General features: G+C 40.9%; 60 protein-coding genes, 3 pseudogenes and 1 riboswitch (2 of these 64 cut by a window edge). Of the genes and pseudogenes, 56 read left to right on the forward strand and 7 right to left on the reverse strand.

Annotated elements, in window-relative coordinates:
* From G576_RS0103315 to G576_RS0103390, 15 genes and pseudogenes are all read left to right on the forward strand, one after another.
* Positions 1-713, forward strand: partial view of a valine--tRNA ligase gene (locus G576_RS0103315; protein WP_027973385.1) — the end only. Its footprint begins 1,939 nt before the window's first position; 713 of the gene's 2,652 nt are visible here — the last part of the coding sequence; the start codon falls outside the window, past its left edge; its stop codon occupies positions 711-713.
* Between the two features lie 82 nt (positions 714-795).
* Positions 796-1,971 carry a DNA cytosine methyltransferase gene (locus G576_RS0103320; RefSeq protein WP_027973386.1) on the forward strand — a complete coding sequence of 392 codons (1,176 nt, stop codon included), beginning with the start codon at positions 796-798 and terminating at the stop codon, positions 1,969-1,971.
* Between the two features lie 15 nt (positions 1,972-1,986).
* Positions 1,987-4,086 (forward strand): sensor histidine kinase, encoded by a 2,100-nt coding sequence (locus G576_RS0103325; protein WP_027973387.1) that lies wholly within the window; start codon positions 1,987-1,989, stop codon positions 4,084-4,086.
* A 2-nt stretch (positions 4,087-4,088) separates the two neighbouring features.
* Positions 4,089-4,946, forward strand: coding sequence for a type 1 periplasmic-binding domain-containing protein (locus tag G576_RS0103330; protein ID WP_027973388.1), 858 nt, complete (start codon positions 4,089-4,091; stop codon positions 4,944-4,946).
* 111 nt (positions 4,947-5,057) lie between these two features.
* Positions 5,058-6,275, forward strand: a complete 1,218-nt coding sequence (locus G576_RS0103335) for a DNA cytosine methyltransferase (RefSeq protein ID WP_027973389.1) — start codon at positions 5,058-5,060, stop codon at positions 6,273-6,275.
* A gap of 78 nt (positions 6,276-6,353) precedes the next feature.
* Positions 6,354-7,928, forward strand: a complete 1,575-nt coding sequence (locus G576_RS0103340; protein ID WP_027973390.1) for a hypothetical protein — start codon at positions 6,354-6,356, stop codon at positions 7,926-7,928.
* 77 nt (positions 7,929-8,005) lie between these two features.
* Positions 8,006-8,803, forward strand: coding sequence for a hypothetical protein (locus G576_RS12190; protein ID WP_051177968.1), 798 nt, complete (start codon positions 8,006-8,008; stop codon positions 8,801-8,803).
* Positions 8,804-9,202, forward strand: a complete 399-nt coding sequence (locus G576_RS0103350; protein ID WP_027973391.1) for an HIRAN domain-containing protein — start codon at positions 8,804-8,806, stop codon at positions 9,200-9,202.
* 159 nt (positions 9,203-9,361) lie between these two features.
* Positions 9,362-10,383, forward strand: a pseudogene (locus G576_RS12195) (IS30 family transposase).
* Between the two features lie 137 nt (positions 10,384-10,520).
* Positions 10,521-11,078, forward strand: coding sequence for a signal peptidase I (gene lepB / locus G576_RS0103360; protein ID WP_027973392.1), 558 nt, complete (start codon positions 10,521-10,523; stop codon positions 11,076-11,078).
* Between the two features lie 381 nt (positions 11,079-11,459).
* Positions 11,460-13,271 carry a glutamine--fructose-6-phosphate transaminase (isomerizing) gene (gene glmS, locus G576_RS0103365; RefSeq protein WP_027973393.1) on the forward strand — a complete coding sequence of 604 codons (1,812 nt, stop codon included), beginning with the start codon at positions 11,460-11,462 and terminating at the stop codon, positions 13,269-13,271.
* A 78-nt stretch (positions 13,272-13,349) separates the two neighbouring features.
* Positions 13,350-13,679 (forward strand): zinc ribbon domain-containing protein YjdM, encoded by a 330-nt coding sequence (locus G576_RS0103370; RefSeq protein ID WP_027973394.1) that lies wholly within the window; start codon positions 13,350-13,352, stop codon positions 13,677-13,679.
* A 248-nt stretch (positions 13,680-13,927) separates the two neighbouring features.
* Positions 13,928-14,569: an amino acid ABC transporter permease gene (locus G576_RS0103380; RefSeq protein WP_027973395.1), complete on the forward strand. Its 642-nt coding sequence runs from the start codon at positions 13,928-13,930 to the stop codon at positions 14,567-14,569.
* A gap of 11 nt (positions 14,570-14,580) precedes the next feature.
* Positions 14,581-15,210, forward strand: a complete 630-nt coding sequence (locus tag G576_RS0103385) for an amino acid ABC transporter ATP-binding protein (RefSeq protein WP_027973396.1) — start codon at positions 14,581-14,583, stop codon at positions 15,208-15,210.
* 152 nt (positions 15,211-15,362) lie between these two features.
* Positions 15,363-16,205 carry an amino acid ABC transporter substrate-binding protein gene (locus G576_RS0103390; protein WP_027973397.1) on the forward strand — a complete coding sequence of 281 codons (843 nt, stop codon included), beginning with the start codon at positions 15,363-15,365 and terminating at the stop codon, positions 16,203-16,205.
* A 179-nt stretch (positions 16,206-16,384) separates the two neighbouring features.
* Here the strand turns inward: G576_RS0103390 and G576_RS0103395 are convergent, their stop codons facing one another.
* From G576_RS0103395 to G576_RS0103415, 5 genes are all read right to left on the reverse strand, one after another.
* Positions 16,385-17,020, reverse strand: a complete 636-nt coding sequence (locus tag G576_RS0103395) for a histidine phosphatase family protein (protein WP_027973398.1) — start codon at positions 17,018-17,020, stop codon at positions 16,385-16,387.
* Positions 17,021-17,040: 20 nt separating this feature from the next.
* Complete coding sequence (locus G576_RS0103400) at positions 17,041-17,406, reverse strand: YccF domain-containing protein (protein WP_027973399.1); 366 nt, start codon at positions 17,404-17,406, stop codon at positions 17,041-17,043.
* A complete protein-coding gene (locus tag G576_RS0103405; protein ID WP_027973400.1) occupies positions 17,403-17,882 on the reverse strand; it encodes an aminoacyl-tRNA deacylase in 480 nt (159 codons plus the stop codon). The genes G576_RS0103400 and G576_RS0103405 overlap by 4 nt, the downstream gene beginning before the upstream one ends.
* 78 nt (positions 17,883-17,960) lie before the next feature.
* Positions 17,961-18,518, reverse strand: coding sequence for an energy-coupled thiamine transporter ThiT (gene thiT, locus G576_RS0103410; protein WP_027973401.1), 558 nt, complete (start codon positions 18,516-18,518; stop codon positions 17,961-17,963).
* Between the two features lie 32 nt (positions 18,519-18,550).
* A riboswitch (TPP riboswitch) is annotated at positions 18,551-18,648 on the reverse strand.
* A gap of 66 nt (positions 18,649-18,714) precedes the next feature.
* Complete coding sequence (locus tag G576_RS0103415; RefSeq protein ID WP_027973402.1) at positions 18,715-19,599, reverse strand: glycoside hydrolase family 25 protein; 885 nt, start codon at positions 19,597-19,599, stop codon at positions 18,715-18,717.
* A 77-nt stretch (positions 19,600-19,676) separates the two neighbouring features.
* Here G576_RS0103415 and G576_RS0103420 point away from each other — a divergent pair, with 77 nt between their 5' ends.
* The 29 genes from G576_RS0103420 to G576_RS0103560 all read left to right on the forward strand — a co-directional run bounded on the left by G576_RS0103420 (position 19,677) and on the right by G576_RS0103560 (position 41,889).
* On the forward strand, positions 19,677-20,417 hold the full coding sequence (locus G576_RS0103420) for a TrmH family RNA methyltransferase (RefSeq protein ID WP_027973403.1): 741 nt from the start codon (positions 19,677-19,679) through the stop codon (positions 20,415-20,417).
* A gap of 36 nt (positions 20,418-20,453) precedes the next feature.
* Positions 20,454-20,957, forward strand: coding sequence for an HD domain-containing protein (locus tag G576_RS0103425; RefSeq protein ID WP_027973404.1), 504 nt, complete (start codon positions 20,454-20,456; stop codon positions 20,955-20,957).
* Between the two features lie 142 nt (positions 20,958-21,099).
* Positions 21,100-21,795, forward strand: coding sequence for a Bax inhibitor-1/YccA family protein (locus G576_RS0103430; RefSeq protein ID WP_027973405.1), 696 nt, complete (start codon positions 21,100-21,102; stop codon positions 21,793-21,795).
* Positions 21,796-21,909: 114 nt separating this feature from the next.
* Positions 21,910-24,378, forward strand: coding sequence for a bifunctional DnaQ family exonuclease/ATP-dependent helicase (locus G576_RS0103435; RefSeq protein ID WP_027973406.1), 2,469 nt, complete (start codon positions 21,910-21,912; stop codon positions 24,376-24,378).
* A gap of 110 nt (positions 24,379-24,488) precedes the next feature.
* On the forward strand, positions 24,489-25,670 hold the full coding sequence (locus G576_RS0103440; RefSeq protein ID WP_027973407.1) for a pyridoxal phosphate-dependent aminotransferase: 1,182 nt from the start codon (positions 24,489-24,491) through the stop codon (positions 25,668-25,670).
* Positions 25,671-25,672: 2 nt separating this feature from the next.
* The gene (locus tag G576_RS0103445) at positions 25,673-26,044 is read left to right on the forward strand and encodes a VOC family protein (RefSeq protein ID WP_027973408.1); all 372 of its coding nucleotides are present in this window, start codon (positions 25,673-25,675) and stop codon (positions 26,042-26,044) included.
* Positions 26,045-26,068: 24 nt separating this feature from the next.
* Positions 26,069-27,415, forward strand: coding sequence for an asparagine--tRNA ligase (gene asnS, locus G576_RS0103450; protein WP_027973409.1), 1,347 nt, complete (start codon positions 26,069-26,071; stop codon positions 27,413-27,415).
* A 116-nt stretch (positions 27,416-27,531) separates the two neighbouring features.
* Positions 27,532-28,203 carry a cytochrome c biogenesis CcdA family protein gene (locus G576_RS0103455; RefSeq protein ID WP_156875103.1) on the forward strand — a complete coding sequence of 224 codons (672 nt, stop codon included), beginning with the start codon at positions 27,532-27,534 and terminating at the stop codon, positions 28,201-28,203.
* A gap of 10 nt (positions 28,204-28,213) precedes the next feature.
* Positions 28,214-28,786 carry a TlpA family protein disulfide reductase gene (locus G576_RS0103460; protein WP_027973411.1) on the forward strand — a complete coding sequence of 191 codons (573 nt, stop codon included), beginning with the start codon at positions 28,214-28,216 and terminating at the stop codon, positions 28,784-28,786.
* A gap of 47 nt (positions 28,787-28,833) precedes the next feature.
* Entirely contained in the window at positions 28,834-29,487 is a 654-nt protein-coding gene (locus tag G576_RS0103465; RefSeq protein WP_027973412.1) for a DUF1803 domain-containing protein, read from the forward strand.
* Between the two features lie 10 nt (positions 29,488-29,497).
* Positions 29,498-30,031: a DUF6287 domain-containing protein gene (locus G576_RS12200; protein WP_027973413.1), complete on the forward strand. Its 534-nt coding sequence runs from the start codon at positions 29,498-29,500 to the stop codon at positions 30,029-30,031.
* Positions 30,032-30,231: 200 nt separating this feature from the next.
* Positions 30,232-31,608: an amino acid permease gene (locus tag G576_RS0103475; protein WP_027973414.1), complete on the forward strand. Its 1,377-nt coding sequence runs from the start codon at positions 30,232-30,234 to the stop codon at positions 31,606-31,608.
* A gap of 21 nt (positions 31,609-31,629) precedes the next feature.
* The gene (gene mmuM, locus G576_RS0103480; protein WP_027973415.1) at positions 31,630-32,577 is read left to right on the forward strand and encodes a homocysteine S-methyltransferase; all 948 of its coding nucleotides are present in this window, start codon (positions 31,630-31,632) and stop codon (positions 32,575-32,577) included.
* A gap of 219 nt (positions 32,578-32,796) precedes the next feature.
* Complete coding sequence (locus G576_RS0103485) at positions 32,797-32,976, forward strand: hypothetical protein (RefSeq protein WP_027973416.1); 180 nt, start codon at positions 32,797-32,799, stop codon at positions 32,974-32,976.
* 1 nt (position 32,977) lies between these two features.
* Entirely contained in the window at positions 32,978-33,178 is a 201-nt protein-coding gene (locus G576_RS0103490) for a hypothetical protein (RefSeq protein WP_027973417.1), read from the forward strand.
* 21 nt (positions 33,179-33,199) lie between these two features.
* Entirely contained in the window at positions 33,200-33,439 is a 240-nt protein-coding gene (locus G576_RS0103495; RefSeq protein ID WP_027973418.1) for a hypothetical protein, read from the forward strand.
* 2 nt (positions 33,440-33,441) lie between these two features.
* The gene (locus G576_RS0103500) at positions 33,442-33,753 is read left to right on the forward strand and encodes a hypothetical protein (protein WP_027973419.1); all 312 of its coding nucleotides are present in this window, start codon (positions 33,442-33,444) and stop codon (positions 33,751-33,753) included.
* A gap of 5 nt (positions 33,754-33,758) precedes the next feature.
* The gene (locus tag G576_RS0103505) at positions 33,759-33,965 is read left to right on the forward strand and encodes a helix-turn-helix transcriptional regulator (protein ID WP_027973420.1); all 207 of its coding nucleotides are present in this window, start codon (positions 33,759-33,761) and stop codon (positions 33,963-33,965) included.
* Between the two features lie 9 nt (positions 33,966-33,974).
* Positions 33,975-34,343 (forward strand): hypothetical protein, encoded by a 369-nt coding sequence (locus G576_RS0103510; protein ID WP_027973421.1) that lies wholly within the window; start codon positions 33,975-33,977, stop codon positions 34,341-34,343.
* A complete protein-coding gene (locus G576_RS0103515; protein ID WP_027973422.1) occupies positions 34,330-35,097 on the forward strand; it encodes a DUF3169 family protein in 768 nt (255 codons plus the stop codon). The genes G576_RS0103510 and G576_RS0103515 overlap by 14 nt, the downstream gene beginning before the upstream one ends.
* A gap of 52 nt (positions 35,098-35,149) precedes the next feature.
* Positions 35,150-35,689 carry a 16S rRNA (guanine(966)-N(2))-methyltransferase RsmD gene (gene rsmD / locus G576_RS0103520; RefSeq protein WP_027973423.1) on the forward strand — a complete coding sequence of 180 codons (540 nt, stop codon included), beginning with the start codon at positions 35,150-35,152 and terminating at the stop codon, positions 35,687-35,689.
* An 18-nt stretch (positions 35,690-35,707) separates the two neighbouring features.
* A complete protein-coding gene (coaD, locus tag G576_RS0103525; protein WP_027973424.1) occupies positions 35,708-36,181 on the forward strand; it encodes a pantetheine-phosphate adenylyltransferase in 474 nt (157 codons plus the stop codon).
* Between the two features lies 1 nt (position 36,182).
* On the forward strand, positions 36,183-37,223 hold the full coding sequence (locus G576_RS0103530) for a SepM family pheromone-processing serine protease (protein ID WP_027973425.1): 1,041 nt from the start codon (positions 36,183-36,185) through the stop codon (positions 37,221-37,223).
* Positions 37,220-37,681 carry a GNAT family N-acetyltransferase gene (locus G576_RS0103535; RefSeq protein ID WP_027973426.1) on the forward strand — a complete coding sequence of 154 codons (462 nt, stop codon included), beginning with the start codon at positions 37,220-37,222 and terminating at the stop codon, positions 37,679-37,681. Before G576_RS0103530 ends, G576_RS0103535 begins: the two co-directional genes overlap by 4 nt.
* A 75-nt stretch (positions 37,682-37,756) precedes the next feature.
* Positions 37,757-38,254 carry an rRNA maturation RNase YbeY gene (gene ybeY, locus G576_RS0103540; protein ID WP_027973427.1) on the forward strand — a complete coding sequence of 166 codons (498 nt, stop codon included), beginning with the start codon at positions 37,757-37,759 and terminating at the stop codon, positions 38,252-38,254.
* Positions 38,235-38,639, forward strand: coding sequence for a diacylglycerol kinase family protein (locus G576_RS0103545; RefSeq protein ID WP_027973428.1), 405 nt, complete (start codon positions 38,235-38,237; stop codon positions 38,637-38,639). The genes ybeY and G576_RS0103545 overlap by 20 nt, the downstream gene beginning before the upstream one ends.
* Positions 38,640-38,726: 87 nt before the next feature.
* Positions 38,727-40,313: a cardiolipin synthase gene (gene cls / locus G576_RS0103550; protein WP_027973429.1), complete on the forward strand. Its 1,587-nt coding sequence runs from the start codon at positions 38,727-38,729 to the stop codon at positions 40,311-40,313.
* A gap of 278 nt (positions 40,314-40,591) precedes the next feature.
* Positions 40,592-40,966 (forward strand): OsmC family protein, encoded by a 375-nt coding sequence (locus G576_RS0103555; protein ID WP_027973430.1) that lies wholly within the window; start codon positions 40,592-40,594, stop codon positions 40,964-40,966.
* Positions 40,966-41,889, forward strand: a complete 924-nt coding sequence (locus G576_RS0103560) for an AEC family transporter (protein WP_027973431.1) — start codon at positions 40,966-40,968, stop codon at positions 41,887-41,889. Before G576_RS0103555 ends, G576_RS0103560 begins: the two co-directional genes overlap by 1 nt.
* A 275-nt stretch (positions 41,890-42,164) precedes the next feature.
* Here G576_RS0103560 and G576_RS13165 read toward each other — a convergent pair whose 3' ends face one another.
* On the reverse strand, positions 42,165-42,341 hold the full coding sequence (locus G576_RS13165) for a DUF3042 family protein (protein WP_083959927.1): 177 nt from the start codon (positions 42,339-42,341) through the stop codon (positions 42,165-42,167).
* Between the two features lie 90 nt (positions 42,342-42,431).
* Here G576_RS13165 and holA point away from each other — a divergent pair, with 90 nt between their 5' ends.
* The 10 genes from holA to G576_RS0103615 all read left to right on the forward strand — a co-directional run bounded on the left by holA (position 42,432) and on the right by G576_RS0103615 (position 54,977).
* On the forward strand, positions 42,432-43,472 hold the full coding sequence (holA, locus tag G576_RS0103570) for a DNA polymerase III subunit delta (protein ID WP_027973432.1): 1,041 nt from the start codon (positions 42,432-42,434) through the stop codon (positions 43,470-43,472).
* 99 nt (positions 43,473-43,571) lie between these two features.
* The gene (gene sodA, locus G576_RS0103575) at positions 43,572-44,183 is read left to right on the forward strand and encodes a superoxide dismutase SodA (RefSeq protein WP_027973433.1); all 612 of its coding nucleotides are present in this window, start codon (positions 43,572-43,574) and stop codon (positions 44,181-44,183) included.
* A gap of 719 nt (positions 44,184-44,902) precedes the next feature.
* Positions 44,903-46,162 carry a UDP-N-acetylglucosamine 1-carboxyvinyltransferase gene (locus tag G576_RS0103580; protein ID WP_027973434.1) on the forward strand — a complete coding sequence of 420 codons (1,260 nt, stop codon included), beginning with the start codon at positions 44,903-44,905 and terminating at the stop codon, positions 46,160-46,162.
* 118 nt (positions 46,163-46,280) lie between these two features.
* Positions 46,281-47,570: an alpha-amylase family glycosyl hydrolase gene (locus tag G576_RS0103585; protein WP_027973435.1), complete on the forward strand. Its 1,290-nt coding sequence runs from the start codon at positions 46,281-46,283 to the stop codon at positions 47,568-47,570.
* Positions 47,571-47,691: 121 nt separating this feature from the next.
* A complete protein-coding gene (locus tag G576_RS0103590) occupies positions 47,692-48,951 on the forward strand; it encodes an extracellular solute-binding protein (protein ID WP_027973436.1) in 1,260 nt (419 codons plus the stop codon).
* A gap of 139 nt (positions 48,952-49,090) precedes the next feature.
* On the forward strand, positions 49,091-50,824 hold the full coding sequence (locus G576_RS0103595; protein WP_027973437.1) for a glycoside hydrolase family 13 protein: 1,734 nt from the start codon (positions 49,091-49,093) through the stop codon (positions 50,822-50,824).
* A gap of 3 nt (positions 50,825-50,827) precedes the next feature.
* Entirely contained in the window at positions 50,828-52,132 is a 1,305-nt protein-coding gene (locus G576_RS0103600; protein WP_027973438.1) for a carbohydrate ABC transporter permease, read from the forward strand.
* On the forward strand, positions 52,133-52,990 hold the full coding sequence (locus G576_RS0103605) for a sugar ABC transporter permease (protein WP_027973439.1): 858 nt from the start codon (positions 52,133-52,135) through the stop codon (positions 52,988-52,990). It abuts the gene before it with no gap.
* 77 nt (positions 52,991-53,067) lie between these two features.
* Complete coding sequence (locus G576_RS0103610) at positions 53,068-53,847, forward strand: maltodextrose utilization protein malA (RefSeq protein ID WP_156875104.1); 780 nt, start codon at positions 53,068-53,070, stop codon at positions 53,845-53,847.
* Between the two features lie 113 nt (positions 53,848-53,960).
* Entirely contained in the window at positions 53,961-54,977 is a 1,017-nt protein-coding gene (locus tag G576_RS0103615) for a LacI family DNA-binding transcriptional regulator (RefSeq protein WP_027973441.1), read from the forward strand.
* A gap of 139 nt (positions 54,978-55,116) precedes the next feature.
* Here the strand turns inward: G576_RS0103615 and G576_RS12205 are convergent.
* Positions 55,117-55,462: pseudogene (locus G576_RS12205) on the reverse strand (transposase); the annotation flags it as partial.
* 67 nt (positions 55,463-55,529) lie between these two features.
* Between G576_RS12205 and G576_RS12215 the strand changes: the two are divergent.
* Positions 55,530-56,600 (forward strand): annotated as a pseudogene (locus tag G576_RS12215) (IS3 family transposase).
* A 168-nt stretch (positions 56,601-56,768) separates the two neighbouring features.
* Positions 56,769-57,671, forward strand: the 5' portion of a protein-coding gene (locus G576_RS0103640) for a SpaH/EbpB family LPXTG-anchored major pilin (protein WP_027973442.1). 693 nt of this gene lie beyond the right edge of the window; the window shows 903 of its 1,596 coding nt (coding positions 1-903); the start codon lies at positions 56,769-56,771; its stop codon lies beyond the right edge, outside the window.

Raw genomic sequence — 57,671 nt, forward strand, 5'->3', positions numbered from 1 at the left:
AGTTCGCCAACTGGTATGTCGAGCTGACCAAGGAGGTCCTTTACAGCGACAACGAGGCTGAGAAAGTCATGACCCGCTCTGTCCTTCTCTACACGTTGGACCAAATCCTTCGTCTCCTCCACCCTATCATGCCGTTCGTGACGGAAGAAATCTTCGCCCAGTATGCAGAGGGCTCTATCGTGGTGGCAGCCTACCCTGTTGTCAACCCAGCCTTTGAAAATGCGGAAGCCCACAAGGGAGTAGAGAGCCTCAAGGACTTGATTCGTTCGGTGCGAAATAGCAGAGCAGAGGTCAATGTTGCCCCTTCTAAGCCGATTACCATTTTGATTAAGACGGCAGATAGCGAGCTTGAAACCTTCTTCAAGTCAAATGAAAACTACATCCGTCGCTTTACAAATCCAGAGCAGTTGGAAATCAGCTCAAGCATTGCTGCACCAGAACTAGCCATGTCAGCCGTTATCACCGGTGCTGAAATCTTCTTACCACTAGCCGACCTCCTCAACGTCGAAGAAGAGTTGGCTCGTCTAGACAAAGAATTGGCTAAATGGCAAAAAGAACTAGACATGGTCGGCAAAAAACTCAGTAACGAACGATTCGTCGCCAACGCCAAACCAGAAGTCGTCGAGAAAGAAAAAGCCAAACAAACCGACTACCAAGCCAAATATGATGCGACAGTAGGACGGATTGAAGAGATGAAGAAGTTGGTTAAGTAGGAAGAATACGATAAAATGCCCAGCCTAAAAAGGCTGGGTTTTGTGGTATAATAGTAATGATACCATTTGCAAGAGGTAAGACATGAAATACATAGATTTATTTGCAGGAGCTGGTGGACTTTCCTTAGGGTTGCATAAGGCGGGTCTCACGGGAGTATTTGCTGTTGAGCGAAATAAAGATGCATTTGAAACCTTAAAATATAATTTGATTGACAAAAAATCCCATTTTGAATGGCCTGAATGGTTGGATCAAAAAAATTGGGATATTTTAGAATTATTGGAAAAACATTCTTTGGAATTGTCGAATTTAAAAGGGAATGTTGATTTAGTTGTGGGGGGGCCACCTTGTCAAGGATTCTCCATGGCAGGAAAACGTCAGAATAATGATGTGCGTAACCAACTAATGCACTCATATATAGAAATTGTTAGACTGGTTCAGCCTAAATTTTTATTCTTTGAAAATGTTCAGGGATTTACCGTTGATTTTAAAGGTGAAGACACTTTAAAGAATTACTCTAATATTTTGTTGGATGAATTAAAAAATCTGGGGTACAAGGTGGAATGTCAAATAATTACGATGTCTGAATTTGGTGTCCCACAAAACAGAAAAAGGTTTATTCTATTCGCTTCAAAGGATAAACTGAGAAAGCCGTTCTTTGATATATTAACATACAATAGAGATGGTTTTTTAAAGGACCGCAGACTAAAATTACCAATCACAGTCTCTCAGGCTATAGATGATTTAAAATACGAACATGGAGTTGTGGACAGTCAGGACACTAAAAACTTTAAAAACGGCACATATGGGAAAGTAAATTCTTCATACCAACGATTAATGAAAAAAAATATTGGCAAAAAATCTATACCTGATAGTCATCGTTTTGCGAAACATAGAGAAGAAACGGTAGAATTATTTGAGAGGTTGATGCAAGCTAGTGAAAAGGTTCTTCGAATCACTCCTCAAATGGATATGGTTGAAGGTTTAAAAAAACGAGGAGTGACTCCTCTGAAGGCAAAATCAGTTTGTAATACGATTACTTCGATTCCTGATGACTATATCCATTACGCTGAGCCTAGAATTATGACTGTGAGAGAGCATGCAAGGATTCAAAGTTTTCCAGATGAATATGAATTTAAGGGTCCATATACTACAGGTGGAGAACGTAGAAAAATAGATGTTCCAAGATATACGCAGGTTGCAAATGCTGTTCCACCTCTATTTGCGGAGCAGGTTGGTAATGTAATTTTGAGTTTATAACCTCAAGGAGATTTCATGGAAAAACTACATTTCAAAGTAAGTTCTGGATTGAAAGATATTATTGGTCGTGATCTGATTACAAATGAATTAGTGGCAATCTTCGAATTAGTAAAAAATGGCTATGATGCGGATGCAACCGAAATCAATCTAATTATAAATAGCTATGAAAATTCAATAATAATCCAAGATAATGGAAAAGGGATGAGTCGCTATGATATTGAAAACAAGTGGTTATTTGTAGCTCATTCTGAAAAAAAAGATAGCGATCGTGTTTATGCGGGTTCAAAGGGAATTGGACGATTTTCCTGTGATCGTCTAGGGAGTAAGTTAACCCTATTTACTAAAAAAGAAAATGAGATAAGCGAATTAATAATTGATTGGGGGGAGTTTGAAAAAAATTCTCTAGATGAGTTTGAAAAAATGGAAGTTAGTTTTCGTTCGGGTAGTGAGGTAAAGGAGAAAATTACAACAAAGAGTGGGACTATCTTAAAAATTACAGACTTGCGTGATGATTGGACAAAGGAGAGAGTTAATAAAGTAGTTTCTGCTTTACAACGTTTGGTTAACCCATTTGTAGATGATGGGAAAATAAAGATTAATGTAAAGTATCATTCTTCAAGTACAGGTATTGCAGAACTAGATGTAGATGTTAGCAATGACATTGCTACGATATTGGATAGAAAAACAATCTACACAGAATGTACTATTGAAGAAAGAGAAATTAGTATTTCTTTATTGGATAAAGAGAAAGTTATCTACTCTTTTAAATTTGAAAATTCAACTATATTAAAGAATGTTTACTTTAAAATATATTATTTGAGTACAGCTGCAAAACATAATTTTACACGAATTATGGGGACAGAACCTAAAAATTACGGTTCCATCTTCTTATATAAAAATAATTTTAGAATTTTTCCATACGGTGAAATTGATTACGATGCCTTTGGACTTAACTTGCGTAAAACGCAGGGGTATAATCGTTATTTAGGACATCGAGAATTGCTAGGTTGGATTAATATTACTGATTCGGAAAATCACTTTAACGAAGTAACTTCCCGTGATAGAGGATTTGTTACAAATGCTTATACAGTTGCTTTCGAAGAATTATATATGGAGTTTATTCAGCGACCGCTTGAGTCCTATGTTCAATTAGTTAAGTTTGGAAATAGTGAAATAGACGAAATAGGAATTGATGATCAGCATGCGGTTGAAAAGTTAACAAATAGATTTAAGAAATATAATTTTACAGTTGAGCCTCAATACTATGAATTGCCGAAGATAGCTCAACCATTAGAAAGAAAAATTCAGCTTCTTAATGATGAAAAATTAAGTTCGGCAGAAAAACAAGAAATCCGAAAAAGTGTAGAGCATTCAACTAAAGCATTAACTAGAGAAAATCGTGAGGTAAAAAAAGAGAAAAAGCAAGTTGAGAAAGAGAATGCTCGACTAAAGAATGAGGTAAAAATAAAAGAAAAGATTATTGAAGGAGCTAAACCTGCAAGGCAGGATATGCTATTTCATGAGCTTGGAAAAGTTAGTCGTGAGTTGAATGGAACGTTGCGTAAAATGATACGTTTAATGGATGAAAACGAGCAAGAAAAATTTTCAGAGCCTATATATAAAATAAGGAGAACCTCTGATAAATTATCATCAATTAAGAAACAGATACTCAGAATAAATTTTGAAACCTACAGTAAATTAGAAACCATAGAGATAAAATCTTATTTGCAAAGTTATATTGAGAATACATTCGAAGATGCATCCAAAGTAAAATTAGTCCTTGGAAGTGGGACTGTCAAACAAAAAATAAATATTTATGATTTTGGAACATTGATAGATAATCTATTAATAAATGCACAAGATAGGCGTGCTAAGAACATAGTATTTCATTTTGAAGAGGATAATACTGCGATGCATATAATTTCAGATACCGGACCGATTGAGATTAAACCTGTAAATGATATCTTTAAATTGGGGGTCACTTCTAAACGACGAGGAACAGGCTTAGGGATGTACATCTGTCAACAGATTTGTAGTGATTTTGGTTGGACAATATCTGTATCAGAAATTGAGAATGATTTTGTAGATTTTAAAATTGAATTTAGGAAGGAGTAGTTGTGAGACAGGATATTAATATTTTGTGGTTAGATGATGAACTTAGTTCGAGCGCTCACGAAGAGAGGAAAGAAATTGTAAGTGGAATTTTGGAAGATAAAGGGTATCGAGCGGTAGTTAAAGAATGTTCTTCTTTTGTTGAAGCGGAAAGAGAGTTGTCATCAGTAAAAAGATACGATTTCTTTATATCAGATTTTAACCTAGATAACAAGGAAACAGGTCTAACATATCTTGAAAAAATTCGTGAGGCAAATGGCTATAAGCAATTTGTGATACTCTATTCGAACAATGAGTACTCGACAATCAAAAAAGAAATAATTGAAGTGGTTAAGGAAAAAAATATTAATATTTTTTCTAACTTTACATTCTTTTCAGCAGGAGATAGTAATGAAGAGAATCATTTTCAGGAAGCTATTGATGTTATTCTTTGTAGGTGGGATGAACTGAATGCTATTCGGGGAAGATTTATGTTTGAAAATGCAAAGTTAGAGCATGCTCTTCGTGAGAAATTGTGCAATCATATTAAAGATTCCCAGTATATTAGAAACGTTGAAGAAAAGGAATACAGATGGCTTGTCAGAGAATTTTTCAGAAGAGTGCGCTTTATGGACCCTGCAAAACAAAAAATAAAAGATTCTTGGTTAGAGCTTGTCGATAAGAGAAATCTATTAGCACACTCTGAAGAAAAATTTGATTCGGAGCAAAATAGAGGCTATTATATCTATTCTAAAGATTCTCGTACAGGAGTTGAATTATTTATGTATGAAGATAGTTTAGACCTTGAACGGAAATATATCAGTGAAATTGTTCCAAAATTAGTTAGGTGTCTAGGCAATGAGTCTCTACAACTGCCTAAGTAGTAGGTAGTTGTAGATGCTTTTATAGTTAATCGTAAGTTACTTAGATTGCTGATTTTTGGATATTCCATGGTATACTAGTTTAGTAAATATTGTAAGAAAGCAGGTGCTTACATGACAAATTCTGTAAGTTCACGCCAGCAGGGGAAGTTTGCTATTGCAGCATTCTTTTCTGGTGTTGGTGGAATTGAGTTGGGCTTTGAGCAGACCAACGAGTTCAGAGTGGTGTATGCCAACGAGTTTGATAAGTATGCCAGACAGACTTATCAGTTGAATTACCCAGATACTTATCTGGACGGGCGTGATATTCACGCAGTATTGCCAGAGGAAATTCCTTCGGAAACAGTCGATGTGATTGTCGGAGGTTTTCCTTGTCAGGCCTTTAGTATTGCAGGTTATCGCAAGGGTTTTGAAGATGACCGCGGCGACCTTTTCTTTGAGTTGCTTCGTATGATTGAAGCCAAAAAGCCCAAGGCGATTTTTGTCGAGAATGTGAAAAACATGGTTTCTCATGACCACGGGAACACTTTCAAGGTTATCCGTGAAGCCTTGACGGAGAACAACTACTTTATCAAGTGGAAGGTCTTGAACGGCAAGGATTACGGCAATATCCCGCAAAATCGTGAGCGGATCTACATTGTTGGTTTTGATAACAAGGAAGCCTACGACCGATTTGAGTTTCCAGAGGAAATCAAGCTGACCACTGGTCTTCAAGATGTTATTGATTTTGGGGCAAAACTAGAGGAGAATTACTATTATCGTCAAGGGAAACAGCCCTTCTTTGACCAGTTGAAAGAGGCTGTTATCAGTCAAGAAACAGTCTATCAATGGAGACGCCAATACGTAAGAGAAAATAAAAATGGTGTCGTGCCAACTCTGACAGCTAATATGGGAACTGGAGGGCACAATGTCCCCCTCATCTTGACAGACACTGGAGAAATTCGTAAATTGACACCGAAAGAAACCTTTAACGTTCAAGGTTATCCAAAAAACTTTAAACTTCCAGAGAATGTTTCTAATGGTCAACTGTATAAGCAGGCAGGCAATAGTGTGGTGGTTCCTGTTATCAAGCGCATTGCGGAGAAGATTGTAGAAGCAATGGAAACAAAAGGACAGTCACAGTTAGATAGAGGCGGGAAGTACGCCATTATCTATACCAAAATGAACGGTCAATTTGAAGGTAAATCATACGTGAAAGATTTTGCTTCTAGTTATGAAGAAGCAGAAGCAAAGATTGGTTCTTACAATGACGGTTTGGGCATTTTATCTGACGAGGATTACCTGCGTCTAGTAAAAAAAGGCGGTCATTTAGAATTTTATAGTATCAATTAACGAATAGATAAATAAGAGGTTAGTGAAAAACTAATCTCTTTTTGATATACTATACTTAATTACAAGTGAGGGATAGATATGTGGGATAAACTAAAAGTCGAGCACAAAGAAAAGTATAAGACCTTAATTACCAACTTTGCTAGTCTGAGCGAGGCCTTCTCTCAAAAGGCTGAGACAGCCGACCAAAATGATACAAATTATGTTGCTCCAATTGTCAATTCTAAATTTCAAGAAACTGTTTTTCAAAAAGCCTTTCATGCGGTAGGTGAGGACATTGCCAATACTTCCTATGACGCTTCCGTTGTGGTTGATGACAAGCATAAATATTTAGTTGGTATCAAGTCTTTTGGGATTAATTCTGGTGACCAAAAAGTTGCCCAGTTCAAGAAAGATTCACAAAGTTGGACAGAACTTTTAAATGAAATCAGATTCTATGCAGAAATTTCCCCAGATAAAGAAAGTGCAGATGAAGCTAACAAGGAGCGCTATCAAGTACTAGCCCTAAAAATTGCCCAACTGCGCAACCAAAGGATTGAATCATCTAAAGCACAAATTAGAGGATTTAAGTCTGATGATATTTCAGTTGATTCTGTCTACCATGTTCTTATGCCGACTTCAAAAGGTCAGGCACCACAAATCTTTGTAGGAGAGACCTCCTATTTACCGATAGATATTGAGAATCTTGATGTTTTAGGAGCGACAAGTATTAATAATCCTACTAATTTCCGCTTTACAGATGGACGCCATACCTATAAATATACCGCTGCGGATAGTCAGTTACACATGACTTTTAATAATAAGGATATTGTGGTCGATACATGGGATGTGACCTACATTGAAGACCCTTTTACCATTTTTGAACAGTTGCATTTATTGACAGGTACCAGAGAAGAATCAGAAGTCCTTGAGACTGTTTCATGGGTTATCACAGATAACCATGGACAAGTAGAGGAGAGTTCAGGTTTTAATGCTTTTGATGGTGGTTCAAAATTAGCTAAAAAAGACAGGATTCAACGAATTGCTCGATTAATAGAAAAATATCAGAACTCTTTGGAACCTGAGGAACGTGCTTTTGTCACTCTTTGTTTGGAAGAGATTTTGCTCAAAAAATGGACAACTAAAGATGAAAAAGTTCAGATGAAACAACGCAGGGCAGAATTGCTTGATTTTGTTAAAGAATTAGGTGTAGGTGGTTTAGAAAAAGATATTGAAAAGTTAGTTTATCGTCCAGTTAGTGAAGTCTATATTCCTCTTCCTGATTCTAAAAATTTCCATGATGCACATCCACATTTCTTTGGTATTAATGCTGGTACTTTTGAAAAAGGGACTAAGAAACTAGCTCTTCCTAAAGAGAATCGGACTTTTGATCTGAAATTTCTATCATCAGGTGATGTCATCAAGGCTTATATCAATCAAGAATCAGGAAAAGCGATTCAATCAACAGAAAGGCAAGAGATTCTTGGAGAATGGATTTTACGTGGTGTATTCCAGTTAAAAGAGCGTGAGATTTTAACGGGTGAGAAATTAGAAGAACTCCAAATCAATGGGATTCGTTTGACCAAGTTTAAAAATGGTCAAATAGGGATTGAATTCATTTGGATAGATACAGATAATCCACCACAAGATGCCATTGGTTGGATTGCGAAACAGTAATTTTGTTTAAATTTCCACAGTCAATAGGCTGTGGTTTTTGCTATAATAATCTTAAGAAACACCCCAAGAGGTAACCTATGTCAGAAGCAATCATACGTTTGGCGAGTCAGGGGAGTCTCGAGGAGGAGTTGGCTGAGTTAAAAGTGCATCTAGCTGCCTTGCTGTCTGAGCGAGACGACCTATTGCTCCATGTTTGTAAGAATATTGAGATGGACTTCATGCTCAAAATTGGTCGTTTGGAGTATGAGGTTTTTCAGGCGCAGTGCGATTACCTGCGGGCAAAAAGGAAATGTGAATTGCTTCAGGCCTCGAAGAATCGTCAAGAGACGGTTTATTTATATGAGATTGAACGTCTTTTGGATGAGGAATTAAAAGAGTACATGGAGCGCTTGAAGGTGCAGTTTGAGGAGATTGCTAAAGCGATTGAGCGTAGTCAGTATACGGCTTTGACGGAGGACGAGACCAAGGAATTAAAGCATTACTACCGCCAGATTATCAAGTGGCTTCACCCAGATTTGCATCCCGATATTTCGGCTGAGGAATTGAAACTCTTTCATGCAGCCTTGGCAGCCTACGAGGCAGCTGATTTAGAGACTGTTCGGATGATTTATGATTTGCTAGTGGATAGAGGAAATGGTGAGACTCTCGGTAGCCATACGCTCTTGAAGAAGCGGATTGAGCAGTTGAAAGTACAGATCCAGCAATTAGAGGCGCAGATTGAAGACATCAAGTCTAACTATCCCTACATTTACAAAGATCTTTTGCAGGATGAGAAATGGGTAGCGGAGCGTCAGGAAATGCTGAAGAATGCCAAGGCAGATTTTGTCATAGTAAAAGAAACTTACGAAAAGAGAATCAAGGAGTTGTTACGCTAGATGGACTTACAGAAGTTAGACAAGGGAAATGATCTGGTCAGCCTTTTTCACCAAAAAGGTAGTGAAGTGGATTTTGCTCTGCCATTTGAACGGGATATCTTCCTCTTTGATACCTATGTCGCAGGTGTTATGCATATCAAGGATTTTGAAGCTATTGAGCCTGACTTGACGATTGGCGTAGAGTTAGTCTTTTTTAGAGAACCCAATAATCCCTATGATGCGGAAGCCATTATGATTCGAACCCAAGTGGGGCAGAAAATCGGCTATGTCCCTAAAAAAGATAACATCATCTTTGCCCGTCTCATGGATGCTGGAAAACTCCTCATCGGCAAAATCCAAGAGAAAACCCAAAAAGGCAAGTGGACTAAGATTAATATAGGAATTTACTTGAGAGATTGAATGTACGGCATAGCTAAAAAGCTGTGCTTTGAATTTAATGGATTTTAGTTAAGCAAGTATCATATTAAAAATCCCGCGTTGTAAAATGAAGTGCAACAAAAAAGACATGTTCGTTTGATATACTAGAATTCCCCAACTCAGTATAGAAAGCAGATGAACATGTCCACTAATCATTCTACCAAAAAATCGTTATATTCACACCTTTCAACCTCTGAACGCGGAGAAATCAGCGCCTATCTCAAGATGGGCACCCCCCCTATGAGATTGCTCGTCTGCTTGGGCGTCATCGCTCAACCATCAGTCGTGAAATCAAACGAGGAAGTGTTTCTCAGGTTCAAGATAAGAACGGGAAACGAATCTACTCAACGGTTTACTTTCCAGATAGTGGTCAACGTGTTTATGAAACCAATCGTCGAAAAAGTGCCTATCATAAACTATCGTACTGCTCCCGGACCTTCTTCAAGGAACTTGAGAAAGCCCTGAAAATGAAACCTCGTTGTCACAGTGTCGATAGCTTTGTTCAAACTTACCGAGAAAAACATCCACTGGAAGTTATCCCTTCCACCAAGACAGTGTATCGTTACATCAAAGACGGACTGTTGGGGGTTAAACCGATTGATTTACCTAAGATGGTGTGCATCCGAAAACGGTCTAAAGTAAGGCCTAAGGTTACGAAGAAAATCTTAGGAAAATCCATTGAAGAACGTCCAGAATCTATCAAAGACCGTTCTGAATTTGGGCATTGGGAGATTGATTTAGTTCTTGGCAAGAAAACCAAAGGTGAAGCTGTTATTTTGACTTTGGCAGAGCGCCAGACACGCTATGCACTGGGCGTTAAGCTAGAAGACAAACAGTCCCACACCATTAATAGTGCTGTAAGGCATCTCACCAGTCTGTATCCTATTGCATCCATCACAGCAGATAATGGTTCTGAGTTTAGTTCACTCTCAGATTTGGAAGCTGTTGATGTTTACTTTGCACATCCCTATTCTTCACATGAGAGAGGCACAAACGAGAACTTCAATGGCCTCCTCAGAGAATATGTTCCTAAAGGAGTCTCACTTAATTCACTAACCTCTGAAGAACTGGAAAAATATATCACTGCCATCAATGAGCGCCCAAGACGACTTCTTCAGTATCAATCCTCAAAATTTCTGTTTGGGCTAGCCCAAACATCTTAACCTCTGGAACTCTAGCTATCAATGAACTTGTTGCACTTAACTTGACAACGTGCGGAAGAAAATTTTTTAGAAACTCAGCTAATAAATTTTTCCGAAAAAATGGTATAATAGTTTCATAAAAAGGTAAGGAGGCGCGGATGGTTAAACGTGATTTAATAACGACAATTTTTCTGATTATAATTGCCTTCTTATTGGCAGTTGGTTTGCGTATTTTTGTTTTTGAGCCCCACACAGTGACTGAAAGTCAGTCAAATACTTACTTGAAGTCAAATGATTTTGTGGTTGCCACCAAGTTATCTAGTCCTGATTACAGAGATTTTGTGCTCTATGAAGTTGATGGAACCGAATATATGGGGCGAGTTGTGGCTAAAGAAGGAGATGTTCCCGTTTACATGGATGATATTTTCTACCTTAATAATCAGGTAGAAAGTCAGTCTTATTTGGATGGATTGCGCGGAGCTCATTCTGATTCGCAACCTGTGGACAATCCTTTTACAGCGGACTTCACCTTAGCTAGCTTGACCGGTACTAATATGGCTGTTATTCCAGAGAATCAGTTTTTGATTTTAAATGATAACCGTCAGAATACCCAAGATAGCAGAAGCTTTGGTCTTATCAAAAAATCACAACTTAGGGGCGTTGTGACCTTTAGATTGTTGCCACTAAACGATTTTGGTTTTGTAAAAGTGGAATAGTCACACCTCTATTCTCAGATTGGAGGATAAGTCACTTTTTAAACTTTTCTGAAATTATAGTTTTTTCATGTCATGGTTCGAGCTTAAGCTTGTCTATGTGGCTCATACTCCAAATCTTTCAAGAGACAGAAGCAATCGTGTTTCTGTCTCTTTTGTTGCAATGAAAAAAATAGTGATTGACTCCTGTCGCTAGATTATCTGGTTTTAGTTACGGTGTTATGAGGGCTTTTCTGAAAAAAACTTTTTATGGGCTGAACTCCTATTTCGTATTGAACTATACCAATTTTATATTTGACAAGGAAAATGTAAAAGATTATACTGGAATAGTCAATCTTTTAGAGAAATAATTGAACTATACCAATTTTAAGTGAGGAAAAATCTATGTGTGGAATTGTTGGGGTTGTTGGCAATAAAAATGCGACAGATATCCTAATGCAAGGACTTGAAAAATTAGAATATCGGGGCTATGATTCAGCAGGAATCTACGTAGCTGGTAATAGAGGTTCGCGTTTGATTAAGTCAGTTGGACGTATTGCAGACCTTCGTAGCAAATTAGGCATTGATGTTTCTGGAACAGCAGGTATTGGACATACACGCTGGGCAACACACGGAAAACCATCTGAAATTAATGCCCATCCACATCAATCACAAACAGGCCGTTTTACGCTTGTTCACAATGGTGTGATTGAAAATTTCGCAGAAATCAAAGCAGAATACCTGACTGGTCACGACCTAAAAGGTCAAACCGATACAGAGATTGTTGTGCATTTGATTGGGAAATTGGCTGAAGAGGGACTGTCAGTTCTTGAAGCTTTCCGTAAAGCGCTTGGCATTATCGAAGGGTCTTATGCCTTTGCTTTGATGGATGCTGAGGACTGTGATACCATTTATGTCGCTAAAAATAAATCTCCTCTTCTTATCGGGTTGGGTGATGGTTATAATATGGTTTGCTCAGATGCTATGGCTATGATTCGTGAGACCTCTGAGTACATGGAAATTCACGATAAAGAGTTAGTTGTTGTCAAAAAAGACAGCATTTTAGTGCAAGACTATGCTGGAAATCCACTTGAACGTGCTAGTTATATAGCGGAGCTTGACCTTTCGGATATCGGTAAGGGGACATATCCTTACTACATGTTAAAAGAAATTGATGAGCAACCAACGGTTATGCGCAAGCTGATTTCAGCATATACTGATGAAAAGGGTCAAATTGTTGTAGATGAGAATATCATTCGAGCAGTTCAAGAGGCTGATCGTCTTTATATCATTGCTGCTGGGACGTCTTACCACGCTGGTTTTGCTGCAAAAAGTTTCTTTGAAGAAATGACTGATAGGCCAGTAGAACTTGGAATTGCGTCTGAGTGGGGCTACAATCAACCTCTGCTCAGCTCTAAGCCACTCTTTATCTTTATCAGTCAATCGGGTGAGACAGCGGACAGTCGTCAGGTATTAGTAAAGGCTAATCAGATGGGGATACCAAGTTTGACGGTGACTAATGTCCCTGGATCCACTCTTTCACGTGAAGCGAGTCATACGATGCTTTTACACGCTGGCCCAGAGATTGCCGTAGCTTCAACCAAAGCTTACACAGCTCAAATTGCGACACTTGCTATTTTAGCTAAGGCTGTCGGAGAGGCTAATGGTAATAGCAAAGCGAAAGCTTTTGATTTGGTTCACGAGTTGTCTATCGTTGCCCAATCAATTGAAGCAACTCTCTCTGAGAAAGAGGTGATTGAATCAAAAGTAGCAGGTCTTCTAAAAGATACGCGTAACGCTTTTTACATTGGTCGTGGCAATGACTACTATGTGGCAATGGAAGCGTCGCTTAAGCTGAAAGAAATCTCTTATATCCAGTGTGAAGGATTCGCTGCAGGTGAGCTTAAACACGGTACTATCTCGCTAATTGAAGATGGTGTGCCAGTTCTTGCTCTTATCTCAAATAATGAAACTCTGGCAGCTCATACACGTGGCAATATCCAAGAAGTGGCAGCGCGTGGTGCAAGTGTCTTAACGATTGTTGATGAGGCTTTAGCCCGTGAAGAAGATGATATTAAGGTATCAACAGTCCACCCATATCTGTCATCTATTGCGATGGTTGTGCCGACTCAGTTGATTGCTTACTATGCGACACTTCAACGAGGACTTGATGTAGATAAACCACGTAATCTCGCTAAGTCTGTAACCGTTGAATAATTTTCAAAATAGAGGAGTCGCTTGTCTGCTCTGCCATTTTACAGTAAAATAGATGGAAGAATAAGGAAGGAAATACTAATGAATTTACCAAACTGCCCGAAATGTAACTCTGAATACGTCTATGAGGATGGCATCCTCCTAGTTTGTCCTGAATGTGCCTACGAGTGGGATCCAAACGAAGTTGTGGAAGAAGGGCTTGTCGTTCTTGATAGTAACGGAACTCGCCTTGCTGATGGCGATACGATCACCGTTATCAAGGATCTAAAAGTTAAAGGTGCCCCAAAAGATATCAAGCAAGGAACCCGTGTGAAAGGGATTCGTTTGGTTGAGGGAGACCATAATATTGATTGTAAAATTGATGGTTTTGGTGCTATGAAACTAAAATCTGAATTTGTAAAAAAAGTATAAGTTTTCGTTTTAAATTGATAAAAGTAGATTTGTTATCTGAATCTATTCAGTCAGTGCCGAAAAGTTTGGAGAAACTTGGATAAAGCCAAGTTTTTTCATTTTTTCCCACCAAATTTGTTTCAAAAATTCAGAAAATTTGTTATAATCATACACATACTGCTCTTATATACGGTACATAAAAGCCGTTGAATATAGAGTGAATAAGCCCTCCATCTGGAGGTTTGTATTTACCATAGAAGGAGGAAACCATGTCCGATTTTTTGACGCTCCTGCCCAGACTCTGGGAGGGTGCTCAGATTACTCTGCAAATCTTTGTAGTGGTTCTTGTCTTGTCAATTCCTTTGGGAATTATTGTCGCATTTTTAATGCAAATTAAGTTTAAACCTTTGGAGTGGTTTCTCCATCTGTACATCTGGATTATTCGTGGTACCCCACTTCTCTTGCAGTTGATATTCTTTTTCTTTGTACTACCGAAAATCGGTATCACTTTGGATAGGATTCCATCTGCCATTCTCGCTTTTACGGTCAACTACGCAGCCTATTTTGCTGAAATCTTCCGTGGGGGGATTGCTTCTATCCCCAAGGGGCAATACGAAGCAGCTAAAGTTTTGAAGTTTAAACCCCTTCAAACCATTCGTTACATCATCTTGCCTCAAGTGACAAAAATTGTTCTTCCTAGCGTCTTCAACGAAGTGATTACCTTGGTTAAAGACACATCTTTGGTACATGTTGTAGGGATTACGGAGCTTTTCCGTGTCAGTCAAACGGCCTCGAATCGTCAGGTTAGTCTTATGCCGATGTTTTATGCTGGTGCTATTTACCTGTTGATGGTCGGAATTGCTACCCTCTTGTCCAGACAAGCTGAGAAGCATTTCAGCTATTACAAATAAGGGAGTGAACCATGCTTGAACTTAAAAATATTTCAAAAACTTTTGGGACAAAAACGATTTTCGACAATTTTAATCTGACAGTTGAGGATGGGAAGGTCCTGTCGCTAGTCGGACCTTCTGGTGGCGGGAAAACCACTCTGCTTCGGATGTTAGCGGGGCTTGAAAGTATTGATTCGGGTGAGATTATCTACAATGGTCAATCTGTTGCTATTGATCACCTAGAGACTCTCAATTTACTTGGTTTTGTTTTCCAAGACTTCCAGTTATTTCCTAACCTCAGTGTTCTGGACAACCTCATACTGTCTCCTGTAAAGACTATGGGACTTTCTAAGGAAAAGGCTGAGCAGAAAGCGCGTGACCTGCTTGAGCGTTTGGGTCTTAAAGATCATGTAACAGCCTACCCGCACTCCCTCTCTGGTGGTCAAAAACAACGGGTAGCACTAGCACGTGCCATGATGATTGATCCTCAGATTATCGGCTATGATGAGCCTACATCTGCCTTAGATCCAGCCCTTCGTGAAGAAGTGGAAAAATTGATTTTGCAAAATCGTGAGGCTGGGATAACGCAAATTATCGTGACTCATGACCTAGCATTTGCAGAAAATGTTTCAGACCAAATTTTAAAGGTCAATCCGAAGTAGCTAGCTCCCTTCTCTTGCTATTTTAAAATACAAAAACTTATTAGCTATTATAAGCTGATAAGAGCATCTAACTTTGAAAGGAAGAGTATTAGAGGCGGTTGGTTTTACATAATGTAGAATCAGATTAAGTCTTTAAAATTCTAGGAAATATGATGAAAATGAAGAAAATATTAGCCAGTTTTATGGCCGCCTCTGCAGCTTTGCTTTTGGCTGCTTGTAGCACAAATGATAGTAAATCAGCAGTAAATGGGGACAAGTGGGATACCTATGTCTCAGAAAAATCAATTACCATTGGTTTTGATAACACTTTTGTACCTATGGGATTTGAAAACGATAAGGGTGAAAATACTGGTTTTGACATTGACCTGGCTAACGCTGTTTTTGCTAAGTATGATATTGACGTAAAATGGCAACCTATTAGCTGGGAGCTGAAGGAAAGTGAACTTGATAGTGGCAATATTGATCTCATTTGGAATGGATATACCATGACAGAAGATCGTGCTAAGAAAGTTCTTTTCACGGATCCTTATATGCTTAATGAGCAGGTTCTTGTGACCAAGTCTGATTCAGGTATTTCATCGGTTTCAGATATGGAAGGTAAAATTCTGGGAGCACAGGCGGGGTCATCTGGTTATGATGCCTTTCTAGACAGGCCAGAAATCCTAAAAGATATTGTTAAAGATAATGATGCGACGCTTTATGATACCTTTACCCAAGGTTTCCTTGATTTGGAGAATGGTCGCATCGATGCTCTTTTGGTGGATAAAGTCTATGCTAACTACTTTCTAACACAAAAAGGAGAACTTGAAAAACATCATCTTATCTCAGCTGGACTTGAAAGTGGAGACTTTGGTGTAGGTGCTCGTAAGGCTGACAAGACTCTTGTTGAAAAAATCAATGCGGCCTTTACAGAACTTTACAAAGAAGGTAAGTACCAAGAAATTTCAGAAAAATGGTTTGGAGAAGACACCGCGACAGATGCAGTGAAAGAATAAAATAAAACCTGACTTAACGAGTCAGGTTTTGTCTATGATAAAGGAGTGCATTTCAGCGCTCCTTTACTTTTTATAGTCGAATGAGTTAGCATTCAGACAAGGAACTGAGGTGAGGCAGTACTAGAATACGGACAAGCCGAAAGTGACGATGTATCAGTGGTAATTCAAATGACTATATCTTAAATGACTTTTTTCTTGTCCAGGTACTCTTTATCGTTCCAAGTGACTAGGTCGAAATGTTCGAAATCTTGGGTTTCTAAGATAGTCAGGCTAGCATTTGACAGTCCACCTGCGCGGCGGAGTTGAGCAGAAGGGTAGCCTAGGAGATGACGTATAGCAGCGGTCATACTTGCTCCGTGTCCGATAATAAGTACGTTTTCAACATCGCTATCTTTTAAACTTTTGACAAAATCAGAGATACGGTGTGTCACTTGGAAAACTGACTCGGCTTTGAATTGGGTAGCGTTAAACTGCGCCAAGTTGTGGCGGAAAGCATACATCTGTTTAGGATAGATAGCTTCCATGTTGCTGATTTTCTTATTTTCTAAAATTCCCAGATTCCACTCTCGAAGACTCTCTGATGTTTCAAGGGTCAACTCATTTTCGTGCTTGTCGATTAGAAGCTGGGCTGTGTCCACAGCGCGCTTTTGATCGCTTGAGAAGACCTTATCAAAGTTAATGTCAGAAAGGTGTTCACCCAGCTCTGCAATATCCTCCAAGGCCTCAGGCAAAAGAGGTGAGTCAGCATTAGCACCTTGGAAACGACCTTCCAAGTTCCATTCGGTTTTTCCGTGACGGACAAAGTAAAGTTTCATAATGATAGTTACACTCCAATCTATAGTTTTTTAATCGTGACGCCAAAGGGGAAAAGGCAGAGCATAGCCAATTTAAAGGATTGATTGGCAAAAGGGATTCCAATGATGGTGATGCAGAGGAAAAACGCTGTGATAATGTGAATCATAAAGAGCTCCCAACCAAACAGCAAAATCCAAATGATGTTCCAAAGAAAACTTGATACTCGATTAGAAGGAGTAATCACTTTTCCGAAAGGGAAGAGTCCGAAATTGGCGATTTTAAAGCATTGAATGCCAAAAGGAATACCAATTACAGTGATACAAAGAAGGAGACCAGTGGTTATCCAAGAAAGCCAAGACCAGAAGCCAGCAGCCATAAACCAAATGATATTTCCAAGAGTTCTCATAAATCCTCCTTGATATCAGCAAAATATGCCCCCACAAAATCAGCCAAAGTCTGGCTGTCAATGCGGATAGATCGCCCTATTTCGCCAGCAGAAACAATCATATGTCCCATCTCCAAAGCCGTTTGATCAATGTAGATAGGAAAGGAGTGTTTATGACGAATGCCAACTGGATTATTAGCCCCATGAACATAGCCAGTTGTTTTTTGTAAATCCTTTTGCGGAATCATGATCACCTTTTTATTGCCAGAAATGCTAGCTAATTTTTTCTCAGACAAGTGCTGGGTAATCGGTAGGATACCAATTAATGGTCCAGTCTTATCACCTATCAGGGCTAAGGTCTTAAAGATGCTTGATCTGTTGATATCATCTGGTGTCTGACCTTCGAGTCCATTAAAGGATAGACTATCATGGGCAATGCCTGCCTTATCTAAAATTTGGTCGACTAAGGTTTTTTTCATCTTGTTTTTCTTAGCCATGTGTTTAGGTCTCCTTGCTAAATAAAAAAACAGTATAACAAATCTATTATACCATTTTATGTGATCTTTGTCAGAAACTTATTTGCTAGGTTGGAAGAACTTTGGCTGACGTTTCAGGATAATCAGGACACTTACTGAAACAAAGAAAAGTGTTAGAAAACCAGCTGTGCCATTGACTGTAAAAGAATACCATTCAGCAGACATGCCGTCTGGAGCATAGGAAGCCCAGAAGATGACACCAGCTATATAGTGGCAGAAGTAACGAGCTAGGACAGCCAAGCTTGCTCCACTGAGGGAAAAGAGCAGAGCAGAGTTGTTTTCTTGAGCATTGAGTGCTTTTTGTAAAGGAGGGGTCATGAGACCAGCCAAGCCCATGCAAGAAAAGGCTAAAAGATACTCAATTAAGACTTGGGAGAGGCTGAGATAATAAACCTTTCCTAAGGCGAAATGGAGAAGTCCCCAAATCAAACCAGCTAAGATACCGTACTTAGCTCCTCGGCGTAAGGAAAAAAGGATTAGAGGTATGGCACCAAAGGAGGGAGTAAACCAAGAGGCAAAATCTGGGATGAAAGAGAGAACCATAGCAAGGGCAGCGAAGATGGCCGCCTCAACGAGAATAGAAACTTTTTGTGACATAAAAACTCCTTTGTAGACACAAAGGAGCCCTATTAAGGTTAGGTCACAATCCCTACGCTCGTCCTAACGAGATCAGGTGATGAGGATTTCGCATAAGCGATCTCAGCCAAAGGCACTCCCTTGTGGTAAATAATGTTATTTAATAATGGTATTATAGTTTAGAAGGACTAATAAAGCAAGAGAGAAGGTCACAAATTTATTCGGTTTGTGACTCCTTGTCTGTTTTGATTGGCCCAAAAAGTTTTTCGTATGTGGCTTTTTTATCAGAGGACAGTGGGGAGATTTGATTAAGATCTAGTAAGCCTGTTGATCCAGCAACCCAACCATTTGAAGTGTACTGGTGCAAATCATAAGCTAAGTCGGTCTGTGGCGCAGCATTGTAATAGCCAGAATTATCTCCATAAGTTGGAATCCAGACAGCATCAAACTTATCAATGGAAATGCTCTGTTCTATCATGAAGAAGGTTCCGATGTAGATGCCAACCTTCTCAGCTCCCAACTTTTTAAGCTCTTTTCGGAAGGCTTCAACACCAGCGTCCATATTATCCATAGTAGCCTCTTCCACATCAATCCAGTAGAAGGTAGGATTGTAGGGAGATGCATTTTCATAAAAAATCTGAGCTTCTTCTTTCATTTCAGAGACGCTTCGTCCAAGTGCATAGCTGTAAACTGCTACTGGAACATCGCGTTTTTGAAATTCAGCGATATGAGTCTTAAAGGACTTATCAATTCCAGTGGTGTGAGTGGCGTTGTTATCAGCCGTAATTTGGGAACCCCCGAAAACACGGATGATAGCACCAGAGATATTGGCAGATAGCGTATCATAGTCTAAATCGCTTGGTAGTTGCCAGCCGGAAATATCAATAATAGGATTAAGAACAAATGGTTCTTGGTCGTCGCTGGCTTGTTTCTTAGCTACGGCCTCTTTAGCTGCCGCCATAGCCTCTTCTTGAGCTTTTTTCTTATTGGCGATAGCAAGTTGATTTTGGGCGTAATCGCGCCTTGTTTTGACAAGGACTAGGACACAAAGAAAGAGACTGATAAAAATCAAGACCAGTATTGGTTTAATTCGTTTTCTCATTATTTGCATTATACTTGAAATCCTTAGAAAAATCAAAGTTTCATAACTATTATTTTAAATTTTGTTATAATATTCTTATGCAGAGAATCACATCACGTACAAATCCGACTGTTAAGGCGGCAAAAAAGTTATTGCAAAAGAAATATCGTAAAGATTCCTACCTGATTGAGGGATGGCACTTGGTAGAGGAAGCCCTAGTGTCTGGCGCTCAGGTTTTGAGGATTTTTGCTTTAGAAAAAATAGCAGAGCAAATCTCAGATTTTCCAGAGCTTCTTGTGGTGACGCCAGAAATTCTGAAAGATTTATCCGACTCTCCAAGTCCTCAAGGGATTGTGGCAGAAGTGGCTTTGTCTGAAAGTAACTTGCCTGAAAAACTCTCAGGTCGCTATCTTCTCCTTGAGGATGTGCAAGATCCTGGGAATGTAGGCACTATGATTAGAACGGCGGATGCGGCAGGTTTTGACGGGGTCTTTTTGTCCGAGAAGACGGCTGATATTTACAATCAAAAGACCTTGCGGTCAATGCAGGGGTCGCATTTTCACTTGCCAATTTGGCGCAAGTCAAGAGAAGAATGTTTGGCTTTGTTCAAAGCGTCGGCTGTGCCTGTTTTAGCAACAACTCTGTCAAAGACTTCTGTTGATTACCGTAGTCTTGGTAAATTAGACAGCTTTGCCCTAGTTATGGGTAATGAAGGTTCTGGCATTTCAAAGGACATGGCAGAGCAGGCAGATGAGCTGATCCATATCACCATGCCAGGGCATGCAGAAAGTCTTAATGTGGCTGTGGCAGCAGGCATTCTTATTTTTAGCTTGATTTAAGCAAAGGTGCTATAATAGTCTTAGGAGGTGATGCGTATGGCACACTATACCAAAGATACTGAATTTATGGAGCATGTTGGGCATCTCATTAATCATCCACGGTTTAAGAAGTTGGAAGGTATTGTCCAACATCAGCATTCAACTCGCTACGAGCATTCAATCAATGTGGCTTATACGAGTTTTCGGATTGCTAGAAAGCTGGGCTGGGATGCCAAGTCGACAGCGCGTGGAGGTCTTTTACACGACTTCTTTTACTACGATTGGCGCGTGACTAAGTTTAACAAAGGGCACGCTTGGGTTCATCCGCGGATTGCTGAACGCAATGCTAGAAAATTGATTAACCTGAATAAAAAAGAGAAGGATATTATCCTAAAGCACATGTGGGGGGCGACCATTGCTCCGCCCAGATATAAGGAAAGTTACATTGTAACCGTGGTAGATAAGTACTGGGCCATCAAAGAAGCCTCAACCCCCATGCGAGATGCTTGGCGCCGACGGCCATTTTTCCGTCGTAAGGAATTGGGCAGTCACAATCATTAAAAAGAAAAGAGGAAGGAGTGTTTGGTTAGTTTATCTAACTGAACAACCCCAATACGCGGTGTGAGTTGCCAAAAAGTCTGAGTAGGCTTTTGGAGGATTAGTTATCGCCATTCACATGAAAAGGTAAGGGGGATTTGAATTTATGGAATTTGAAAATAATGTTATTTACACACAAACCGATGCAGGTTTGAATCGCTTTTTTGCTAAGATTTACGGTCTCGTTGGGATGGGGATAGGGCTTTCGGCTTTTGTTTCAGCGGTCATGCTTTACATCTTCCCGAATAATGTTATCGGTATTTTAGCTAACGCCCCTATGATTTATTACTTGGCTATTTTTGCTGAGCTAGCTTTGGTTTTTGTTGCCTCTGGTGCGGCTCGTAAGAATAGCCCAATGGCTTTACCACTCTTTTTGACCTATTCAGCACTCAATGGCTTTACGCTTAGCTTTGTTTTGCTAATGTACGCACAGGCAACGGTATTTCAAGCCTTTGTGTCATCAGCTCTAGTCTTTGGGGTTATGGCAGTTATCGGTGCTACGGTCAAGAAGGATTTGTCTGGTATGGCAAAAGCTTTGATTGCAGCTTTAATAGGTGTTTTAGTAGCTAGCATTGTTAATATTTTTATTGGCTCTGGTACGATGAGTTACATCATTAGTCTCTTATCGGTATTGATTTTCTCAGGTCTGATTGCCTACGATAATCAAATGATTAAACATATCTATCAGCAGACTGGTGGCCAAGTCGGGGACGGTTGGGCTATCTCAATGGCTCTTAGTCTCTATCTCGATTTCATCAATCTTTTTCTTAACCTGCTCCGCATTTTTGCACGAAATGACTAAAGGCAGAACTGATTATCGAAGTCGTATAAAAGTTGAGGACCTGCTAATCAAGCAGGTTCTTTTTATGTTTAAAAGTATTAGAAATTTTGAACTTAAAAAGTTATAATATGTCTTATGGAAAAAACGGATTTGACGCGGTATGCTATCGTGGATTTGGAGGCGACATCGGCCTCAAGCTTGGCTAAGATTATCCAGGTCGGGATTATTATTCTTGAAGGTGGTGAGATTGTTGACAGCTTTGAGACGGACATCAATCCTCACGAGCCTTTGAGCGAGCACATTATTGCCCTGACGGGTTTGACGGATGAGAGGCTGGCAAAGGCACCTGAATTTTCTCAGGTAGCTAAGAAGATTTTTGAGATGATTGATGGGGCTGTTTTTGTAGCTCATAATGTGAAATTTGATGCCAATTTTTTAGCAGAGGAGCTCTTTATGGAGGGCTACGAGCTACGGTCTCCTCTGGTAGATACGGTCGAGTTGTCCCAGATTTTCTTTCCAACTTTGGAGCGTTATACTCTGGAGACCTTAACTTTGGCTTTGGGTATCCAGCTCTATGACGCCCACACGGCTATTGCTGATGCTCGTGCGACAGCAGAGTTGCTCCTGCGTTTGCAGGATAAAATCAGAAGCTTGCCCTTGCAGACTTTGGAAAAGATTTTGGATTTTAGCGACCATCTGCTTTTTGAGACTAGGTTGATTATTGATGAGATTTATAGGGAGAAAAAGGCAGAGCCTTTGGATGATGATTTCATTGAAGTGGCTGATTTGGTACTGAAAAAACCTAAGCCTTTGCTAGCCCAGCATCATCTTTCGCAGGATTTTGAAACGAATCTGGCTCTTTTAGACTTAGACAAACGTCCTCAGCAGCAGCTTTTTTCTGAAAAAGTAGCACAACGTTTCCATGAATCTGGAGCGGCCTTTATCGAAGCAGGAACTGGTATTGGTAAAACCTTTGGCTATCTCTTGCCGCTCTTGGCTAATCCTGATGTGGGGCAAATTGTAGTCACGGTACCGACCAAGGCTCTGCAGGATCAGATGATGTCTGGAGACATCAAGCGCTTGGAAGAAATCTTTAGAGTCTCTGCTCAGAGCCTGAAAAGTCCTAAAAATTATATCAGTCTGGACAAATTTGTAGCAAGCTTAGCTAAAAAGGATGACAATCGTCTGATAAACCGCTACAAGATGCAACTCTTGGTTTGGCTCTGTGAGACAGAAACTGGTGATTTGGATGAGATTGGTCAGAAGCAGCGCTTTGAAGCTTATTTCACGCAACTGCAACACGATGGTGATTTAGGTAGAAAGAGTCTTTTCACTGATGTTGATTTTTGGGAACGCCATTATCAGGTGGCTAAAAGCAGTCGAATTGTGGTAACCAATCATGCTTATTTTTTGACGCGAGTCCAAGACGACAGGGCTTTTGTGGCTGGGAAGACACTGGTTATTGACGAGGCGCAAAAATTCTTTCTTAATCTTGAAGCTTTTGCGAATCGAACTTGTAGCTTGAAAAGTCTTCTAGATGAAGTAGAGCAAGCACTAAGTAATCCTCAAAAGACGCCTGATAAACGTCTTTTGGAAGGGATTCAGTTTGAACTAAATCACCTAGCCCAGCAATTTTCAGAAGATGGAAAGCAGCCGGAAGGGGAGACTTTGGCACGGCTTCGGATCTACCTGAGCGAGTTGGAACAGCCTATCCTATTTGACTTGCGACGGGTTTTAGCTAAATCTTTTGATCAGGTTTGGATTGAGGAAGAGGTCTATCCTGATTATCGCCGTTTATTGCTGAAAAGTGCTAGCCTAGACTTTATATCACTCCCTAAATTCTTGCCTGAGACCCAGAAAACTTTTCTAATCTCAGCTACTCTGCAGATTGGAAGGCAGGTAACCTTAGGAGACCTGTTGGGCTATGAGGACTACAGTCTGGATAGGCTCCCTAAATCTTATGAGCCCGGTCAGCAGATTTTTGTAGATGCCAGCATGCCAGACCTGACTGAGGTTTCCACCAGACGTTACCTTTATGAAATGGCAGAGCGGATTAGGGAGATGCAGACTTTGGAAAGACCTTTGTTGGTTCTTTTTACCTCCAATAAGACCATGCTGGCGCTGTCACACATTTTAGAGGAGTGGAACATTCCACATCTCTGCCAGCATCGAAATAGCCTAGCTGCCAATTTGAAAAGACGCTTTGATCGAGGAGAAAGTCAAATTTTGCTGGGATCGGGTGCTTTCTGGGAAGGTATGGATTTTGTTCAACAAAATCAGGTTATTACTATTATCAGTCGCCTACCTTTTGATAATCCTCAATCAGCCTTCAGCCAAAAAATGGAAAGCTACCTGAGAGAAAGAGGAAGGGATCCTTTCTATGCCTACAATCTACCAGTAGCTATTTTGCGGCTCAAACAAGCCTTGGGTAGGACCCAAAGACGTGGCAATCAGCAGTCAGCAGTCCTCATTTTAGACAAGCGGCTCTTGACAAAATCTTATGGACGAGACATTCTTCGGTCCCTTTCCGAACAATCAGATCTAAAAAGTCAAAATTTTCCAGAAATTCTTACTGAAATAGGTTGTTTTTTTGACAAAGTCTGATATAATGAGAAGATGAATATCATTTATCGGAAATAGCTGAAAAAGTAAGTTACATTAAGTGAACAGCTTTGCTATTTTCCCAAGCTCTCGAAAGAGACCAAGGAGGATCTATGACAGTTTTATCAAATCGTGTGCTGGCAATGGAAGAAAGTGTGACGTTGGCTGCCGCAGCAAGAGCTAAGGCTTTGAAAGACCAAGGACGCGACGTTATCAGTTTGACAGTGGGCGAGCCTGATTTTGTGACGCCAAAACACATCTGCCAAGCAGGGATTGCTTCAATCGAGAATGGCTCTGCCTCTTTTTATACTGTAGCCAGCGGCTTGCCAGCTCTTAAAGCTGCTATCGCTAACTACATGGAGACCTACTATGGTTACACTGTTGCTCCAAATCAAATCGTCGCGGGAACCGGTGCCAAGTTTATCCTCTATACTTTCTTTATGGCAGTGCTAAATAGTGGTGATGAAGTCATTATTCCAACTCCTTATTGGGTTTCTTACGCAGAACAGGTCATTATTGCTGAGGGGAAACCAGTTTTCGTTCAGACGACAGAAGAAACCGATTTTAAGGCGACAGTTGAGCAATTAGAAGCCGTTCGCACGAATAAAACCAAAGTTCTGCTTCTAAATTCACCATCAAATCCGACAGGCTCGGTCTATAGTCGAGAAGAACTTGAAGCTATTGGAAAATGGGCTGTCGCTCATAATATCTTAATTCTGGCGGACGATATTTACGGTCGCTTGGTTTATAATGGAGCTGAGTTTACACCGATTTCAAGCATTTCTGAGGACATTCGCAAGCAAACCATCGTGGTCAACGGTGTCGCTAAGGCTTATTCGATGACAGGTTGGCGCGTGGGATTTGCGGTTGGACATCCAGATATTATCTCTGCTATGGGGAAAATCATCAGTCAGACTACTTCGAATTTGACAACTGCGGCTCAGTATGCCACTATTGAAGCCTTGACTGGAGACCAGAGCCCAACAGAAGAAATGAGAAAAGCTTTTGAAGAACGTCTCAATACCATTTATCCTTTGCTTTGTGAGGTGCCAGGCTTTGAAGTCAATAAGCCACAAGGTGCCTTTTACCTCTTCCCAAATGTTAAAAAGGCTATGGAAATGAAAGGCTATGACAATGTCACCGATTTTACCAACGCTATTTTGGAAGAAGCTAATGTTGCTTTGGTGACTGGGGAAGGCTTTGGAGCGCCAGAAAATGTCCGCATGAGCTATGCTACCGACTTGGAAACTCTCAAAGAAGCCATTCGTCGCATTAAGTTATTTATGGAGAGCTAAAAGTGATTGACCATTTTGGAATAAAAGTTAAAAATTTAGACCAATCCAAGATATTTTATCAGGCCGCCTTAGCTCTGCTCAACTATCAGCTTAAGTTTGATACCAAACAGGTCGTTAGCTTTGTAGAGCCAAGGAATACAGACCCAGGTGGTGATTTTTGGCTATCAATCGGGCAGCAAGAACCTGGGCATTTTGCATTCAGTGCACAAACCTGTCAGGAGGTTGATGCTTTCTATCAAGCAGCTTTGGCAGCCGGCGGCAAGGATAATGGCGCTCCGGGTGAACGAAGTCGCTATCATTCAGGTTATTATGCGGCTTTTATTATTGATCCTGACGGCAATAACATTGAAGCCGTCTGCCACCAAAATAATTAAGACTAGAAAAGAGAATAGAAGTTAATGTCTAAAGATTTAGTAACGATTTTTGATGTGCCTAAGCATGTAGGTGAGGAAATCACCATCGGTGCCTGGGTTGCCAATAAGTCTGGTAAAGGTAAAATTGCCTTCCTTCAATTACGTGACGGCACAGCCTTTTTCCAAGCTGTTGCTTTTAAACCTAATTTCATCGAAAAATTCGGTGAAGAAGAAGGGGCTGCAAAATTTGACACCATTAAACGTCTGAGCCAAGAAACATCAGTTTATGTGACAGGTGTGGTTAAAGAAGATGAACGCTCTAAGTTTGGCTATGAGCTGGATGTGACTGATTTGGAAGTGATTGGTGAGTCAGTGGATTACCCAATCACACCAAAAGAACATGGGATAGACTTCCTTATGGATAATCGCCACCTCTGGCTACGTTCCCGTAAGCAAGTAGCCATCCAGCAAGTCCGTAATGCCATTATCTATGCCACTTATGACTTCTTTGACAAGAATGGCTTTATCAAGTTTGACAGCCCTATTCTGTCAGGAAATGCGGCAGAAGACTCCACTGAACTCTTTGAAACAGATTACTTCGGTCAGCCCGCTTTCTTGAGCCAATCTGGTCAGCTTTATCTGGAAGCTGGTGCCATGGCTCTGGGTCGTGTCTTTGACTTTGGACCAGTTTTCCGTGCTGAAAAATCCAAAACCCGCCGTCACTTGACCGAATTTTGGATGATGGATGCAGAGTACTCCTTCTTGTCCCATGAAGAGTCCCTTGACTTGCAAGAAGCCTATGTAAAGGCCTTGATTCAAGGGGTTATCGACCGTGCACCTCAGGCCCTTGAAACGTTGGAAAGGGATGTCTATGCTCTCAAACGCTACATTGCTGAGCCTTTCAAGCGAGTAAGCTATGATGATGCCATCAGCCTCTTGCAAGAGCATGAAGCCGATGAAGACACGGATTATGAACATCTGGAGCATGGGGATGACTTTGGTTCACCACATGAAACCTGGATTTCCAACTACTTTGGTGTTCCGACCTTTGTGGTCAACTACCCAGCCAGCTTTAAGGCCTTCTATATGAAGCCAGTCCCAGGCAACCCAGAGCGCGTGCTTTGTGCAGACCTCTTGGCTCCAGAAGGCTATGGTGAAATTATTGGTGGTTCCATGCGTGAGGACGACTACGATGCCCTTGTTGCTAAGATGGACGAGCTTGGTATGGATAAATCAGAGTATGACTTCTACCTTGACCTTCGTAAATATGGTTCTGTACCACATGGTGGTTTCGGTATCGGTATCGAGCGTATGGTTACTTTCGTAGCAGGTACTAAGCATATTCGTGAAGCCATTCCGTTCCCACGTATGCTTCATCGTATTAAACCATAATAAAGCAAAATCTCGGCCTTAGGGTTGGGATTTTTTGGGCTTGACAAGTTTCTATAATGTTGTTATCATTTAGTCATACAATTAAGATGAATAACGATAAAAGTTAGGACTTGTTTATGACTGTTCTTCAATTATTGGCCTTATTTACTGAGGGATTGCTTTCTTTTTTCTCTCCTTGTGTCTTACCGATTTTACCCATTTATGTTGGAATTTTAGCGGGAAATACTGATGATAATTGGCAAAGTAGGCAGAAAAAAGTGCTCGTGAATACCCTCTTTTTCGTTCTTGGGATTTCGCTAACTTTCTTTTTACTGACCTTTGCTACTAGCTACCTGAGCCATTATTTTCTTCAGCACAGTCGCTTTTTGCAAGGTTTGAGCGCGCTTATGATTTTAATTTTTGGCCTCTTTCAGCTTGATCTAGTCAAAATTCCTGCTTTTTTCAAGGAAATCTCAGCCAAGCACAAGGTTTATCAAAGCGGACAGAAAATGACGCCATTTCTTGCTCTAATTATGGGTTTTGCCTTTAGTTTTTCCTGGACGCCCTGTATAGGCCCTATTTTAGCCAGCGTCTTTCTTTATGCATCCAGTCAGACGGGGTGGATTAGCTCGGCATTGGTGGCGACCTACTGTCTAGGATTTATTTTGCCTTTTGTTTTACTGGCTTTCTTTTCGCAAAAAATGCTGGCGCTTTTTAAAGTTAGTCAGAAATGCCTTCGTTACACCAAGCTTCTCTCAGGAGTTCTCCTAGTGGGCATAGCTTTGTCACTTTTTTGGAATCTAGTTTAGGAGGTTCGGCATGAAAAATATCAAATCGCTGTCTCTTGTTGTCTTAATGGTGTTATCACTTTGCTTAGTTGGTTGTGATGGTCTCAGAAAAGACGATAATAAATCGCAAGTTTCTGATGTTCCAAGTCTAAAAATCGGTGATAAAGCGCCTGATTTTGAGTTGGTAGCGCAGGATGGTAGTAAGTTGACTCTGGCTGACCTTAAAGGGAAAAAGGTTTATATCAATGTCTGGGGAAGCTGGTGTGGCCCATGCCTGATGGAAATGCCTGAGCTTGAAGAAGTGTATCAAGAGGTCAAAAAACAGGAAGATTGGGTCTTTCTGTCAGTGGCCTCAGCTAATGATGAGGCTCTAGCTAACAGTCAAACGCGAGATGTTAGTATGGAAGAAATCCAATCTGTTGCCAATGAAACCGGAGTAACCTACCCAGTTTATTTTGAGCAGAATAATCAATTTATGACAGATTATCTAATACGTGCTTTTCCCACCCACATTTTCATCAACTCAGATGGCACTATCGCTAACTATGGAATGGGAGCCCTCAATAAAACGGTAGTTAAAAACACTCTCCAACAAGTCAAATAGGTCAGAAAAGATTGGGTAAACCCCAATCTTTTTGCTATAATAAATTCATGATAAAAATTTTTAACCCGACAAAATTAACTGCTCAGCCTTTCTTTCAGGAACTGATTAGCTATTTATCAGAGAACGATGAGGTCATACTGCGTCAGATTAAAAAGGCTTTTCCTCATGTAAAAAATCTGGACAGGCAGTTGGAAGATTATATTCAGGCAGGCTATATCAAGCGTGATAATAAGCGATACAGTTTGACTTTGCCCCTGCTAGAGTCTTTGGAAGCTGTGACCTTGGACAGTCATCTCATAGTGGACACCGCTTCTCCTCTTTATGAAGAACTGGTGGAACTTTCATTTGAGACAGTTCTTGCTAATCAGACTAATGAAGTCCTGATTGTCGAGTCATCCAGTCTGATGCGCGATGAGCTAACCCTTGCTAACTACTTCCACAAACTGAGAACTGCGCAGCCCTTTTCCCCGAAGCAAAAGGAGCTTTACCAGCTTTTGGGTGATGTTAATCCTGATTACGCTCTCAAGTACATGACCACTTTTTTGCTCAAGTTTGGACGGAAATCGGAAGTGAAGCAGAAGCGTCTAGATATTTTTGTAGAGGCCTTGGAGTATTTGGGTTATGTGGAAAAAATAGCAGAGCAGACCTATGTCTTGGCTATGAAATTTGATGCCAATAAGTTACAATTTAGAGCAAAATAAGGAGTTTCAAATGAAAAAAGTCTATCAGTTATTAATCTTGTCTTCCTTAGCAGTGCTTCTTGCCTCCTGCTCAAGTAAAGAAAAAGTCACTCAAGAGACTACCTCGGTGACTCATCAATCAAGTAGTAGCCAATCAACTACGGTAGTAGAGACAGAGGAAAGTAGCACAAGTGAAGCTACTACGGCTGAGTCAATTAAAACCAGCATGTCCCTTGAGGGTATTATTTCAGGAGATTTTTCAAGTATTTCAGGGACTTGGCAGAATGCTCAGGGGCACAGTTTAGTTTTTGATGAGAATGGTTTAGTTGGGGACTATGTGACCCGAGTTAATTCGGAAAGTCCTGAAGATGGTATGTTGACAGTTAGTGTTGGTCCAAAGTCAGGTGTGGGTGGCTTTGCGATCTCCCTTATACCGGCTGGTGTGACAGCGCCGATTGGTATAGATGAACAGGGAGATAGTTCTGATATCAGTAGAGATCGTATGATAGCTGGTCACCAGTATCTGGTGTCAGATCCAGACCGATTCTTTTATAAAGTTGATTAGGAAGGTCGCTATCCATTGTGTAGCAAAGGATGAAATTTGCTAGTCAACCGCTGCGCCGGTCTGCAATCATGTTAGAAGGCTAGGACTTTTGTCTAGCCTCTTTGTTATAGCTTTTACCTATATCCTACCATTAAAAAAGTCACTTATATTTTTTAGAAAAATTGTGATAATATGGTTCTATTATCTTTTTTGGGGGAATTATGGAAAATCACAATTTTGAAAATGAAGGACAGTTTAACCGTCAGATGACCAGCCGCCACCTTCGTATGTTATCTATCGGTGGGGTTATTGGAACGGGACTTTTCCTCAGCTCTGGTTATACGATTGCTCAAGCTGGGCCATTTGGTGCCATTGCTGCTTATCTTTTTGGAGCGGTCATGGTTTATCTGGTCATGTTTTCGCTAGGGGAACTTTCAGTCGCTATGCCGGTGACTGGTTCTTTCCACACCTATGCTACTAAGTTTATCAGTCCAGGAACAGGCTTTATGGTAGCCTGGATGTACTGGCTCTGCTGGGTAGTGGCTTTGGCTTCACAGTTCGTTGGTGCGGCTCAGCTCATGCAGCGTTGGTTTCCAGATGTCCCCATTTGGATTTTTGCCAGCATCTTTGCTGCTATCGTTTTTGGTCTCAATACTCTTTCAGTTGGTTGGTTTGCCAAGGCCGAGGATGCGCTATCTTCTATCAAAGTATATGCTATTATGGCTTTTATCGTCCTTGGGACTCTTGCTATTTTTGGCATTCTTCCTTTTTCAGGAACAAGCGGTGCTCCGCTATTTAACAACATCACAGTTAATGGATTGTTGCCAAATGGGATGGTTGGTTTTATCTCTGTTATGTTGTCTGTCAACTATGCCTTTTCAGGCGTGGAGATGATTGGAATCGCTGCTGGTGAGACAAATAATCCTAAAAAAGCTGTACCAGAAGCAATCAAATCAACGATTGGTCTCTTAGTTGCCTTCTTTGTACTGACAATTTTTGTCCTAGCTGCGCTTTTACCTATGTCTGAGGCAGGTGTAACAGAAGCTCCCTTTGTTCTTGTTTTAGATAAAATTGGCATTCCATACGCTGCCGATATCATGAATTTTATCATCTTGACCGCTATCTTATCAGCCTCCACATCAGGTCTTTACGCGTCTAGCCGTATGCTTTGGTCGTTAGCAAATGAAGGGATGATTAGCAAGAATTTGGTTAAAATCAATAAGTACGGGGTTCCCATGCGTGGTATGCTCCTGTCTATGGTAGGAGTTATCATCGCTCTAGTGGCGTCAATTTACGCGGCTGATACCATTTTCCTTGCTCTGGTTTCCATCGCAGGTTTTGCCGTGGTTATTGCTTGGTTGGCTATTCCACTGGCTCAAATTGGTTTTCGAAAGGAATTTTTGAAAAATCATAGGGAGAGTGACTTAGAGTACAAAACACCATTCTCACCACTATTACCGTGGATTACTGTGATTTTACTTGTAATTTCCATCATAGGTATTGGCTGGGATCCTTCTCAGCGGGCAGGTCTCTACTTTGGAGTCCCTTTCATGATTGGTTGCTATAGTTATCATTACCTTCGTTTTAAAAAATGGTAAAGTTTAGAAAGGATGTGTCGTATGGGACGTTTTAAGGAACTTTTAAGCACACAGGAATACATTATTTTGCACGGCGCTTTGGGAACGGAATTAGAGTTTCGAGGGCATGATGTGTCTGGGAAACTCTGGTCAGCGAAGTATCTCTTGGAAAATCCGCGACTGATTCGAGACATTCACAAAGACTATATTCGTGCTGGGGCTGATTTGATAACGACTTCAACGTATCAGGCGACGTTTCCAGGCCTAGCCGAAGTTGGTTTATCGGAAAAAGAAGCTGAAGACCTCATTTGTTTGACGGTTGATTTGGCAAAGGAAGCACGCGAAGAAGTCTGGGCAGAATTATCTGACCAGGAAAAAGCTAGTCGGACATATCCCCTTATTTCAGGCGATGTTGGTCCATATGCAGCCTATTTAGCTGACGGCTCTGAATATACTGGAGACTATGGGGATATCAGCTTGATAGATCTGAAAGAGTTTCACCGCCGCCGCATTGAATTACTTTTGGAACAAGGGTCTGAACTTCTGGCTTTGGAGACCATTCCAAATTTTCTTGAAGCCCAGGCCTTGGTAGAGCTTTTGGCAGAGGAGTTTCCAAACGTTGAGGCCTATATGAGCTTTACCTCTCAAGATGGACAGTCCATTTCTGACGGGACATCTGTAGAGAAAATAGCAGAGCTGATTAACGGTAGTCATCAGCTTTTGGCGGTTGGGCTCAACTGCACTGCGCCAGCTTTTTATCAAAATTTCCTCAGCAAATTGAGAAAACTGACCAACAAGCCCTTTGTAACCTATCCGAATTCTGGAGAAGTTTATGACGGAGCAAGCCAAACTTGGACTTCAAATGCTGACCACAGTCACAGCTTGTTAGAAAATACCATCAATTGGCACCAGCTTGGAGCAAAAGTGGTGGGAGGCTGCTGTCGTACACGTCCAAGCGATATTGAAAACTTGAGCCAACAGTTAAAATAGTAATTGATTGAGATTGACCAAAGTCAGTCTCTTTTTTTTGATAATCAGATTAGCTGAATGATTGAGTAGATGTCATTTTGACTAAGATTTTATTCGTTTTGACTATGTTTATGATAATTTTGACAAAAATATTTATTTTTTTGACAAAGATAGTTGTCAAAAATAAGAAGGTGTGGTATACTTAAACCATAAAAAACGGATACAAAAAGGAGATTTGAAATGAAACAAGAATTAGTGATTAAAATCATGGTCTTTGCAGCTTTGCAAGGATTACTAGCCGGAGCGATGATTGGATTGAGTTCATTAGGAAGTATGCCTAATATCACCTATTATGTGACCATCAATGGCATTCTAACCGTCTTATTTATGATTAGTTTATTTTGGAAAGAAGAGAATTAGGATGAAATTAGTTGAATTTGTTAAAGCTGCCTTTATCGGCTTTTGTGTCGTTGGTGTTACGATATTGCTGTTAAAAGACTTATGGTCGTGGATAGTATCTGGGGAACTATCGTTGGATAAGAGTATTTATCTTATGTTACTAGGCATTATAGTCTACAAGATTGCTACACATTTTGAAAACAAATATATTGAGAAAAGATAGAGAAGGTAAGGAGAAACTATCATGAGTAAAGAACCATTGGTTAAAGGAACGTTTGAAACTAAAAAAGGAAAAGAAATTGTCATTACTGGGACGCATGTCCTCAATGTCGTTGCTTGTCTAGCTGCTATCATGTTTGTGGTTGAGATGATACAGTGGTGGCAGACTGGTGAACAACCGCAACTTGAGATTGTGCTTTGCCTATTACCAGCCATTATTGGTGGAAGTTATAACCTAGTGAAATGGCTCAGAGCGAGGAGATAGGTATGGAATATTTTGGTGTAGTCGCTTTTATTTTCTGGCTATTTTATGCAGATAAACACAAAAAATTACAACGTAGACTCAACAAATTAGAAAGAAGAAGCAAGGGGGAAAATCAGGTGTCACAACTTATTCAAAAGATGATTAATCAGGTTGCGAAAATTAATTTTAATTCAAGTTTTGAGGCGGCTTATACTTGGACCATTTTGGAAGCTGATGAGGATTGGGTGAAATTAGAACGGACAGACAAGAAGGGAAAAGTCTTTACAAAAATCGTTCGTCTAGATGATATCCAATCCATTGATATTGAGGGGTGAGTCCTATGCAAGTCTTAAAAAATCGGCTCAAGGAGTTGCGGGCTCGTGATGGGGTCAATCAAACGGAGATGGCAAAGCTTGCGGGGGTGTCTCGGCAGACTATCAGCCTGATTGAGCGGAATGAATACACACCCTCAGTCGTTATCGCCATGCGGATTGCTCGGGTTTTTGAAGAGCCTGTCGAAAATGTTTTTAGCTTGGTGGAAGAATAGGAGAGACTTATGAAAAAAATGAATTGGAATCATATAGTTGGTTTGTTGGCACTTATGATGGGGCTGATAATGGCTTACTGGGATATAACAGCGTTTCTGCGAGGAGGCGGAGCTTTAGCGACGAACTGGATTTATTATCTGTTGGGAGGGCTCTACCTGCTTTTCCGACATCAGCTTCTCCACCATATTTCATACGGTTGGCTAGTTATTGGTCTTAGTCTTGGCTTACTGGTCTTGTTGGTTGTTCTTAGTGATATAGGGGTTATTCCATACTTGGAATTTTCATCAGGATTTGTAGCCATATTTTGTGGTCTGATAGCTATGGATTTAGATACACTTGAGAAAGTCGGAAAAGGAGATAGTCATGCTAAAAATTAAAGGGACGGATTCAGCTTTAGTGCGCTTTGGAAAACAACTTTTGCAGGGAGCATTACTTGGAGCTATTATTGGCTTGCCACTGGGAGTTATTGTTGGTTATTTTGGTTTAGAAGAGGGGCTGACTTTACCTATGGATAAGATTTTGCCCTTCTTATCTTGGCTTGCTTATGGCGCTATTATTCTTTCCTTGACAGCGGTAGTAGCTTATATTCTTGCCATCCGTCAAGAAGTGGTTGCTTATGAAGGGACAGATGATGAGGACTTGGCAGATGAGCTTTATCGCAGTCTGGGGAAAAAGATAGGCTTCAGTCAGGTTTTTTCAGGGATTGCTCTGGTCCTATCTCTGGTTAATGTGCTCCTGACTTATAAAACTGAATTTGGTGGTGACAGTATGTCAGTTTCGTTCTCTGCTCTGCCATTTGCCTGCCTCATCTTATCATCCTTGGCTCAGATGTATATAATTTCCTTGAATAATCGGGTTCGTGGCATCAAGATGACTCTTCTGCCAACTATGAAAGAGCTCAAGGAAAATGTCATGCAGTTGGATGAGGCGGAAATGCAGGCTAACTATAAAATGTCTTTTGACATAGTCATGACGCTCAGCGGCCTTATTTTGCCAAGCATTTACGTTATTCTCTTCTTTATGGCTTTTATTTTCCAAAAAGTCGAATTGACTGGTATTTTGATTGCGGCAGGGATTCATCTTTACATCATGGTTATGAACTTTAAGATGACTAAGGATTATTTCAAATAAAGCTATCAGTTTATCTTCTGAGATAGGCTGATTTTGTGTTATAATAGGTGGCATGAGAATTGTATCAGGTGAATTCGGTGGTCGTCCCATTAAGACTTTAGACGGGAAAAATACGCGCCCAACTTCGGATAAGGTCAGGGGTGCCATGTTTAATATGATTGGTCCTTACTTTGAAGGGGGGCGTGTCTTGGATCTCTATGCAGGCTCAGGAGCTCTAGCCATTGAGGCTGTTTCTCGAGGCATGTCGGAGGCTGTTTTGGTGGAAAAGCATAGCGGAGCGCAGGCTATTATTCAAGAGAATATCAAGATGACCAAGTCTGAGAGCCAGTTTAGCTTGCTAAAAATGGAGGCAGATCGTGCGTTGACGCAGTTGACAGGGGTCTTTGATTTGGTTCTGCTGGATCCGCCATACGCTAAGGAGCAAATTGTAGCAACCATTGAAAAATTGGACCAGTTAGGGCTTTTAGCAGAGGAGGTTATGATTGTCTGTGAAACGGACAAGTCCGTTCAACTTCCAGAGGAAATCGCCTCAGTTGGCATCTGGAAAGAGAAAGTTTATGGGATTTCTAAGGTGACGGTTTATATTCACTGAGAGTAGATGAGGTTAGAAATGACAAAAATTGGACTGTTAGCGGGTTCTTTTGATCCTATTACGGTGGGACATTTGGACATTATCAGGCGCGCCAGTGGGCTTTTTGACCAGCTTATTGTCGGCGTATTTTACAATAAGGAAAAAGCAGGGCTCTTTGACATTGAGACCCGAGAACGCATGATTAAGGAAGCGGTAGCTGATATGCCTACTGTCTCTGTAGTCACTTCTAGTGGCGAGTTGGCTGTTGAGGTTGCTAGACGTTATGGGGCGACCCATTTGGTGAGAGGCTTGCGCAATGCAACGGATTTTGATTATGAAGCCAATTTAGAATATTTTAATCGACACTTGGCCTCGGAGCTTGAGACGGTTTATCTGATAGCTAGTCATGCTTATCAGCCGGTTTCGTCTAGCCGAGTACGTGAGCTTATTTATTTTGGTGCAGATTTAGACGGTTTTGTGCCAACAAGTGTTATCAAAGAAGTGGAGAAATAGCGTGAAGACAATCAAAAAATTCAAGTGGTGGCTCTTGGGACTTTTGACCCTGATTGTGGTGCTGGTAGGATTTTTCTTACCAATTCCTTACTATATTGAAATGCCTGGCGGGGCCTATGATATTCGTTCAGTACTAAATGTGGATGGACAGACAGACGAGGAGGACGGTTCTTACAATTTTGTGGCTGTAACAGTTCGCCAAGCTACACCTATTCAAGTTTTAGCGGCATGGTTGACGCCCTATACTGAAGTATCCTCGGCAGAAGCTACGACGGGTGGGGTTTCCAATGAGGACTACTGGCGCATCAGTCAGTTTTACATGGAAACGTCGCAAAATTCAGCTATTAGCGAGGCTTTGAGCTTGGCAGGTGAAGAGGTTGAACTCAATTATCTGGGTGTCTATGTCCTCAGTTTGGCGGAAGATTCAACTTTTAAGGATGTTCTCAATCTGGCAGACACGGTTACGGGTGTCAATGGTGAGACCTTTTCAAGTTCTAAGGATTTGATTGACTATGTAGGTGCCCTTAAAATCGGAGACGATGTAACGGTTCAGTACACGACATCAGGTCAGAAAAAATCAGCTTCTGGTAAAATCATCAAGCTGGAGAATGGCAAAAATGGGATTGGTATCGGGCTGGTGGATCACACAGAAATTGAGACAGCTCACTCCATCAATTTCTCTACAGATGGGGTTGGAGGTCCATCAGCAGGGCTTATGTTCACCCTCAGCATCTACGATCAGCTCATCGACGAAGATTTACGCAAGGGTCGTGTGATTGCAGGTACTGGGACTATTGAAAAAGGCGGAGCTGTTGGTGATATCGGAGGCGCTGGGCTCAAAGTGGTCTCAGCCCACAAAGCTGGTGCGGAGATCTTCTTTGTCCCAAATAATCCTATCGAAAAGGAAATGAAGAAGTATTATCCAAAAGGTAATAACTATCAGGAAGCTCTGGCTGTAGCAAAAGAATTAAACACAGACATGAAGATTGTTCCTGTGACCAATGTGAAAGATGCTGTTGACTATTTGAGGAAGAATCCATGATAAGTTACGATAAGTTGCTCTTGACTAAGGCAGATGATAGGGAGTTAGTAAGCTTAGTAGCGCTCTCGACAATCTGGGCTGAGGAAAAAACCATGCCTTCTTATCACCCAAATGTAGCTGAGGATTTTCTTAATCGAGAACTTTATGTGGCACGTTCAGGAGATGATATCATTGCCTATGCTCTGGGAGATATTGTGGAATCAACCGAGAAAACCTCTTATCATAGCATTGGTGAGAAAACTTTTAAGTTAGATGAACTGTATGTCGTTTCTGCCTATCGTAATCATGGCGTAGGACGAGAACTCTACCGTTTTCTTGAAGAAGACCTTAAGGCTGAGGTTCAGGTTCTCTCAGTTGTTGCTGCCACACACAACTATCAAGACTTGCTTCGTTTCTACATCGAGGAGTTGGGGATGACTTTTAATCATGCCCTTCTGGTTAAGCGACTAGATACTTAAGAGACTGCAGGATTTTTCCTGCTTTTTCTATTGTCTTATGGTATAATGAAGAGAGAAACAAGTGAGAGAATTAGTATGTACGTAGAATTAGTAGATGAGACAGGACAAGTCTCAGAAGAACTGAAACAGCAGACTCTGGATTTGTTAGAGTTTGCAGCTCAAAAAATGGGCAAGGAAAACAAAGAAATGGCGGTTACTTTTGTGACCAATGAACGTAGTCACGAACTCAATTTGGAGTTCCGTGGCACGGATCGTCCAACTGACGTTATAAGCCTAGAGTATAAGCCGGAACACCCTATCTTGTTTGATGAGGAGGATTTTACTGAAAATCCTGACTTGGCAGAGATGATGGATGAATTCGATGCTTATATCGGTGAGCTTTTTATCTCCATAGATAAGGCTCGCGAGCAGGCAGAAGATTATGGGCACTCTTATGAGCGTGAAATGGGCTTCTTAGTAGTGCACGGCTTTTTACACATCAACGGTTACGACCATTACACGCCTGAAGAAGAGGCGGAAATGTTTGGCTTACAAGAGGAGATTCTGACGGCCTATGGACTTACGAGACAATAATCCACAAAAAAAGTGGAAGAATATGGATCTGTTGACAAGCCTCGAGTTTGCCATGACGGGGATTGTGACAGCTTTTAAGGAAGAACGAAACCTGAAAAAGCACGCTCTTTCAGCGCTTTTGGTAACAATAGCTGGCGCTCTCTTCCAGATTTCAGCCATTGAGTGGCTTTTCCTTCTTTTGGCGATTTTTTTAGTCATAACCTTTGAAATCGTCAATTCGGCCATCGAAAACGCGGTGGATTTGGCTAGTAATTATCATTTCTCCATGTTGGCAAAAAATGCCAAGGACATGGCAGCGGGAGCTGTATTGGTAATTTCGGGTTATGCCGTTCTGACGGGCTTAATCATCTTTTTGCCTAAGGTTTGGGCCTTAGTATCTGGCTAGAGAGAAGGTTCGTTTTTTTCTTCATTTAGTATGACCTCCCAAGGTGTCGGCTTACCGACACCTTGTTTTTATGATATAATAAAGAAAATGATGGAGGATAGCATGAACGAAGAAAAACAGCGGATTCGGCTTCTGAGAAAAGGGAAACGGGGCTTTTGGCGCTTGATTTTTAGCCGTGTCTGGATTATGGGATTTTTCATTATCCTGCAGTTTCTCTTGCTTTTGACCACCTTCAGATGGTTGGAAGAATACGAAGCCCTCTTTCAAGTTCTTTCATTTCTGATGGTTTTTTCGGCGGTTCTTTATCTCTTTAATAGTGAGATGGAGGCTACAGCTAAGATGACTTGGCTACTGCTCATCATGCCATTCCCAGTTTTTGGTGCAGCCCTACTTTTTTACAGCAAGACCGACATAGGTTACCGCGGTTTGAAGCGTCGCATCAACGAACTGGAAAGGGAGGGGCTTAGTTATTTGGAGCAGGATCCTGACGTAGTGTCAGACTTGCGTGAGGCACACTCGACTACCTATAATTTGGTCAAGTATTTCCGCCGTAATGACGGTTATTACCCCGTATACAAAAATACTCAGCTAACCTATTTTCCGACCGGAGAAGCCAAGTTTGAAGAACTGAAAAAGCAGTTGCTTGGGGCGAAAAAATTTATCTTCTTAGAATATTTTATTATCGCTGAGGGGCTCATGTGGGGTGAAATCTTAGCGATTTTGGAGCAAAAGGTCAAGGAAGGAGTCGAGGTGCGCGTCCTCTACGACGGTATGAATGAGGTGACCACCCTATCTTTTGACTATGTTGAGCGACTAAAAAAACTTGGTATCAAGGCGAGATCTTTTGCCCCCCTATCGCCGTTTTTATCAACCTATTATAATTACCGAGATCACCGTAAGATCTTAGTTATCGATAATGAAGTTGCTTTTACAGGTGGCATCAATCTGGCAGATGAATACATCAATCATATTGAGCGTTTTGGCTACTGGAAGGATACCGCTATCATGTTGCGAGGTCAGGCGGTACAGACCTTTACAGTTCTCTTTATCCAGATGTGGTCAACCTTGGATAGAGATGTGGACTATAGTTCCTTTTTACTGGATATTCCCACCCTTCCTCAGAGTGATGGTTTTGTTATACCCTTTGGGGACTCTCCTATGGATCAGGATAAGGTGGCAGAAAATGTTTATATCGATATCCTCAATCATGCTAGAGACTACGTGCATATCATGACTCCTTATCTAATCTTGGACAGCGCCCTTGAACACGCCATCTGTTTTGCGGCGGAGCGGGGGGTGGATGTTCGAATTATTATGCCTGGAATTCCGGATAAGCGTATCCCCTACGCCCTTGCAAAGACTTACTATCAGCGCTTAATAACTTCTGGTGTTAAGATATATGAGTACAGACCAGGATTTGTTCATGCAAAGGTCTTTCTTTCAGACAATAGCAAAGCAGTGGTGGGGACAATAAACCTTGATTACCGTAGTCTTTATCACCACTTTGAATGTGGGGTTTACATTTATCAATCCTCAGTTTTAACAGATATTGCCTCAGACTTCGAGGAAACCTTTGAACAGAGTGATTGTGTCAGTCTAGAAGACGTTGAAAATCGTCCTTTTAAAACGAAGATGATAGGAAGTCTAGCTCGAATGGTCGCACCGCTCTTGTAAAAGTTACTAAATTCTGTTATAATAGCGACATGCGATGAGCCGAATTTTCTTTGTTAGCTATTAACAAAGATATTTGCGCAGGGGATATCATAAACGCAGGAGCGGATTTTGATTAGTTGATGTGAACCCTCTAATCACATTCTTTCAGGAGAATGCCCCATGACGACCGTAAGGTCGTTTTTTTCATATGTCGTTTTCAGGATTTCAGTTTTTAACTACTTTCGTAGTAAAAAACAGTCTTGGAGGCTGCTTTCTTATTTATCAAAAGGAGCTATATCATGTATCAAACTAAAATTAAGGGAGATCGTCTATACCACGCGTTATCATCTGGTTACGGAGAATCAGTTGAGACCTTTGGCTTTGTTGAAGATGGCGAGACGCCGATGAGTTTGCTGGTTATCGCTTTGTCGTCTTGTATGACTATGTGTGTGCAGGGTTATTACAAGCGCATGTATGACTTGGAGGTCTTTGACATGGAAGTGCTAGCTTCTTATAACGAAGACATTTTTAATCTGACCATCAAGTTGCCAGCCCAGCTTTTGTCACAGACCGACCAAGAGGATTTAAGGGCTTACGCTAATCGCCACTGTCGTGTAAAGCGGCTTCTGCGTGAAGACGTCAGGGTCTCCATGAGCTTTGAAGGGGGAATCTAATGGAAATATCCTTTTTAGTTTTTGAAAAATTGCTAGCGCTCTTTCTTTTGATGGGAATGGGGCTCCTTTTTGCCCAACAAGGCATTTTCACTAAAGAAGTGACTTTGCAGTTGTCCAAGCTCTTGACAAAATTTGTAGCACCTAGTCTTTTTGTCTCCTCCTTTGTTGAGGCGGAATTTTCTTGGGAAAAGCTGAGCAATCTGGGAATTAGTTTTCTGGCTGCACTTTTAATACTGGGAACACGAATCATCATCGTCCATTTTCTATTTCCTGCTCAACGCAATATGGACAAATATGCAACCCTTTTTGCTAATGTCGGTTTTATGGGGACACCATTAGCTCTTGCCGTGGGTGGTAAGGAGGCGGTCTTTTATATCTCAGGTTTTGTCATCGCCAATCAACTAACCCAGTGGACTTATGGGATTTATTTGATTTCAAGAGATCGCTCAGTGGTCAATCCTCGCTCCCTTTTGCTTAACCCAGCTACTCTTGGAACAGTTATTGGAATATTTTTCTTTGTCTTGCCTATTGAAATACCTCAAGTTTTTGTTGGGGCTGTTGACTCATTTGCGGCGCTTAATACGCCTTTGTCGACATTGGTTTTAGGGGCTTATTTTTACAAGGCCAGCCCGAGGCAAATTTTTCTTTATCGTCCTGCCTATCAGACGGCTTTTTGGCGCTTAATTGGGACTTCAGTATTCAGTATCTTGCTGATTTGGGCTCTACCAATAGGGGAAACAGATGTTAAGCTAGCACTCAGCATTGCTTCGGCGTCACCTTCAGCCCTGAATACGGCTCTGCTTAGTCAAGTTTACGGTGGAGACTACGAATACGGTTCACGCTTGGTTCTTCTAACAACCACCCTATCCTTGCTCACTATCCCTATTGTAATGGGCTTGGCAGGAATATTATATTTAAATTAAGTCCCAAAAATGAGGCTAAGAAAAAATCGGCATTCTTGCCGATTTTTTCTTAGCCACTTTCCCATTTTCAGGTGCTCAACTGACAATAGCCTATCCCCAGACCTTTTGAACTCCCGCCTCCGCACAGTTGACTAGTAGGTCTCTATCCCTTGTGTAGTAAGGGACGATAGCTATCAATCAACCACTGCACCAAATAATCTACCTGCAATAATGGTAAAAAGGCTAGGACTTTGTCCTAGCCTCATTTTAATATTTATGTGGTTATGTGGCCATCTTTAACGTGACACACGGCGACGAGCAGCTTTTTTACGGTTTTCTTCGATAAAAGCAGCTTTCTTTTCTTCCGGTTCGATGATGGTTTTTTGAATTGCAAAGAGTGCTCCAGCAGCTGCAGCAATTGAACCAACAACACCAGTCACAATACCTTTAGCAAATGGATGTTTTTTTGCCATATCAATGTCTCCTATCTTCTTTTAGATATCTTAATCATAGCAAATTAGAGAAAATAGTCAAGTTTCAAGCTGCTGTGGTATAATAAAAGCATGATTGCTATTGAAGAAATTGATAAACTGACCAAAGAAAAGTTAGCATTGCTAACGGTTGTAACCGGTGAAGATCTCGGTCAGTACAGCCAACTAAAAGATGCCTTTATGAAGGCTGTTGCTTTTGACAAGGATGATTTGACCTACTCCTATTTTGACCTGGCGGAGGCCAACTATGCTACGGCGGAGATGGATTTGGAGAGCCTGCCTTTTTTTGCGGATGAGAAGCTGGTCTTTTTTGACAATCTTTTGGACATCACGACAGACAGGAAATCCTATTTGTCTGAGCAAGAGCTCAAACGCTTCGAAGCCTATCTGGAAAATCCCGTAGACACTACCAGATTGATTATCTTTGCCCCTGGCAAGTTAGATGGCAAGCGTCGTTTGGTTAAAATCTTGAAGCGTGATGCTCAGGTTTTTGAAGCGAGTCCTTTGAAAGAGTCTGAGTTGAGAACTTATTTTCAAAAGTTAGCTCACAAGGCAGGTCTAGCTTTTGAGGCTGGTGTCTTTGAGGAGCTTTTGATAAAGTCCAACTTTGATTTTTCTGACACTGCAAAAAATCTTGATTTTCTCACTTCTTATAAGAAGCAGGGCACAGTTACCCACGAGGATATTGCGCAAGCCATTCCCAAGAGCCTGCAAGATAATCTCTTTGACCTGACCCAGTGGGTGCTTGCGGGAAAAATCGATGCCAGTCGTGAGCTGGTGCGTGATTTGCGTCTGCAGGGAGAGGATGACATTAAGCTCATTGCCATTATGCTGGGGCAGTTTCGTCTCTTTCTGCAGGTCAAGATTTTGGCAAGTCAGGGAAGATCAGAGCAGGCTATGGTAGCCGACTTGTCCGAACTTTTGGGGCGAAAGGTCAATCCCTATCAGGTCAAATTTGCCCTTCGTGATAGTCGAACCTTATCGCTTGATTTTCTGAGAAAAGCTGTCGCAACTCTAATTGATTGCGATTATCAGATCAAGTCTGGTACTTATGACAAAGATTACCTCTTTGATTTGGCGCTGTTAAAAATTGCGAGTTTGAGAAAATCGTGATTGCTATGTTATGGGAGACTGTATTTCTCAGTTCAAATTTTTGAATGCTTTGCCATTTTGCGATAGAATAAAGAAAATTAGAGAAAAGAGGAACCTTAAATGGCTATTATTTTACCAGACCTACCTTACGCTTATGATGCTTTGGAACCAGTGATTGATGCGGAGACAATGACTCTTCACCATGACAAGCACCACGCAACTTATGTGGCAAATGTTAATGCTGCTCTTGAAAAACACCCTGAAATCGGTGAAGACTTGGTAGCTCTTTTGTCAGATGTCGAGCAAATTCCTGCTGATATCCGTCAAGCGGTAATCAACAACGGTGGTGGGCACCTTAACCACGCTCTTTTTTGGGAATTACTTTCTCCAGAAAAAACAGAAATCACAGTAGAAGTGGCTACAGCTATCGATGAGGTCTTTGGCTCATTTGACGCTTTCAAGGAAGCTTTCACAGCTGCTGCAACAACACGTTTTGGTTCAGGGTGGGCATGGCTTGTAGTCAATGCAGATGGTAAACTTGAAGTGACTTCAACTGCCAACCAAGACACACCAATTATGGAAGGCAAGCAACCGATCTTAGCCCTTGACGTTTGGGAGCATGCTTACTACCTCAACTACCGCAACGTCCGTCCAAACTACATCAAAGCTTTCTTTGAGGTGATTAACTGGAATAAAGTAGCGGAACTTTATAAAGAAGCTACAGCCAAGTAAATTTCGCAAGTGATGGCGACGACATTGTGACAAACCAATCCTTACGAACAGACAAGCTACGATGTTTCAACTAAAAAGCGATGTTATTTTTAGTTGAAACTAGTCAGTGAGCTAGCTAGCTGCGTCTCGTAGGTTTTGGCGTAGAATGGCTTTGTCCTCTTGTTCAGTTAGTCAGTCCTATAGGCAAGTGTTTATCCGCTGGCGTTGAGGAGTGAAACAAAGTTGCTGAATTCTGCGTGGCAGCAAAATAAATCATATAATTATACAGAGGCAGTGAGCAGTTCCTGCCTTTTTGCGTTGCACTGGATTTACCTATCTTTTTCTTCTCTTGTCATATATTATTTTATTGATAAAATAATTGGTGCTTTTTAGATAGCCTGTAACATCATAAGCAAGTATTGTCATCTCATTATCTTTTATCATTATCGTGACTTGATTTGCCGTACTCCAGTACAGTTTGAAGCTTGCTGCCTGATACTAAAAGTAACTCCCAAAAAAATACCTTAAAAACTGTTTAATTGTTCTTGCGGAACTAGGAAATGACATTGGCCTTACCTCTGCAGCACAGTTTGTGAAGTCAAGGTAAAAAGAATTTTAGGTCGCTATGTTAAGCCTTGTCGGATTATATGCGAAAGCCAGATAGCTGACAGTTACATTTGTATTATAGAAGACATTATGGTAAAATTGTAGGGTTGAATTTTAGTTTGTGAAAGTTTATTATGCGAAAAATTGTTATCAATGGTGGTAGACCACTAAAAGGAGAAGTAGCTGTTTCTGGAGCTAAAAACTCGGTTGTAGCACTAATTCCTGCTATTATTTTGGCGGATGGTGTGGTGACACTTGACGGCGTCCCGGCCATCAGCGATGTGGATGCACTAGTTGAGATTATCGAGATTATGGGTGGAAGTGTTAAGCGTGAAGGAGATAGTCTTGAGATTGACCCTCGTGGCGTTAAGGACATGCCTATGCCTTTTGGGAAAATCAATAGCTTGCGTGCTTCTTACTATTTTTATGGTAGTTTGCTTGGACGTTATGGTCAGGCAACGGTTGGTTTACCGGGAGGGTGTGACTTGGGTCCTCGTCCTATAGACTTGCACCTGAAAGCCTTTGAAGCTATGGGAGCAGGTGTGACTTATGAGAGCGAGGCTATGCGGATTGCGACCAATGGAGAATCTCTTCATGGTGCTCATATCTATATGGATACGGTCAGCGTTGGCGCCACTATCAATACCATGATTGCGGCAGCTAAAGCCAAGGGACGTACGGTCATTGAAAACGCTGCACGTGAACCAGAAATCATTGATGTGGCAACGCTTCTCAATAATATGGGTGCTCGTATTCGAGGTGCAGGTACAGACATGATTACCATTGAGGGTGTGGAGCATCTGCATGGGACACGTCATCAAGTTATTCCAGACCGTATCGAAGCAGGGACTTATATCGCCATGGCAGCAGCTATTGGGCAGGGGGTTAAAATCACCAATGTCCTCTATGAACACCTAGAGTCATTCATCGCTAAGTTAGAGGAGATGGGGGTTCGCATGACCGTTGAGGAAGACAGTATTTTTGTGGAGGCTCAGGATTCCTTAAGGGCGGTGACAATTAAGACGGCTCCTTACCCAGGTTTTGCGACAGACCTGCAGCAACCCTTGACACCACTTTTGTTAAAAGCCAAAGGCAGAGGCAAGATTATCGACACTATCTATGAAAAACGTGTCAATCACGTACCCGAGATGGCTCGTATGGGTGCCGATATTCAGGTTTTGGGTGGACAAATCATTTACGATGGTGGTAAAGTGTTAAGTGGAGCGCCTGTTAAGGCCTCAGATCTTCGTGCTGGCGCAGCTCTTGTCACTATGGGATTGATGGCAGAAGGTCAAACTGAAATCACCAATGTCGAATTTATCCTGCGTGGTTATTCTAACATCATTGAAAAATTGACAGCCCTAGGGGCTGATATAAGGTTAATTGAAAACTAAGAAATGACAGTCGAGTGTTCTCGGCTGTTTTCTTAATGACAATTTTTAGGAAAACGCTTGTGTAAATGTTGCCTATCTGATAAACTATTGGCGAATTAAAGAAAATTAGGAGAAACTCATGGCTAAAAACACTAATCTTGCTCTTCGTCAAGCAATTATCTATTCACTTTACGTAAGAAATTTTTCAGAAGAGGGAACTTTTAAGGCTATCCTGCCAGAACTGGATCGAATCAAGGCACTGGGGACGGATGTTATTTGGTTCTTACCTTTCTATCCTAATGGAGAGATTGCTCGAAAGGGTACTGCGGGCTCGCCTTACGCTATTAGGGATTATCGGACTGTAGATTCACATTTTGGAACTTTAGAGGATTTTGACGAGCTAGTGAACCAGATTCATGCTCGAGATATGAAAGTCATGATTGACATCGTCTATAACCATACGTCACCTGATTCTCTGCTGGCTCAGGAACACCCCGAATGGTTTTACCACAAGGAGGACGGTTCTTTTGGCAATCGTGTTGGCGACTGGTCGGATATTATTGACTTGGATTATGCCCACAGAGAATTGTGGGATTATCAGATTGAAACGTTAAAACTGTGGGCTAGTCGAGGTGTTGATGGTTTTCGCTGTGATGTGGCGCCGCTAATTCCCTTAGAGTTTTGGCAGGAAGCGCGTGCTGAGGTTGAAAAAATAAAGCCAGGTACGATTTGGTTATCTGAAAGTATAGAGCCTGATTTTATCAAATATATGCGCAGTCAGGGGCTGACAGCTCTTAGTGATGGTGAGATTTTTCAAGCATTTGATATGGCTTATGATTATGATGTGCGTGGTCTCTGGGTGGATTATCTAGAAGGAAAGATTCCGCTATCAGCCTACGTCGACCGACTTAACATGCAAGAGGTCATTTTTCCAGCTAACTACATCAAGCTACGCAATTTGGAAAATCATGATAATCGCAGAGCAGCTGACTTGATTTCTGACAAAGCCCAGCTTTTGCAATGGACAGCTTTTAATTACCTGCAAAAAGGAGCCACACTCATTTACAATGGACAAGAAAAGCAGGCGATGACTGTCCCAAGTCTCTTTGAAAAGGATACGATTGACTGGGCTGGAGAAGACCTTTCAGCCTACCTTTCCAAGTTGGCCAAAATCAAAAAAATGATTCCAATAGATACGGATTATCAACTGGTAGCTGATGATGAGAACGATACAGTCATTCTGGTACATCATTCTAAAACGCAAACGATTGCTGTTGCCTTCTCCTTTAAAGGAAAAGAGTCAGAAGTAGTTGTAGATATTCCAGATGGGTATTATCGAAATGTGATGAATGGTGATGAAATCGCCGTTGTAAAGGGTAAAATCAAGGTTTCAGACCAAGTTATTGTTCTTGTAGTTGAACAGTGTTAAGAAGATTTTCGCTAAAAAATAAAAAAAGATTAAATTTTTTGATGGAAACCGCTTGCATAAACTTTAAAACTCTGCTATACTAATATCATCAAAACAAAACCCATTACGGAGGACACCATTTATGAAATGGAATTGGAAAAAATTTGCATTCGGTGCAGTCACTTTGACATCAGCAGTTACTTTAGCTGCATGTGGCGGAGGGTCTGATAAGAAAGCGGACTCAAGCGAAGACTCTAAAAAATTAGTTGTGTCTGTTGACACTGGTTATGTTGACTACATTAAATCTATCGAAGCTGACTTTGAAAAAGAAAACGGTGTAGATATCGAAGTCAAGGAAGAAGCAATGACTGATACCCTTGATAAATTGTCAACAGATGGACCAACAGGTGCAGCTCCAGACGTTATGGTTGCACCATATGACCGTGTAGGTGGCCTTGGAACAGAAGGGCAAATTGCTGAAGTTAAACTTGGCAATGAAGCTGATTACGATGAAACTGCTAAAAACCTTGTTACACTTGACGGAACTGTATATGGTGCGCCAGCGGTTGTTGAAAGTTTGATTCTATACTACAATAAAGACCTTTTGTCAGAAGCACCAAAAACATTTGATGAATTGATGGCGCTTCAAAAAGACAGCAAATATGCTTTTGCAGGTGAAAATGGCAAAGCAGTAGGTTTCCTTGCAAACTGGACAAACTTCTACTATGCTTACGGTTTGACAGCAGGTTACGGCGGTTATGTCTTTGGTAAAGACGGTACGGACGCATCAGATATTGGTTTGGCAAACAGCGGAGCAATTGAAGGCTTGAATTACGCTAAATCTTGGTATGACACATGGCCTCAAGGTATGCAAGATACTACCAAAGCTGGTGACTTTATCAACGAACAATTTACAACAGGAAAAACTGCAGCTATTATTGACGGACCATGGGCAGCAGCCTCATTGACAGATGCTAAAGTGAACTGGGGAGCTGCACAAATTCCTACACTTCCAAACGGCGGTAAATACGAAGCATTCGGTGGTGGTAAAGCTTGGGTTATCTCAAACTACAGCAAGAACAAAGAAGTTGCTCAAAAATTCCTTGACTATGTGACAAATGAAGCAAACCAATCAAGCTTCTATGACGCAACTCAAGAAATCCCAGCAAACGTAAAAGCACGTGAATATGCAACAGGTAAAGGTAACGAATTGACTTCTGCAGTTATCGCGCAATTTGCTGATGCTCAACCAATGCCAAATATCCCACAAATGGCTGAAGTTTGGGAACCAGCAGCAACACTCTTCTTTGACGTTGCATCTGGTAAGAAAAAAGCTGAAGATGCAGCAAAAGAAGCTGCTTCTACAATTAAAGAAGCTATCGAACAAAAGTACGCTGAATAATGATATTGTAAAAGCTGATTCAGAAACTTCTGTTTCAGCTTTTTCTCTCCCTTGGTTTCCTGCATATGCAACGATTATTGTTGAGGAGCCTTACCTCTTTGAGGTGGGGAGAGAAAAGGCTTGAAAGAAAGGATTTATTATGAATAAAGCGGCTGTTTTTCACCAGCCTGATTCTCGCTATTGTTTTGCCATAGATGATAAGAAATTAGTGATTCGCCTAAGATTGGCTAAGGAAGATAGAGACGCCAGCGTCTCATTGATTTATGGTCAAAAATATCAGTTTCATAAAAGTCGGACAGAACTTTCTCTCCCGTATCGAGGAAGTGATGGATTGCACGCTTATTTTGAAGCTACCCTAGAGTTGGAAGATACTAGGTTAGCCTATATTTTCAAGATTTGTCTTGGAGATGAAAGCTATTATTTCAGCGAGTCAGGTATGTCTGAAGATTATGATTTTGAAAATGCCTATCAAACATATTTCCAAATGCCCTTTGTCAATCCTGCGGATGTTCATCGTCTAGTTGATTGGAGTGGCCGAGGCACCTTTTACCAAATCTTCGTAGATCGCTTTGCTCGTGGAGATTTTGAAAAAGATGACAGTTATGTCAATATGGATTGGACGGATAAACCAAAGTCTCATGATTTTGCTGGCGGTGATTTAAAAGGTATTGAGAAAAAATTGGACTACCTGCAAGATTTGGGGATTACAGCCCTCTATCTAACACCGATTTTTAAATCTGTCTCCAACCATAAGTACGACATCAAGGACTATTACGCTATCGATGAGCAGTTTGGAAACGCCTTTTCTCTGAAAGCGCTAGTAGATGGGGCACATAGCCGTGGAATTCGTGTAATCTTAGATGCTGTTTTTAATCACTCTAGTAATCTCCTGCCAGAGTTTCAAGATGTTTTGAAAAAAGGCAGAGCTTCAAACTATTATGATTGGTTTATGATTGACGGGGACTATCCCGAACTTTTACCCCTTAATTACGAGACTTTCGCCAGCGTGACTAATATGCCTAAGTGGAATACTTCAAATCCAGAGGTACAGGCTTATCTCTTGGACATTGTCCGTTTTTGGATGATAGAAGCTGATATTGATGGCTGGCGTTTAGATGTTTCGGATGAAGTTTCCCATGATTTTTGGCGACAGTTTAGAAAAGTGGTTAAGACGATTAATCCTAAGGCCATTATCATTGGTGAAAATTGGCACGACGCCTATCCCTTCCTTCAGGGAGACCAGTTTGACAGTATCATGAATTATGCCTTTAGCACGGCAACGCACCGCTTCCTCACGCAGCAAGACAAAAGAGCTGAGCATCTGGTAGAGGATTTGACTAACATTCTTATGCGCAATACCCAACAGGTTAATCGCATGAATCTGAACCTCTTAGATTCTCACGATACCCATCGTTTTATCAACCAATTAGATGGGGATCAGGATAAATTATTATCAGCGCTGGCTCTGCTCCTAACTTTTGATGGCTCACCCTGTATTTATTACGGGACAGAAATTGCCCTGGAGGGAGCTTATGATCCCGATTGCCGTCGAGGCATGCTTTGGGAAAAAGCTGATGCGGATAATCCATTTTGGCTCAAGGTACGCAGTCTTCTTCATCTTAGGAAGAATGAAAAAGCCCTGCAAGAAGGAGATATACAGCTACTTGCAAGAGATGGTAGATTTGAACTTATCAGAACCTTTGAAGATAAGGTCATTCACCTCTACATCAATAGTAGCCAAGAAGATTTTCCTTGCCCACAGGGGAAAATGCTCTTGTCACATTTGCTACAAGATGGTATGCTAAAACCAGAAGGTTTTGTTATCATCGAAAGTTGCAAGAAACACCACGTACTAACAAAGGAAAGGAGTTGACCTATGAAAACGTCAGCTGAACAAAAAAATCCAAAACTTGCCATGCTTTTAGGCCTGATTCCAGGATTGGGGCAGTTTTACAATGGACAGAAAATAAAAGCACTAATGCTATTCCTTGTCTTTATCTTGGAAGTTGTTGAATGGGTGGTTTTTGGAGGCTCTGCCCTAGTTGGTCTAGTGACCTTGGGGGATACACCTATGGTGGATCATTCGCTATTCATGCTAATCCAAGGCTCTATGCAGCTAATCATGATTTTGGTTATGGTGCTGATTCATGCAGCAAGCATGCGTGATGCGAAAACAACCGCAGAGCGATTAAATAACCATGAAAAGGTTCCTATGACTTTTAAGGAAACCTTCGATAGTCTCTATGAGAATGGATTTCCTTATCTCCTCATTATTCCCGCTTACTTAGCAATGGCCTTTGCCATCGTCTTCCCAGTTGTGGTAACGCTTTTTATAGCCTTTACCAACTATGACTTCCGTCATATTCCTCCGCAAAAGCTTTTGGATTGGGTTGGGTTTAAAAATTTCATCAATATGGTGCAGTTGAGCACTTTCCGTAAGGCTTTTGGCTCAGTTCTTTCTTGGACCTTTATCTGGACCTTTGCAGCTTCAACTTTGCAAATTGTTATCGGTGTTGCGACAGCTATTATTGCCAACCAAAACTTTATCAAGTTCAAACGCCTCTTTGGTGTTATCTTCCTTTTGCCATGGGCAGTTCCAGCCTTCATTTCAATCATGAGTTTCGGTAACTTTTTCAATGATTCAATTGGAGCTATGAACATTCAAGTGTTACCATTTATCGAGAAACTTCTACCTTTCCTTGATTTTGGTATTGTGCCTTGGAAGACAGATGCGACTTTCACTAAAATTGCTGTCATCATGGTTCAAGGTTGGCTTGGTTTCCCTTATATTTACGTTTTGGTATCGGGAATTTTACAATCAATCCCAGCTGACCTCTATGAAGCAGCAACAGTTGATGGAGCTACGCCTTGGCAAAAATTCCGTCAAATTACCCTGCCAATGATTTTGGCGGTGGCAGCGCCGACTTTTATCTCACAATACACCTTTAACTTTAACAACTTCTCAATAATCTACCTCTTTAATAATGGTGGACCTGGATCAGTTGGTGGTGGTGCTGGTGCTACTGATATTTTGATTTCATGGATTTACAAATTGACAACTCAAACCTCACCACAATTTTCAATGGCCTCAGCCGTTACATTGGTGATTTCACTGATTGTCATCTCAGTATCCTTAATTAGCTTTAAGAGATTCAATGCATTTGATATGGGGGATAAATAAATGGCTAAACCTCGTGTAAAAAATTCACTAAAAATGAAACGCTTCTGGACTCAATTTTGGACCTATGCGTATTTGATTTTGTTGTCTATTATTATCTTGTTTCCGCTAGCAGTAACAGTAAGCTCAGCCTTTCGTCCAGGAAACGTTACAGCTTTTACCTTGAACTTGAATCAAGAATGGAGTTTGCAAAACTTCCAGCGTCTCTTTTCTGAGACTCTTTACGGTAAATGGTATCTCAATACACTAATCGTAGCTGTTCTGACTATGATTATCCAAGTGACAGTTATCACTTTGACCGGTTATGCTTATAGCCGTTATAATTTCATCGGTCGCAAGAAGAGTCTTATGTTCTTTCTCATCATTCAAATGGTGCCAACAATGGCTGCGCTGACAGCTTACTTCGTTATGGCTTGGCTGTTCAACGCTCTTAATCAATATTGGTTCCTCATCCTGATTTATGTAGGTGGTGGTATTCCGATGAATGCTTGGCTCATGAAGGGATATTTTGACACGGTTCCTTACGACCTTGACGAGTCAGCTAAACTTGATGGTGCAGGACACTTCCGCATTTTCTACCAAATCGTTCTTCCATTGGTTCGTCCAATGATTGCGGTACAAGCTCTCTGGGCATTCATGGGGCCATTTGGCGACTATATGCTTTCAAAATTCTTGCTCCGAGCACCAGAATATTACACCGTTGCGGTAGGACTTCAGACCTTCATTTCAGATGCTAAAAACCAACGCGTGACTCTCTTTGCAGCAGGTGCTATCCTCATCGCTGTTCCAATCTCAGTTCTCTTCTTCTTCCTGCAAAAGAACTTCGTATCTGGTTTGACAGACGGAGGAACTAAAGGCTAAGAAAAAGGAGGAGAGGCTAAGAACCTTTAATAAAGGAGTTTTCTATGATGCCCTTCCCCTTTTTATACTTTAGGCAAATGTTTGTACCACGTAGGATTTTTGCTAATCGAAATGCCTACAAGTGGTGGCAAGTTCTCATCATCTCAATCTTTCTCAACAGCCTTATTCTCATGCCAGTTTCCATCCACTATGCCAGCTTAAAGACCTACGACATGGAACGTATCGTGCCAAATGGTCTGACGGCTATCAATGGAGAGACCTATAAGGCCTTGCAAGCTGGTCATATCTCGGAAAATAAATTCAATGGGGAAAGCAAGCGAGTTGAGACCAACCAAGCAGTCCTAGCCGTCTTGCCTACAAAAGCAGAGCAAGAAGAGATTGCAGAAAGTGGCAAGTATGGTCTGCTTTTGACTGAAGATAAGTGGATTTTCACTTATCCTGATGGTCAGAAGCTGGAAGCATTGCTTTCAGGAGAAACAGATTTAGCGAGTCTGACCAATCAAAAAGAAGTGCGAAACTTTGTCAATCAGCAATGGTTTACTAGCCACAAGGCAGACGTCTTTCTCTTTTTGATGTTAGTCTACATAGCCCTTCTCTATGTGGGAACAATATTACTTTTACTTGCAGGTTCGGGCACTCTCTACCTAACTCGAAAAGCTGGTATATTTGATTTAAAAAGTTTCAAAGAGTGTCTAGGGCTCTTACTAAATTGTATGGGAGTACCAAGTTTACTGGCTATACTCGTAGCTGGTTTGGGACTGGTAGAAAATCCTGTTTTACTGATGAATGTCCAAGTTTTTGGAACCATTTTAATGATGATGCTAGTGCTTTATCGAACAGGTTTTAAAGATATATAAAATGAGGCCAATTTACAGAAGCCTGAAATAGCAAAGATGTTCAGACTGTGTCAAAAAGATTTCTATGGCACAGTCAATTTTATCCCTTGACTGTTAAATTGGAAGGAGTGCTTATGGTTACTATAAAAGATGTTGCCGAGCTTGCTGGGGTTAATGCTTCAACAGTCAGTCGTGCTTTAAAAGACAGCTCTACCATTTCACAAAAAACAAAAGACAAAGTTAAAAAAGCCATGCAGGAACTAGGCTATGTGCCCAATGTTGCCGCTAAAATGCTAGCAAGTGGGCTAACGCATGCGGTCGGTGTTATTTTTCCTCCCTTGTCAAATGAGGAACGCGTTACTCACCCCTTCTTTATGGAAATATTGACCGTTATTAATGACGAAGCTAAGAAGCGAGACTTCACAGTGTCAATCGCTACAGGGGGCTCTGTTGAAGAATTGAGAGAGCAAGTTCATCTCATGTATCGCCAACGACTGGTTGATGGTTTTATCGTCCTTTACTCAGCAACTAACGACCCTGTTCGTCATTACCTGATGGAAAATAAAATCCCCTTTGTCATTGTGGGACAGCCAGAAGAATTTGAAAATGAAGTCACTTTCGTGGATAATGACAATCAGCTCATGTCTAAGACAGCAGTTGATTACCTACACCAACGAGGTCATGAAAACATTCTCTTTGTGACTGATGATTTGCAAAGTGAGATTTTTTCGGAGCGTTATATTGGATACCAAAAAGGAACCAATAAGTTGGGGATAAACAGCAGTGCTGCTATTTTATTTAATCGAAAAGATCCAGCCTCCCTTCAGCAATTTGTGGATACCATACAGGAGCTTGGGGTGACGGCCCTGATTGTGATTGATGATATGTTAGCACTTAGAGTTATGCAGTTTCTATCTTTTTATGATTTGAAAGTGCCAGATGATGTGTCCATCATTTCTTTCAATAATTCCGTCTATGCCAAAATCATGCATCCCTATCTAACTACCTTTGATATCAACGTTAAAAGCCTAGGGCGCTCAAGTCTGATGCGCCTGTTGGATATGGTTGAAAAGCGGATGCTTCATACCGAGCGAGTTATTATTCCCTTCCTCCTGAAAGAAAGGGAAACGGTTAGAAATCTTTTAACATGATTAAAAATTTGAGGTGATTGTACTGACTCTAAAAAGTTAGACAAAAATATCAGTGAAAGGATTTAGTTCTGTATTGCACAGGACTAAGTCCTTTTAATTGGCTCTTTGTCAACTGTAGTGGGTAGATAAAAAGCTCTACCTAGAGAGCGACATTCGTTCTCTCTTTTTCAATATTCAAAGCAATGTAAATCTTAGTTTTAAAGTTCTTAAAGTTCCTAAACCCGAAAGCCTGTCTCTTGATGTCTTTGATGAGTTTATTGGTCGCTTCTAGCTTAGCGTTGGAATATGGAAGCTCCATGGCGTTCGCGATGTACGTTTTATACTTTAGAAAAGTTTTAAAAACAGTTTTAAAGGCAGGATTGACAAGATCCAGGTTGTCCTCTAGAAGCTCGAAGAAATATTTCGAGCTTCATCTCTTGGAAATGGAAGAGAAGTATCTGATAGAGTTCGTAATAGAATTTCAGTTCATCTGAGAAATTCAATGTGAATAGGTCACACTAAACTAGACAGAAGAATAAAGTGTTCTACACTAAAGAAAATAGGAGAAAAACTATGTCTAGAAAAATTCGCCGTCATTTCACAGATGAGTTTAAACGACTCTTGTTGACCTACACAATGCAGGTATGAAGCGAAGCGAGATTATCAAAGAGTATGACTTGACCCCGTCTAGCATTGACAAGTGGGTTAAACAAGCAAGAACAACTGGTTCCTTTAAAACTGTCGATAATCTGACAGATGAACAACGTGAGTTGATAGAACTCAGAAAACGAAATAAAGAGCTCGAAATGCAATTGGACATTCTAAAGCAAGCGGCAGTGATTATGGCACGAAAAGGGAAATAATCACTGCTAACAAGGACAAATACAGCATTTCAGCCATGTGTCGTTGGTTGAAGATTCCTCGCTCTAGCTATTACTACAAAGCTGTAGTGCCAGTATCTGAGGCACAACTTGAAGAAATGGTGAAGCGCATTTTTCTTGACAGTAAGTCCAGATACGGCGCTAGGAAGATTAAGAAATGTCTGGAAGCACAAGGGATCACCTTGTCTCGCCGTCGGATTCGTCGCATCATGAAGAGATTGAATTTGGTTTCTGTTTACCAGACGGCTGCCTTCAAACCGCAGTCTAAAGGGAACAATGAAGCATCAGTTCCGAGTTTCTTAGAGAGACAGTTTAACCAACAAAAACCATTGGAAACCCTTGTGACAGACTTGACTTATGTCCGTGTTGCCAAGCGTTGGGCTTATGTTTGCTTGATTATTGACCTCTTCAACCGTGAAATTATTGACCTATCCCTTGGTTGGCACAAGACTGCTAACTTGGTCAAAGAAGCCATTCAAAGCATTCCTTATGCTCTGACCAAGGTCAAACTCTTCCATTCTAATCGTGGTAAGGAGTTTGATAATGCCTTGATTGATGAGATGTTAGCACACGTTCGCTGAGTCAAGCGGGTTGTCCTTATGACAATGCGGTAGCTGAGAGTACCTATCGCTCCTTTAAGCTTGAGTTTATCAACCAAGAAAACTTCCCCTCTCTGGAAGAATTAATCCTTAAAACCAAGAATTATGTCCACTGGTGTAATCACCATCGCATCCACGGCAGTCTTAATTACCAAACGCCATGACTAAAAGAGGAATCGTTTAACAAAAAACGTTATAAATTTTGTACAGGAAAGTGTTGCTTTTTCAAGGATTCCTATTGAATTCGGGGGGGGGGGTGATATAATAGGAAGTGGTATCATGCTATTCATGATAGCCAGCTTCAGTTATATTAAAACATTAAGGAGTAAGTAATGAAAAGATTAACGAAAGTTTTTTCAGCTTTAGCCAGCTTAATCTTGGTTTTAGCTCCTGTTGTTGCCAATGCTGATGTTGATACAACTCCAGCACAAACAACGGTTGCAATCCATAAGTTGATTTCTAAAGATGGACGAACAATTAAAAACTCAGACGGTTCTGCCCTCACTAATGAGCAGTTGCAACAACAAGTTGGCAATGTTGAACCAATGAAGGGTGTTAAGTTCCAATGGTTCAAGGTTAATGATACTGATACTGTCGAGGCTCTCAGTAAATTGAGTTTGGCTAAGTTGAAAGAAACATACACTACTACAGGTATCACACCTGCGACAGATGATTTGGGTACAACAACGTTTACTGTAAATAAAGCTGATTATGGACTATACTGGGTAGTTGAATTGGCAAATGATGGTAGCGAAGCATCAAAAAAAATGCAAGTAGCTTCTACAGTTCCAATGCTTATCACATTGCCATTTGGTACTGAAAGTGGATATTTGGATACTGTAAATGTTTATCCAAAGAACAAAGTAGAAACACCAACACCAGGTAAAGACGTTACTACACTTGGTAACAATGACTCAGGTACAAAGGTTGGTGATACTGTAAAATGGTTCCTTAAAGGTACTATTCCAGTAGATATCAAAAACTACACTACCTACACTTTCAATGATACATTGTCACAAGAACTCGATTACAGTGAAGTTAAAGGTGTGAGAATCAATGGTTCAACTGAATCATTTGTAGCTGATACAGACTATACTGTTAACTACGAACAAAATAGCCGTAAATTAACTGTTGCTTTGACTGAATCCGGTATCGCAAAAGTAGCTAAATACCGTGAAGATAATGCAGATGCGAATTTTGTCGGTTCAAATGCAATTGCTGATGCTACAGATGGT

It is taken from the genome of Streptococcus porci DSM 23759, from assembly GCF_000423765.1.
GTDB classification, from domain to species: Bacteria; Bacillota; Bacilli; order Lactobacillales; family Streptococcaceae; genus Streptococcus; species Streptococcus porci.

Excerpts from the sequence above, each read along its gene's own strand:
- G576_RS0103320 (WP_027973386.1), top strand. The coding sequence starts at position 796 with ATGAAATACATAGATTTATTTGCAGGAGCTGGTGGACTTTCCTTAGGG.
- G576_RS0103325 (WP_027973387.1), top strand. The coding sequence starts at position 1,987 with ATGGAAAAACTACATTTCAAAGTAAGTTCTGGATTGAAAGATATTATT.
- G576_RS0103335 (WP_027973389.1), top strand. The coding sequence starts at position 5,058 with ATGACAAATTCTGTAAGTTCACGCCAGCAGGGGAAGTTTGCTATTGCA.
- G576_RS0103340 (WP_027973390.1), top strand. The coding sequence starts at position 6,354 with ATGTGGGATAAACTAAAAGTCGAGCACAAAGAAAAGTATAAGACCTTA.
- G576_RS12190 (WP_051177968.1), top strand. The coding sequence starts at position 8,006 with ATGTCAGAAGCAATCATACGTTTGGCGAGTCAGGGGAGTCTCGAGGAG.
- G576_RS0103350 (WP_027973391.1), top strand. The coding sequence starts at position 8,804 with ATGGACTTACAGAAGTTAGACAAGGGAAATGATCTGGTCAGCCTTTTT.
- lepB (WP_027973392.1), top strand. The coding sequence starts at position 10,521 with ATGGTTAAACGTGATTTAATAACGACAATTTTTCTGATTATAATTGCC.
- glmS (WP_027973393.1), top strand. The coding sequence starts at position 11,460 with ATGTGTGGAATTGTTGGGGTTGTTGGCAATAAAAATGCGACAGATATC.
- G576_RS0103370 (WP_027973394.1), top strand. The coding sequence starts at position 13,350 with ATGAATTTACCAAACTGCCCGAAATGTAACTCTGAATACGTCTATGAG.
- G576_RS0103380 (WP_027973395.1), top strand. The coding sequence starts at position 13,928 with ATGTCCGATTTTTTGACGCTCCTGCCCAGACTCTGGGAGGGTGCTCAG.
- G576_RS0103385 (WP_027973396.1), top strand. The coding sequence starts at position 14,581 with ATGCTTGAACTTAAAAATATTTCAAAAACTTTTGGGACAAAAACGATT.
- G576_RS0103390 (WP_027973397.1), top strand. The coding sequence starts at position 15,363 with ATGAAAATGAAGAAAATATTAGCCAGTTTTATGGCCGCCTCTGCAGCT.
- G576_RS0103395 (WP_027973398.1), bottom strand. The coding sequence starts at position 17,020 with ATGAAACTTTACTTTGTCCGTCACGGAAAAACCGAATGGAACTTGGAA.
- G576_RS0103400 (WP_027973399.1), bottom strand. The coding sequence starts at position 17,406 with ATGAGAACTCTTGGAAATATCATTTGGTTTATGGCTGCTGGCTTCTGG.
- G576_RS0103405 (WP_027973400.1), bottom strand. The coding sequence starts at position 17,882 with ATGGCTAAGAAAAACAAGATGAAAAAAACCTTAGTCGACCAAATTTTA.
- thiT (WP_027973401.1), bottom strand. The coding sequence starts at position 18,518 with ATGTCACAAAAAGTTTCTATTCTCGTTGAGGCGGCCATCTTCGCTGCC.
- G576_RS0103415 (WP_027973402.1), bottom strand. The coding sequence starts at position 19,599 with ATGAGAAAACGAATTAAACCAATACTGGTCTTGATTTTTATCAGTCTC.
- G576_RS0103420 (WP_027973403.1), top strand. The coding sequence starts at position 19,677 with ATGCAGAGAATCACATCACGTACAAATCCGACTGTTAAGGCGGCAAAA.
- G576_RS0103425 (WP_027973404.1), top strand. The coding sequence starts at position 20,454 with ATGGCACACTATACCAAAGATACTGAATTTATGGAGCATGTTGGGCAT.
- G576_RS0103430 (WP_027973405.1), top strand. The coding sequence starts at position 21,100 with ATGGAATTTGAAAATAATGTTATTTACACACAAACCGATGCAGGTTTG.
- G576_RS0103435 (WP_027973406.1), top strand. The coding sequence starts at position 21,910 with ATGGAAAAAACGGATTTGACGCGGTATGCTATCGTGGATTTGGAGGCG.
- G576_RS0103440 (WP_027973407.1), top strand. The coding sequence starts at position 24,489 with ATGACAGTTTTATCAAATCGTGTGCTGGCAATGGAAGAAAGTGTGACG.
- asnS (WP_027973409.1), top strand. The coding sequence starts at position 26,069 with ATGTCTAAAGATTTAGTAACGATTTTTGATGTGCCTAAGCATGTAGGT.
- G576_RS0103455 (WP_156875103.1), top strand. The coding sequence starts at position 27,532 with ATGACTGTTCTTCAATTATTGGCCTTATTTACTGAGGGATTGCTTTCT.
- G576_RS0103460 (WP_027973411.1), top strand. The coding sequence starts at position 28,214 with ATGAAAAATATCAAATCGCTGTCTCTTGTTGTCTTAATGGTGTTATCA.
- G576_RS0103465 (WP_027973412.1), top strand. The coding sequence starts at position 28,834 with ATGATAAAAATTTTTAACCCGACAAAATTAACTGCTCAGCCTTTCTTT.
- G576_RS12200 (WP_027973413.1), top strand. The coding sequence starts at position 29,498 with ATGAAAAAAGTCTATCAGTTATTAATCTTGTCTTCCTTAGCAGTGCTT.
- G576_RS0103475 (WP_027973414.1), top strand. The coding sequence starts at position 30,232 with ATGGAAAATCACAATTTTGAAAATGAAGGACAGTTTAACCGTCAGATG.
- mmuM (WP_027973415.1), top strand. The coding sequence starts at position 31,630 with ATGGGACGTTTTAAGGAACTTTTAAGCACACAGGAATACATTATTTTG.
- G576_RS0103485 (WP_027973416.1), top strand. The coding sequence starts at position 32,797 with ATGAAACAAGAATTAGTGATTAAAATCATGGTCTTTGCAGCTTTGCAA.
- G576_RS0103490 (WP_027973417.1), top strand. The coding sequence starts at position 32,978 with ATGAAATTAGTTGAATTTGTTAAAGCTGCCTTTATCGGCTTTTGTGTC.
- G576_RS0103495 (WP_027973418.1), top strand. The coding sequence starts at position 33,200 with ATGAGTAAAGAACCATTGGTTAAAGGAACGTTTGAAACTAAAAAAGGA.
- G576_RS0103500 (WP_027973419.1), top strand. The coding sequence starts at position 33,442 with ATGGAATATTTTGGTGTAGTCGCTTTTATTTTCTGGCTATTTTATGCA.
- G576_RS0103505 (WP_027973420.1), top strand. The coding sequence starts at position 33,759 with ATGCAAGTCTTAAAAAATCGGCTCAAGGAGTTGCGGGCTCGTGATGGG.
- G576_RS0103510 (WP_027973421.1), top strand. The coding sequence starts at position 33,975 with ATGAAAAAAATGAATTGGAATCATATAGTTGGTTTGTTGGCACTTATG.
- G576_RS0103515 (WP_027973422.1), top strand. The coding sequence starts at position 34,330 with ATGCTAAAAATTAAAGGGACGGATTCAGCTTTAGTGCGCTTTGGAAAA.
- rsmD (WP_027973423.1), top strand. The coding sequence starts at position 35,150 with ATGAGAATTGTATCAGGTGAATTCGGTGGTCGTCCCATTAAGACTTTA.
- coaD (WP_027973424.1), top strand. The coding sequence starts at position 35,708 with ATGACAAAAATTGGACTGTTAGCGGGTTCTTTTGATCCTATTACGGTG.
- G576_RS0103535 (WP_027973426.1), top strand. The coding sequence starts at position 37,220 with ATGATAAGTTACGATAAGTTGCTCTTGACTAAGGCAGATGATAGGGAG.
- ybeY (WP_027973427.1), top strand. The coding sequence starts at position 37,757 with ATGTACGTAGAATTAGTAGATGAGACAGGACAAGTCTCAGAAGAACTG.
- G576_RS0103545 (WP_027973428.1), top strand. The coding sequence starts at position 38,235 with ATGGACTTACGAGACAATAATCCACAAAAAAAGTGGAAGAATATGGAT.
- cls (WP_027973429.1), top strand. The coding sequence starts at position 38,727 with ATGATGGAGGATAGCATGAACGAAGAAAAACAGCGGATTCGGCTTCTG.
- G576_RS0103555 (WP_027973430.1), top strand. The coding sequence starts at position 40,592 with ATGTATCAAACTAAAATTAAGGGAGATCGTCTATACCACGCGTTATCA.
- G576_RS0103560 (WP_027973431.1), top strand. The coding sequence starts at position 40,966 with ATGGAAATATCCTTTTTAGTTTTTGAAAAATTGCTAGCGCTCTTTCTT.
- G576_RS13165 (WP_083959927.1), bottom strand. The coding sequence starts at position 42,341 with ATGGCAAAAAAACATCCATTTGCTAAAGGTATTGTGACTGGTGTTGTT.
- holA (WP_027973432.1), top strand. The coding sequence starts at position 42,432 with ATGATTGCTATTGAAGAAATTGATAAACTGACCAAAGAAAAGTTAGCA.
- sodA (WP_027973433.1), top strand. The coding sequence starts at position 43,572 with ATGGCTATTATTTTACCAGACCTACCTTACGCTTATGATGCTTTGGAA.
- G576_RS0103580 (WP_027973434.1), top strand. The coding sequence starts at position 44,903 with ATGCGAAAAATTGTTATCAATGGTGGTAGACCACTAAAAGGAGAAGTA.
- G576_RS0103585 (WP_027973435.1), top strand. The coding sequence starts at position 46,281 with ATGGCTAAAAACACTAATCTTGCTCTTCGTCAAGCAATTATCTATTCA.
- G576_RS0103590 (WP_027973436.1), top strand. The coding sequence starts at position 47,692 with ATGAAATGGAATTGGAAAAAATTTGCATTCGGTGCAGTCACTTTGACA.
- G576_RS0103595 (WP_027973437.1), top strand. The coding sequence starts at position 49,091 with ATGAATAAAGCGGCTGTTTTTCACCAGCCTGATTCTCGCTATTGTTTT.
- G576_RS0103600 (WP_027973438.1), top strand. The coding sequence starts at position 50,828 with ATGAAAACGTCAGCTGAACAAAAAAATCCAAAACTTGCCATGCTTTTA.
- G576_RS0103605 (WP_027973439.1), top strand. The coding sequence starts at position 52,133 with ATGGCTAAACCTCGTGTAAAAAATTCACTAAAAATGAAACGCTTCTGG.
- G576_RS0103610 (WP_156875104.1), top strand. The coding sequence starts at position 53,068 with ATGTTTGTACCACGTAGGATTTTTGCTAATCGAAATGCCTACAAGTGG.
- G576_RS0103615 (WP_027973441.1), top strand. The coding sequence starts at position 53,961 with ATGGTTACTATAAAAGATGTTGCCGAGCTTGCTGGGGTTAATGCTTCA.